At 61.7% G+C, this 57,269-nt stretch carries 51 protein-coding genes and 1 pseudogene; 23 read left to right on the top strand and 29 right to left on the bottom strand.

Features of this window, described 5'->3' with window-relative positions; genetic code table 11:
- Positions 1-24: 24 nt before the first annotated feature.
- From ABSE61_RS20295 to ABSE61_RS20270, 6 genes are all read right to left on the bottom strand, one after another.
- Positions 25-609, bottom strand: a complete 585-nt coding sequence (locus tag ABSE61_RS20295) for a hypothetical protein (RefSeq protein WP_423872915.1) — start codon at positions 607-609, stop codon at positions 25-27.
- 116 nt (positions 610-725) lie between these two features.
- Positions 726-1,712 (bottom strand): acrylyl-CoA reductase (NADPH), encoded by a 987-nt coding sequence (acuI, locus tag ABSE61_RS20290; RefSeq protein ID WP_423872914.1) that lies wholly within the window; start codon positions 1,710-1,712, stop codon positions 726-728.
- An 84-nt stretch (positions 1,713-1,796) separates the two neighbouring features.
- Positions 1,797-3,047, bottom strand: coding sequence for an MFS transporter (locus tag ABSE61_RS20285; protein WP_423872913.1), 1,251 nt, complete (start codon positions 3,045-3,047; stop codon positions 1,797-1,799).
- A gap of 218 nt (positions 3,048-3,265) precedes the next feature.
- The gene (locus ABSE61_RS20280; protein WP_423872912.1) at positions 3,266-4,714 is read right to left on the bottom strand and encodes a cell wall hydrolase; all 1,449 of its coding nucleotides are present in this window, start codon (positions 4,712-4,714) and stop codon (positions 3,266-3,268) included.
- Between the two features lie 330 nt (positions 4,715-5,044).
- Complete coding sequence (ppdK, locus tag ABSE61_RS20275; protein ID WP_423872911.1) at positions 5,045-7,954, bottom strand: pyruvate, phosphate dikinase; 2,910 nt, start codon at positions 7,952-7,954, stop codon at positions 5,045-5,047.
- Positions 7,955-8,041: 87 nt separating this feature from the next.
- Positions 8,042-8,197 (bottom strand): DUF3096 domain-containing protein, encoded by a 156-nt coding sequence (locus ABSE61_RS20270; RefSeq protein ID WP_423872910.1) that lies wholly within the window; start codon positions 8,195-8,197, stop codon positions 8,042-8,044.
- Positions 8,198-8,442: 245 nt separating this feature from the next.
- Between ABSE61_RS20270 and ABSE61_RS20265 the strand changes: the two genes are divergently transcribed.
- A complete protein-coding gene (locus tag ABSE61_RS20265; protein WP_423872909.1) occupies positions 8,443-8,808 on the top strand; it encodes a DUF1236 domain-containing protein in 366 nt (121 codons plus the stop codon).
- Between the two features lie 6 nt (positions 8,809-8,814).
- On the opposite strand, the gene ABSE61_RS20260 is transcribed toward ABSE61_RS20265, so the two are convergent.
- From ABSE61_RS20260 to ABSE61_RS20230, 7 genes are all read right to left on the bottom strand, one after another.
- A complete protein-coding gene (locus ABSE61_RS20260; protein ID WP_423872908.1) occupies positions 8,815-9,495 on the bottom strand; it encodes a class I SAM-dependent methyltransferase in 681 nt (226 codons plus the stop codon).
- A gap of 7 nt (positions 9,496-9,502) precedes the next feature.
- Positions 9,503-11,602: a glycine--tRNA ligase subunit beta gene (gene glyS / locus ABSE61_RS20255; RefSeq protein WP_423872907.1), complete on the bottom strand. Its 2,100-nt coding sequence runs from the start codon at positions 11,600-11,602 to the stop codon at positions 9,503-9,505.
- Positions 11,602-12,537, bottom strand: coding sequence for a glycine--tRNA ligase subunit alpha (locus ABSE61_RS20250; RefSeq protein ID WP_423872906.1), 936 nt, complete (start codon positions 12,535-12,537; stop codon positions 11,602-11,604). Before ABSE61_RS20250 ends, glyS begins: the two co-directional genes overlap by 1 nt.
- Before the next feature lie 82 nt (positions 12,538-12,619).
- Entirely contained in the window at positions 12,620-12,811 is a 192-nt protein-coding gene (locus tag ABSE61_RS20245) for a hypothetical protein (protein WP_423872943.1), read from the bottom strand.
- Positions 12,812-12,916: 105 nt separating this feature from the next.
- Positions 12,917-13,768, bottom strand: a complete 852-nt coding sequence (locus ABSE61_RS20240) for a S49 family peptidase (protein ID WP_423872942.1) — start codon at positions 13,766-13,768, stop codon at positions 12,917-12,919.
- Positions 13,769-14,091: 323 nt separating this feature from the next.
- Entirely contained in the window at positions 14,092-14,859 is a 768-nt protein-coding gene (locus ABSE61_RS20235; protein WP_423872905.1) for a tRNA1(Val) (adenine(37)-N6)-methyltransferase, read from the bottom strand.
- Positions 14,852-15,079: a putative signal transducing protein gene (locus tag ABSE61_RS20230; protein ID WP_423872904.1), complete on the bottom strand. Its 228-nt coding sequence runs from the start codon at positions 15,077-15,079 to the stop codon at positions 14,852-14,854. The genes ABSE61_RS20235 and ABSE61_RS20230 overlap by 8 nt, the downstream gene beginning before the upstream one ends.
- A 313-nt stretch (positions 15,080-15,392) precedes the next feature.
- Here ABSE61_RS20230 and ABSE61_RS20225 point away from each other — a divergent pair, with 313 nt between their 5' ends.
- Complete coding sequence (locus tag ABSE61_RS20225) at positions 15,393-16,403, top strand: polyprenyl synthetase family protein (RefSeq protein ID WP_423872941.1); 1,011 nt, start codon at positions 15,393-15,395, stop codon at positions 16,401-16,403.
- A gap of 48 nt (positions 16,404-16,451) precedes the next feature.
- Here ABSE61_RS20225 and ABSE61_RS20220 read toward each other — a convergent pair whose 3' ends face one another.
- From ABSE61_RS20220 to ABSE61_RS20210, 3 genes are all read right to left on the bottom strand, one after another.
- Entirely contained in the window at positions 16,452-17,378 is a 927-nt protein-coding gene (locus ABSE61_RS20220; protein ID WP_423872903.1) for a 4-(cytidine 5'-diphospho)-2-C-methyl-D-erythritol kinase, read from the bottom strand.
- Between the two features lie 148 nt (positions 17,379-17,526).
- Positions 17,527-19,302, bottom strand: coding sequence for a tetratricopeptide repeat protein (locus ABSE61_RS20215; RefSeq protein ID WP_423872902.1), 1,776 nt, complete (start codon positions 19,300-19,302; stop codon positions 17,527-17,529).
- A 233-nt stretch (positions 19,303-19,535) separates the two neighbouring features.
- On the bottom strand, positions 19,536-21,194 hold the full coding sequence (locus ABSE61_RS20210) for an electron transfer flavoprotein-ubiquinone oxidoreductase (protein ID WP_423872901.1): 1,659 nt from the start codon (positions 21,192-21,194) through the stop codon (positions 19,536-19,538).
- Positions 21,195-21,382: 188 nt separating this feature from the next.
- Here ABSE61_RS20210 and ABSE61_RS20205 point away from each other — a divergent pair, with 188 nt between their 5' ends.
- A complete protein-coding gene (locus ABSE61_RS20205; RefSeq protein WP_423872900.1) occupies positions 21,383-22,177 on the top strand; it encodes a uracil-DNA glycosylase in 795 nt (264 codons plus the stop codon).
- A gap of 275 nt (positions 22,178-22,452) precedes the next feature.
- Here the strand turns inward: ABSE61_RS20205 and ABSE61_RS20200 are convergent, their stop codons facing one another.
- The 4 genes from ABSE61_RS20200 to ABSE61_RS20185 all read right to left on the bottom strand — a co-directional run bounded on the left by ABSE61_RS20200 (position 22,453) and on the right by ABSE61_RS20185 (position 26,702).
- Entirely contained in the window at positions 22,453-23,961 is a 1,509-nt protein-coding gene (locus tag ABSE61_RS20200) for a glycosyltransferase family 39 protein (RefSeq protein ID WP_423872899.1), read from the bottom strand.
- Between the two features lie 130 nt (positions 23,962-24,091).
- Positions 24,092-24,838 (bottom strand): ribonuclease HII, encoded by a 747-nt coding sequence (gene rnhB / locus ABSE61_RS20195; protein WP_423872898.1) that lies wholly within the window; start codon positions 24,836-24,838, stop codon positions 24,092-24,094.
- 50 nt (positions 24,839-24,888) lie between these two features.
- On the bottom strand, positions 24,889-25,425 hold the full coding sequence (locus ABSE61_RS20190) for a GNAT family N-acetyltransferase (RefSeq protein WP_423872897.1): 537 nt from the start codon (positions 25,423-25,425) through the stop codon (positions 24,889-24,891).
- Between the two features lie 113 nt (positions 25,426-25,538).
- Positions 25,539-26,702, bottom strand: coding sequence for a PA0069 family radical SAM protein (locus tag ABSE61_RS20185; RefSeq protein WP_423872896.1), 1,164 nt, complete (start codon positions 26,700-26,702; stop codon positions 25,539-25,541).
- Positions 26,703-26,884: 182 nt separating this feature from the next.
- On the opposite strand from ABSE61_RS20185, the gene ABSE61_RS20180 reads away from it, so the two are divergent.
- From ABSE61_RS20180 to ABSE61_RS20170, 3 genes are all read left to right on the top strand, one after another.
- The gene (locus ABSE61_RS20180) at positions 26,885-27,454 is read left to right on the top strand and encodes a glycosyltransferase family protein (protein ID WP_423872895.1); all 570 of its coding nucleotides are present in this window, start codon (positions 26,885-26,887) and stop codon (positions 27,452-27,454) included.
- 63 nt (positions 27,455-27,517) lie between these two features.
- Positions 27,518-28,459 carry a bifunctional helix-turn-helix transcriptional regulator/GNAT family N-acetyltransferase gene (locus ABSE61_RS20175; protein ID WP_423872894.1) on the top strand — a complete coding sequence of 314 codons (942 nt, stop codon included), beginning with the start codon at positions 27,518-27,520 and terminating at the stop codon, positions 28,457-28,459.
- A gap of 240 nt (positions 28,460-28,699) precedes the next feature.
- Positions 28,700-29,497, top strand: coding sequence for a substrate-binding domain-containing protein (locus tag ABSE61_RS20170; protein ID WP_423872893.1), 798 nt, complete (start codon positions 28,700-28,702; stop codon positions 29,495-29,497).
- Here the strand turns inward: ABSE61_RS20170 and ABSE61_RS20165 are convergent.
- From ABSE61_RS20165 to ypfJ, 3 genes are all read right to left on the bottom strand, one after another.
- Complete coding sequence (locus ABSE61_RS20165; RefSeq protein ID WP_423872892.1) at positions 29,460-29,792, bottom strand: PilZ domain-containing protein; 333 nt, start codon at positions 29,790-29,792, stop codon at positions 29,460-29,462. The genes ABSE61_RS20170 and ABSE61_RS20165 overlap by 38 nt on opposite strands.
- Before the next feature lie 119 nt (positions 29,793-29,911).
- Positions 29,912-30,475, bottom strand: a complete 564-nt coding sequence (moaB, locus tag ABSE61_RS20160; RefSeq protein WP_423872891.1) for a molybdenum cofactor biosynthesis protein B — start codon at positions 30,473-30,475, stop codon at positions 29,912-29,914.
- A 13-nt stretch (positions 30,476-30,488) separates the two neighbouring features.
- Positions 30,489-31,424 (bottom strand): KPN_02809 family neutral zinc metallopeptidase, encoded by a 936-nt coding sequence (ypfJ, locus tag ABSE61_RS20155; protein ID WP_423872890.1) that lies wholly within the window; start codon positions 31,422-31,424, stop codon positions 30,489-30,491.
- A gap of 391 nt (positions 31,425-31,815) precedes the next feature.
- On the opposite strand from ypfJ, the gene ABSE61_RS20150 reads away from it, so the two are divergent.
- From ABSE61_RS20150 to ABSE61_RS20140, 3 genes are all read left to right on the top strand, one after another.
- Complete coding sequence (locus tag ABSE61_RS20150) at positions 31,816-32,949, top strand: site-specific DNA-methyltransferase (protein WP_423872889.1); 1,134 nt, start codon at positions 31,816-31,818, stop codon at positions 32,947-32,949.
- A gap of 951 nt (positions 32,950-33,900) precedes the next feature.
- Positions 33,901-34,323 carry a DUF6152 family protein gene (locus ABSE61_RS20145; RefSeq protein ID WP_423872888.1) on the top strand — a complete coding sequence of 141 codons (423 nt, stop codon included), beginning with the start codon at positions 33,901-33,903 and terminating at the stop codon, positions 34,321-34,323.
- Between the two features lie 101 nt (positions 34,324-34,424).
- Positions 34,425-35,270 (top strand): hypothetical protein, encoded by an 846-nt coding sequence (locus ABSE61_RS20140; RefSeq protein ID WP_423872887.1) that lies wholly within the window; start codon positions 34,425-34,427, stop codon positions 35,268-35,270.
- A 151-nt stretch (positions 35,271-35,421) separates the two neighbouring features.
- On the opposite strand, the gene leuD is transcribed toward ABSE61_RS20140, so the two are convergent.
- On the bottom strand, positions 35,422-36,027 hold the full coding sequence (leuD, locus tag ABSE61_RS20135; protein WP_423872886.1) for a 3-isopropylmalate dehydratase small subunit: 606 nt from the start codon (positions 36,025-36,027) through the stop codon (positions 35,422-35,424).
- The gene (locus ABSE61_RS20130; protein WP_423872885.1) at positions 36,014-38,185 is read right to left on the bottom strand and encodes a hydantoinase/oxoprolinase family protein; all 2,172 of its coding nucleotides are present in this window, start codon (positions 38,183-38,185) and stop codon (positions 36,014-36,016) included. The genes leuD and ABSE61_RS20130 overlap by 14 nt, the downstream gene beginning before the upstream one ends.
- Positions 38,186-38,377: 192 nt before the next feature.
- Here ABSE61_RS20130 and yghU point away from each other — a divergent pair, with 192 nt between their 5' ends.
- From yghU to ABSE61_RS20100, 6 genes and pseudogenes are all read left to right on the top strand, one after another.
- Positions 38,378-39,256, top strand: a complete 879-nt coding sequence (gene yghU, locus ABSE61_RS20125) for a glutathione-dependent disulfide-bond oxidoreductase (RefSeq protein WP_423872884.1) — start codon at positions 38,378-38,380, stop codon at positions 39,254-39,256.
- A 271-nt stretch (positions 39,257-39,527) separates the two neighbouring features.
- Positions 39,528-39,932: pseudogene (locus ABSE61_RS20120) on the top strand (PAS domain S-box protein); the annotation flags it as partial.
- A gap of 109 nt (positions 39,933-40,041) precedes the next feature.
- Positions 40,042-40,116 (top strand): hypothetical protein, encoded by a 75-nt coding sequence (locus tag ABSE61_RS20115; RefSeq protein ID WP_423872940.1) that lies wholly within the window; start codon positions 40,042-40,044, stop codon positions 40,114-40,116.
- An 81-nt stretch (positions 40,117-40,197) separates the two neighbouring features.
- Positions 40,198-42,249: a putative bifunctional diguanylate cyclase/phosphodiesterase gene (locus tag ABSE61_RS20110; RefSeq protein ID WP_423872883.1), complete on the top strand. Its 2,052-nt coding sequence runs from the start codon at positions 40,198-40,200 to the stop codon at positions 42,247-42,249.
- A 294-nt stretch (positions 42,250-42,543) separates the two neighbouring features.
- Complete coding sequence (locus ABSE61_RS20105) at positions 42,544-44,277, top strand: adenylate/guanylate cyclase domain-containing protein (protein WP_423872882.1); 1,734 nt, start codon at positions 42,544-42,546, stop codon at positions 44,275-44,277.
- A gap of 221 nt (positions 44,278-44,498) precedes the next feature.
- Complete coding sequence (locus tag ABSE61_RS20100; protein WP_423872881.1) at positions 44,499-45,185, top strand: glutathione S-transferase family protein; 687 nt, start codon at positions 44,499-44,501, stop codon at positions 45,183-45,185.
- A 52-nt stretch (positions 45,186-45,237) separates the two neighbouring features.
- On the opposite strand, the gene ABSE61_RS20095 is transcribed toward ABSE61_RS20100, so the two are convergent.
- On the bottom strand, positions 45,238-45,657 hold the full coding sequence (locus ABSE61_RS20095; protein WP_423872880.1) for a RidA family protein: 420 nt from the start codon (positions 45,655-45,657) through the stop codon (positions 45,238-45,240).
- 140 nt (positions 45,658-45,797) lie between these two features.
- Positions 45,798-46,244 (bottom strand): nuclear transport factor 2 family protein, encoded by a 447-nt coding sequence (locus ABSE61_RS20090; protein ID WP_423872879.1) that lies wholly within the window; start codon positions 46,242-46,244, stop codon positions 45,798-45,800.
- Positions 46,245-46,336: 92 nt separating this feature from the next.
- On the opposite strand from ABSE61_RS20090, the gene ABSE61_RS20085 reads away from it, so the two are divergent.
- Positions 46,337-47,260, top strand: a complete 924-nt coding sequence (locus ABSE61_RS20085) for a LysR family transcriptional regulator (protein WP_423872939.1) — start codon at positions 46,337-46,339, stop codon at positions 47,258-47,260.
- Between the two features lie 106 nt (positions 47,261-47,366).
- The gene (locus ABSE61_RS20080) at positions 47,367-48,656 is read left to right on the top strand and encodes a flavin-dependent oxidoreductase (protein ID WP_423872878.1); all 1,290 of its coding nucleotides are present in this window, start codon (positions 47,367-47,369) and stop codon (positions 48,654-48,656) included.
- Here the strand turns inward: ABSE61_RS20080 and ABSE61_RS20075 are convergent.
- Complete coding sequence (locus ABSE61_RS20075; RefSeq protein WP_423872877.1) at positions 48,595-49,071, bottom strand: PaaI family thioesterase; 477 nt, start codon at positions 49,069-49,071, stop codon at positions 48,595-48,597. The two genes, ABSE61_RS20080 and ABSE61_RS20075, sit on opposite strands and share 62 nt — an antisense overlap.
- Positions 49,072-49,131: 60 nt before the next feature.
- Positions 49,132-50,250, bottom strand: coding sequence for an A/G-specific adenine glycosylase (locus ABSE61_RS20070; RefSeq protein WP_423872876.1), 1,119 nt, complete (start codon positions 50,248-50,250; stop codon positions 49,132-49,134).
- Between the two features lie 134 nt (positions 50,251-50,384).
- Here ABSE61_RS20070 and ABSE61_RS20065 point away from each other — a divergent pair, with 134 nt between their 5' ends.
- From ABSE61_RS20065 to ABSE61_RS20040, 6 genes are all read left to right on the top strand, one after another.
- Positions 50,385-50,864 carry a DUF721 domain-containing protein gene (locus ABSE61_RS20065; protein ID WP_423872875.1) on the top strand — a complete coding sequence of 160 codons (480 nt, stop codon included), beginning with the start codon at positions 50,385-50,387 and terminating at the stop codon, positions 50,862-50,864.
- A gap of 123 nt (positions 50,865-50,987) precedes the next feature.
- Entirely contained in the window at positions 50,988-51,644 is a 657-nt protein-coding gene (locus tag ABSE61_RS20060) for a DsbA family protein (RefSeq protein ID WP_423872874.1), read from the top strand.
- Between the two features lie 94 nt (positions 51,645-51,738).
- Positions 51,739-52,395: a DsbA family protein gene (locus tag ABSE61_RS20055; protein ID WP_423872873.1), complete on the top strand. Its 657-nt coding sequence runs from the start codon at positions 51,739-51,741 to the stop codon at positions 52,393-52,395.
- Between the two features lie 240 nt (positions 52,396-52,635).
- Positions 52,636-56,100, top strand: a complete 3,465-nt coding sequence (gene smc / locus ABSE61_RS20050) for a chromosome segregation protein SMC (RefSeq protein WP_423872872.1) — start codon at positions 52,636-52,638, stop codon at positions 56,098-56,100.
- Positions 56,097-57,059 (top strand): small ribosomal subunit Rsm22 family protein, encoded by a 963-nt coding sequence (locus ABSE61_RS20045; RefSeq protein WP_423872871.1) that lies wholly within the window; start codon positions 56,097-56,099, stop codon positions 57,057-57,059. The genes smc and ABSE61_RS20045 overlap by 4 nt, the downstream gene beginning before the upstream one ends.
- A 95-nt stretch (positions 57,060-57,154) precedes the next feature.
- Positions 57,155-57,269: transposase (locus ABSE61_RS20040; RefSeq protein WP_423872938.1), on the top strand; the 115-nt coding region annotated here is incomplete at its 3' end.

The following is a 57,269-nucleotide window of genomic DNA, read 5'->3' as shown; positions in this document are numbered from 1 at the left end:
TTGAGGGAACGCGCTGTCCGAGCGTCACTCGGTCGAGTGACGCAATTCCAGAGCGGGCTCGGATTTGGCCGGCGCGGGCTTCGGCTCGGAAGCAATCGGCTCGAGTTTGGCGCTCTCGACCGCCGGCGTTTCGACGCGCGAGGACACTTCGACCGAGCCGGTTTGCTCCACCGGGCGCCGCGAACGCGGATGGGCCACCGCGCGGGCCATCAGCATCTGGGTCCCGCCCTGATGATGGAAATCGCAGTAAGCGAAACCCATGCCGGACACCGATCCGCGGAAGCTGACCTCGTCCTGTCTGTCCAGGTTGAAGCAGGGCTCGAACGGAATGCCCCGGAGCGAGGCGCAGACGGCCTGCCCGCGGATTTGCAGCGTATTGCCGGGCAAGCGAACATTACGGATCGGACCCGAGCCGCCGAACTGTATCGAACCGGCAGCCCCCATGTCCTCGAGGATACGGCCCGCGCCGCGGGTACCGTCGAAGCAGGTGAACGAGAAGATCTTGCCGGATACGAAACGCTTGGCCTCTTCGGCATTCATTTGCCCGGCCATGGCGGGCACGATCGACGCACCGGCCACCAATGCTCCCAACACAAAACGCGCAACCATGCTTCAACTCCGACTTTACCCAGCTGCGGGTGATCGCCTGATGCTTTCTTTACCCGCTGCTTACCATACTAACCGTGGCAACATTGGCGCAGCTTGGTTGGTAAAGTCTGAATGTGTCAGGAAATTTTTACCACGATTCGGCCACGAACCTGTCCGGCGAGGATCTTGTGGCCCGCTTCGATAACGCCGTCCAGGCTAATTTCATAAGTAATTTCAGATAGTTTTCCCGATTCCAGATCCGTGACGAGGCGTTTCCAGGCGATTTCGCGGAGCTCGATCGGACACATCACGGAGTCGATACCCAGCAGACACACCCCGCGCAAAATAAATGGCGCGACCGAGGTCGGTAGGTCCATGCCCGCGGCAAGGCCACAGGCGGCAATGGCGCCCCGGTACCTGGTCATCGACAAAAGATTGGCGAGCGTGGTCGAACCGACGCTGTCCACCCCTCCGGCCCAGCGCTCTTTGGCGAGCGGCTTAGCCGGTCCGGAGAGTTCGTTGCGATCGATCACCTCGGCAGCGCCAAGATCCCTCAGATATCCGGCTTCCGACACCCGCCCCGTGGACGCGATGACGTGATAGCCGAGCTTCGAAAGGATCGCGGTGGCGACCGATCCGACACCGCCGGCAGCGCCGGTGACCACGACCGGACCCTTCGAAGGGCTAAGGCCGTGATGTTCCAGCGCCAGTACGGCCAGCATCGCTGTGTAACCGGCAGTCCCGATCGCCATGGCGTCGCGCGCCGATATGCCATCGGGCAAACGCACCAGCCAGTCGCCTTTGACACGGGCCTTTTCGGCATAGGCGCCCAGATGGGTCTCGCCGAGGCCCCAGCCGTTGCAGATCACGCGGTCCCCCGTTTTCCAGCGCGGGTGCGAGGAATGCTCGACGGTACCGGCGAAATCGATGCCCGCGATCATTGGAAAGCGCCGGACGACCGGCGCCTTGCCAGTGACCGCAAGACCATCCTTGTAGTTCAGGGTCGACCACTCGACGCGAACGGTGACGTCGCCTTCCATCAAATCGGCTTCGTCGAACTGGACGAGAGCGGCGGTCGTCCCTTTCTCCGCCTTGTCGATCCTAATCGCTTTGAACGTGGCCAACGCAGCATCTCCCGGCGTCTGTTTGATGACTGCCCGATCCTAGCATTCGCAAGAGCGGGCTGCGAGGGAGATGTAACCGAAGCGTTAAGCCGGTTGCGCGTCCACGCGGCGGACCGGCGCCTCGACGATCGGCAGATTGATCAGCGCCGACAGCACGCCGAACAGGATCGAAAGCCACCAGATCGGCGTATAGGACCCGAATTTCTCGAACACGATCCCGCCAAGCCATACGCCAAGGAAACCACCCACCTGGTGGCTGACGAATGAAAACCCGTAGAGCGTCGCGAACCATCGGGTGCCGAACATCAGCGCGATGAGCGCCGAGGTCGGTGGCACCGTCGACAACCAGGTCAGGCCGCTGATCGCGCCGAATGCGATCGCGGAGAATGTTGTGATCGGAAATGAGATGAAGGCAACAGTCGCAAGCGCCCGCGTGAAATAGATCACCGAAAGGATGTAGCGCTTCGGAAATATGTTCTGCAGCCAGCCGACGCTGAGCGAGCCTATGATGTTGAACAAGCCGATCGCCGCGATGACCCAGCCGCCCGTTGATGCGGATATGCCCCGATCGGAAAGATAGGCTGGCAAATGCACGGTGACGAAGGCGAGTTGAAAGCCGCAAGTGAAGAAGCCAAGCACCAGAAGCACGTAAGAACGATGACCGAACGCTTCCGCCAGCGCCGTCTTGAAGGATTGCTGGTCTGCGACAGGTGCCTCGGTCGTGGCGACCGGAGGCGTTGAAAGGGCCAGAGACAGCGGCAGGATGAGCAGCATCAAAGCGGCGAATACCAGAAGCGCGGACTGCCAGCCGAAATTGTCGATCATCGCTACGCCAAACGGCGCAAACAGGAATTGCCCGAACGAACCCGCAGCCGTTCCGGCGCCGAGCGCGACGCCGCGCCGTTCCGGCGGCAGCAGCTTGCTGAACGCAGACAAGACCAGATTGAACGAACAACCGGAAAGTCCGAAGCCGATCAGAACGCCCGCGCCAAGATCGAGCGAGAGTGGCGTGGTGGCATGGCTCATCAAGAGCAGGCCGGCTGCGTAAAGTACGGCGCCGACGCACATGACGCGCAGCACACCGAACCGGTCGGCGATTGCACCGGCAATCGGCTGGCCCAATCCCCACAGCAGATTCTGCACGGCCAATGCGAGACCGAAGATATCGCGGCCCCATGCGAACTCGCGGCTCATCGGCTGAACGAAGAATCCAAGGGCCGAGCGCGGCCCGAAGCTCAATAGCGCGATCGCACAACCGCAAACGATGATAAGGAGCGGCGCACGCCAACCTGCCATGGGGGAAGGCCGACGTTGCCCGATTTCGATCGAAGCCATGCAAATCTCCAAAGATGCTCGCTGGACCGCTTCCGGCATGCGGAACGCGCGCGCCACGCCGACGGACGTTTCAGCAGGGCACTTAAGTTAACGCAAATGCATGCAATCCGGAACGCACTACGCGGTATACCACGCGGGCCTGCCACGCAGCCCCGCACGTTTTCGCAGGCTGCACGAGCGCGGGTTACCAATATGTTGCAGACATAACGCCGCAGCGTTTACCGCCTCGGGGAATTTTCCGACATTTCGGCCGAGCTCTTGGCCGCCTCGGCAAGTTGCGCCGAAATCTGCGCGGTCTGCGCCGGCGTACCCCAACTCGGCGCTTCGCTGCCATCGCCCCAGGCACGCGGCCGGTAGAACGTGTGCACTCCGAATTTGTACATCTTCTTCATTTCGCTCACCCAGGACGGGTGGACCCAGTAAGCATGATAATGGGTCGACTTGCCGACTTCCGGCAGCCAGAGCTGTCCGTCGAGCATCGCTTTCGCGATTCTCCTGGCACGATCCCACATGTCGGGCTCGCGCACGACGTCGGCGACGTTGTCGCAGGCGAAGGTGAACTGGCAGGCATAATGACGATGCTTGTTCTGGTACACCACGCCGCATACCGTGGTCGGATAAAAGCCGGAGAAGGCGCGATTGAGCACGACCTGGGCCACTGCGATCTGGCCGCGCACGGCCTCGCCACGCGCTTCGAAATAAACCGCTTCCGCGAGACATTTTTCCGATTTGGCGCGCGACTTCTCATCCAACAAGCCGAGGCGTTCGGCCGGCGTCTTTTCACGCTGATCGTCGGAATTGACCTCGCCTTTCGGCGCGACGCTCTCGCCGCTTTCGGTGACCTTCGTTTCATCGACGGTCGAAGGCAGCGACGCCATTACCTTCATATCGGAATCGACCCGCGCCTCCGGCAGCACGACCATCGGCTCTTCGCCGGGTTGCCAGCGCTCGATGGTCTCCAACGGCGCACCGAGCGATTGGCTGCCGAAGAAGAGACTCGCAGTCTTCACCGAGAAGCCTTCGTGTGAAGGATTGTCATCAAAAGCTGAAGCCTCGCGGGCTGGGGAATTTTTCGAATCTTGCAGCTGCCGGGTCTCGAGCGACGGCGAGACATCGTATTGCGGAAGCGGCGGTGCGCTGAGCGCCTCTGCGAGTTCGGGGTCTAGCGGGGCACGCGCAGCCGGCGGTTTCACTTCCGCGCTCTTGGCACCTGCCACTGGAGAACTTGGTGCTGGTTCTGCCTTGGCTGGCGTCGCGTCGGCGGGCGCGGCGGCCTCCGGGGGCGCCACGATAAGGCGGTCGCCTTTCAGCGTGCGGTCGACTCTCGGAAAGTCGGAAGCCTGGTAGCGCGGAGGTGTCTGAATCACCTGATTGCGCGGGATCGAACCGGTGATATCGCCGCCTTGATTGAAACTGGCGCGCTGGTAACTAGTCGGCTGTGGCGAGGCGGTTCCGATCGGCAGGTTGAAGCTGTAGGCCGCGACATGAATGGTGTCGACGCCGGAGAATACGCGGGCGTGCCAACGCTCGGCGACGCCCGGTTGCTGAGCCAGCCGCGAGGCAATGTCCTGATATCCGACTTCTGTCGGGGTCAATGCGAAACCGCAAAGACCAAGACCGAAGAACGCAAATTTTGCGCTCTTCGGCCGGCTACGCAACTGTGACATCCTTACGCTCACGCAACGCAACAAGACGCATACGCGATCGAACTCAGTACATCCGTGCAATTCGATCTTTTTTGTTGGTAACTAATTTAGGTTGCGAGGGAGTTAACCGGCGTGTCGTGCACGACACAGGCAACCGCTTGCTGATTTGACGCCGTTTAAATCAAAAAGGCTGGTAAACACTCGCTCAAGCAAAGTGGTAAATATCGCGTCAACAAAAATGATGAAGAAAGTTTCCGCAACGGTTCCCGCGGTCATAACCGAACGTCGCCAGTAAAATAACGGGCCGTGTTTTGCACGGCCCGTTCAATTCTCGAAGACGATGATCAGAATCTAAGCCTGGCTTGCAGCCGCTTTGCCGAGCGCGGCCTGCGCTGCGGCGAGGCGAGCGATCGGCACGCGATAGGGCGAGCAGGAAACGTAATCGAGCCCGATCTGATGGCAGAAGGCGACAGATGCGGGATCGCCGCCATGCTCGCCGCAAATGCCGACCTTGAGAGAAGGCCGAGTCTTGCGGCCGCGCGCGACGCCGATCTTCACCAGCTCGCCGACGCCGTCGCGGTCCACGGAGATAAAGGGATCGATCTCCAGGATGCCCTTGGCGACATAGGTACCGAGGAAGCTCGCGGCATCGTCACGGCTGATGCCGTAAGTCGTCTGCGTCAGATCGTTGGTGCCGAACGAGAAGAACTCCGCGGTCTTGGCGATATCGCCCGCCATCAGGCAGGCGCGCGGCAACTCGATCATGGTGCCAACCTGATAGCTCAGCTTGGCGCCGGTTTCTTTCATCACGGCCTGCGCGGTGTTATCGATCCGCCCCTTGACCAGGTCGAATTCGGCTTTGGTCGCGATCAACGGCACCATCACTTCAAGCCCGACGGCCTTGCCGGTGCGTTTTCCGGCTTCGACGGCAGCCTCGAAAATGGCGCGCGCCTGCATCTCCGCGATCTCGGGATAGGCGATCGCCAGCCGGCAGCCACGGAAACCGAGCATCGGATTGAATTCCGCGAGTTCGCGCACGCGATCGGCGAGCCGCCGCGGATCGGTGTTCATGGCGCGGGCGACTTCCTCGATCTCCGCCTGCGTATGCGGCAGGAATTCGTGCAACGGCGGATCGAGCAACCGGATCGTCACCGGCAGCCCCTTCATGATCTCGAACAACTCAACGAAATCCGCCCGCTGCATCGGCAGCAGCTTTGAAAGCGCGGCACGACGGGCGCGCTCGTCCTCGGCGAGGATCATTTCGCGCACGGTGCGAATGCGGGTTTCCTCGAAGAACATGTGCTCGGTGCGGCAGAGACCGATGCCTTCCGCGCCGAATTTTATCGCGGTGCGCGCGTCATCCGGCGTATCGCCGTTGACACGAACGCCGAGCTTGCGAACCGCGTCGGCCCAGCCCATCAGCGTGCCGAATTCGCCTGACAATTGCGGCTCGATCATCGGCATCCGCCCGGCCAGCACCTGACCCAGTGCGCCGTCGATGGTGATGACGTCGCCGGTCTTGAAGGTACGCGAACCGATGCTCATGGTGCCGCGGCCGTAATCGACGCGGATAGAGCCGCAGCCGGAGACGCAGGGCTTGCCCATGCCGCGGGCGACCACGGCGGCGTGCGAGGTCATGCCACCACGCGTGGTGAGAATGCCTTCGGCGGCGTGCATGCCGTGAATGTCTTCCGGCGAGGTCTCGATCCGCACCAGGATGACTTTGCGTCCGTCGGCTTGCAGCTTGGCGGCTTCATCGGAAGAGAACACGATTTCGCCGGAGGCCGCACCGGGCGAGGCCGGCAGGCCGGTGGCGATCACGTCGCGCTTGGCGGCGGGATCGATCGTCGGATGCAGCAACTGGTCGAGCGAGGCAGGATCAATCCGCAGCACCGCATCCTTCTTCGAGATCAGTCCTTCATTGGCGAGTTCGACGGCGATGCGAAGCGCGGCCTTGGCCGTGCGCTTGCCGCTGCGGGTCTGCAACATCCACAGCTTGCCCTGCTCGACCGTGAACTCCATGTCCTGCATGTCGCGGTAATGCTTTTCGAGCTGCGTGTAGATCCGCGTCAGCTCCTTGAATGCGTCTGGCATCGCCGATTCCATCGACGCCTTGTCGGAACCAGATTCCTTGCGCGCATCTTCGGTGATGTCCTGCGGCGTGCGAATGCCGGCCACCACGTCTTCACCCTGCGCGTTGATCAGGAATTCGCCGTACAGCTTGCTCTCGCCGGTCGAAGGATTGCGCGTGAACGCCACTCCGGTCGCCGAGGTCTCGCCCATATTGCCGAACACCATCGCCTGCACGTTGACGGCGGTGCCCCACGATTCCGGAATGTCATGCAGCCGGCGATAGGTCACCGCGCGCGCATTCATCCAGGATGAAAACACGGCGCCAATCGCGCCCCACAACTGATCATGGGGATCCTGCGGAAATTGCGCGCCGGTTTCGCGTGCCAGCGTTTCCTTGTACTGGCCAACCACCTGCACCCAGTCCTCGCCGGTTAAATCGGTGTCAAGCGAATAGCCCTGGCTATCCTTGAAAGTATCGAGGATGTCTTCGAAATGGGCGTGTTCGAAACCGAGCACCACATCCGAATACATGGTGATGAAACGGCGATAGCTGTCATAGGCAAAGCGGCGGTCGCCGGACAATTCCGCCAAGGCTTCAACCGTGACGTCATTGAGCCCGAGATTGAGCACGGTATCCATCATGCCGGGCATCGAGGCACGGCCGCCCGAGCGCACCGACACCAGCAGCGGATTTTTGGAATCGCCGAAGGATTTTCCGGTCAGTTTGCCGACATGATCGAGTGCCTTTTCGACCTGTGCTTTCAGTTCTTTCGGATAGGTCTTTTCGTGCGCGTAGAAATACGTGCAGACCGAGGTCGGGATGGTGAAGCCGGGAGGCACCGGCAATCCCAGATTGGCCATCTCGGCGAGATTGGCGCCCTTGCCGCCGAGCAGATCGCGCAGGTCCGCTTTGCCTTCGGCCTTGCCGTCGCCGAAGGTGAAAACCCACTTGCCTCCTTTCACGGGCTCAGCCTTGACGGGCGCAGCCCTGGCCGGCCCCGACTTGGCAGGCACAGACTTGGCAGCCACAGACTTGGCTTTGCCGGGCACCAGCTTTTTCGCCGGCTTGACCGGGCTGTTCTTCAGCGCCTTGCGGGCACTCCCCGGGGGCGCGGGCTTGGCCCGGACCGCAGCGGATGGCTTTGATTTCGCAGCAATTTTTTTCGGTTTAGCGACGGCTTTGGCCATGACAGAAAATAATCCGCTGAAGAGACAAAGATGGGCGCCTTACACCACTTTGGGCGGCCAGGCGCAAGCCGCGCGAACGGTGTCAGCCTACATATGAAGCCACTTCAAAAGCCCGAGACCGATCAGGCCGTTGAGGATCAGAAAGATCGCGACGATGAAGTTGAGAAGCCGCGGCATGATCAGGATCAAAAGACCGGCGATGACGGATATGATCGGCGAGATATGGGCGACGGTGAGGGTCATTTAGGGGCATCTCCGCTTACGTTCTTGCATCGAATCGAGGAGTGCCACCTTACCACCCTCTGCCTTCTCTTGTTCCACGACAGGAGACGCTTTGCACTGCAACGGGTTCCCTGTCGCTTTCAAAAAATGACTGAAATGTGGAGCTAATCGCTGTGCTTTTTTACGGGAACGATGCCGCGCGCGATGAATTGGATCGCTTTGCAAAGCCGGTCAGCCGGCGTGCAATCACGCGAAGGAGCAAAAACATGCGAAACCATCTATTGGCCATCGCAACCGTCGTAGCCACCATGAGCGCACCCATCGCGGCGCAGGCCCAATACACCGTCGGTGTCGCAGGCGCGGGCACAGGTCCCGTCACGGTCGACGACGGCACCGTCGGCATTGCGCTGGATCAACGTCCGGCGTTCCGCGAATATATTGTGCGCGAACGGGTGCCCAACTACACGATTCAAGATCGCGTCGTTGTCGGCGGCGTCTTGCCGGAAAGCGGCGTGACCATCTATGACGTGCCGCAATCGTTCGGCGCCATGCCTTATCGCTACACGGTCGTGAACGGTGAGACCATCCTGGTCGAACCGCGCACCCGCCGAATCGTTCAGGTGATCGAGTAAAGAACTTCAACTCTCCGTCCGGCCTGTCGCAGCGGCGGCCGGACACCAAGGCCCCGCCCGGTCTCCCCCCGCCCGGGCGGGGCTCTTTCTTGTTAAGCTGCTTTTCCGGACGACAACGCGATGAATGCGTTTGCCTGAAGACGCGCTGATAGGCTCCTCTTCAAGCAAGGTCGTTGTCGCTTTCAATTCCGCGAGCACTAGCGCCGGCTCGAACGCCGCATAGAGACGATCCTGCTTGTCACGGAGATTTTCACCCTCCGTGACGCGCCAGCTTAGATAGAGAACGCCACCGGGCCTGACGATGTCGAGCATGCGACGAACCGATGGCGCGATATCCGCGCGCTCAAGATGCATGATCACGGTTTCGCACAACACGTTGTGGTAAGCGTTTGCTGCAATTCCGCTCAGATCGGGCAACTCGGCATGGACAAAGTCGAGAAGCCGATATCGCGCGCGCGCCTCGGCCAGCAGACCCTCCGAGGCATCGAATCCCTTGGCGGGGAAACCATTCTTGTTCAGCCACGCGACCTCACGCCCGCTGCCGCAGCCGATATCGGCGGTGATGCCGCCCGAAATAAAGTAGCGTTTGACGATGCCGTGCAGGTCGGTCGGCGGCGGCTGTTCGTGCCAATCTTTCGCAAACGCAGCCGCATCCTTGTCGTAGGCGGCGAGCGTCTGACGGTCCATGGCGCCACTAATCCTGTATCTTGGAAAAGTCGGCGACGGCGCGCGTCGTGGCGCGGATTTCGCTGAGCAGCTTCAAGCGATTTTCGCGCACTTTTGGGTCGTCGTCATTGACCTTGACCTTGTCGAAGAACGGATCGACGGCCCGGCGCAACTTGGCGATCGCGCCCATCGCGCTGGCAAAATCCTCGTTCATCACGGCGACGCTGGACTCGACCTTCGCGAGATCAATCGCATCGGCAAGCGCCTTTTCTTCCGCAAGACCATAGAGCGCAGGCTCCGGCGCTCCATCGAAGATCCGCTTGTCCTTCTTTTCCTCGATCGATAGAATATTGCTCGCGCGCTTGGTGCCTGCGAGCAGGTTCTTGCCGTCGTCGGTCTCGAGGAATTTGCCGAGCGCCTCGACGCGGCGAACCACCATCAACAGATCATCTTGCCCGCCCAACGCAAACACAGCGTCGACGAGATCATGCCGCGCGCCCTGCTCGCGAAGCTGAACCTTTAAGCGGTCGGCGAAGAAGGAAAGGAGATCGTAGGTGAGCTGATTGAGACCGCCTTTCGTAGGCCGATCGAGGTTCGCCGTTGCGGCCGCCTTAAGGATAGGGAAGCGAAGCTTGTTTTCCACGATCAGCCGGATGACGCCCAAAGCGGCACGTCGCAGCGCATAGGGGTCCTTGCTTCCCGTCGGCTTTTCATCGATCGCCCAGAACCCGACCAGCGTGTCGATCTTGTCGGCAAGCGCGACGGCAATACTGACTGGGTCCGTCGGTACACGATCGTTCGGGCCTTGCGGCTTGTAATGCTCCTCGCTTGCCGCGGCGACGGATACGTCTTCGCCCTGCGCCAGCGCGTAATATTTCCCCATCAAGCCCTGAAGCTCGGGGAATTCGCCGACGACTTCCGTGAGCAGATCCGCCTTCGCCAGATGCGCGGCGCGCTTTGTCTTTTCGACATCGGCGCCGACCAGCGGCGCGATCTCGCCGGCGAGTCCTTCAATGCGCTTGATGCGTTCGGCTTGCGTGCCGAGCTTTTCGTGAAACACGATCTGCTCGAACTTCGGCAGCCGGTCTTCGAGTTTTGTCTTCAGGTCAGTGTCATGGAAAAACTTCGCATCGCTCAACCGCGCGCGGATCACCCGCTCGTTGCCGGCAACGATCGCCTTGCCGCCATCGGAGGCCTCTATGTTGGCGGTGAGCATGAATCTGTTGGCAAGTTTCTCCGTCTTGGGATCGCGCAAGACGAAGCACTTCTGATTATTGCGGATGGTGGCGCGGATCACTTCGCCCGGGATCGACAGGAACTCCTCGTCGAACGAGCCCATCAGCACCACCGGCCACTCGACAAGGCCGGAGACTTCATCGAGCAGCACCTGATCCTCGACAAGCTCGAATCCTTGCGCGAAAGCCAATTGTTTGGCGTCGGTCTGGATCGTATCCTTGCGGCGCTCGGGATCGAGCACGACCTTGGCCTCTAACAGCTTCGCTTCATAATCCTCAAAGCGTCGCACAGAAATTGCCTGTGGCGCCATGAAGCGGTGACCGAATGTCATCTGCCCGGTCTCGATGCCGTCGATGGCGAACTTCACGACGTCAGGCTCTTCGGTCTCGAGACCGAAGGTCGCGGTGATCGCATGTAGCGGCCGCACCCAGGACAGCGAACCGGGTCTGGCGGACCGCGCGCCCCAACGCATCGATTTCGGCCAGGGAAAGGTGCGGATGATCACCGGGAGGATTTCGGCAAGCACGTCGAGCGTGGCGCGGCCGGGCTTTTCGATCAGCGCGACGTAGAAGTCGCCCTTCTTCGGATCGCGCTGGATCTGCGCTTCGTCGAGCGACGAAAGTCCTGCGGCTTTCAGAAAGCCCGCTATCGCCGCCTCGGCCCCGCCGACGCGCGGGCCTTTCCGCTCTTCCTTCAGGTCCGCCTGCCGCGCCGGAATGCCGTGCACGGTCAGCGCGAGGCGCCGCGGCGTCGCGAAAGCTTTCGCGCCCTCATAAACAAGTCCCTCTGCGACGAGCTTGTCGGTGACCATGCGGCGCAGATCGTCGGCGGCCTTCGCCTGCATGCGCGCGGGGATTTCTTCGGAAAACAATTCGAGCAGGAGATCGGGCATCAGCTCGCCCTTCCCGCTTCAGTGTGTACCCAGGCCTCGCCGCAGGCTTTGGCGAGTTCGCGCACACGCAGGATATAGCTCTGCCGTTCCGTCACCGAGATCACGCCGCGCGCGTCGAGCAAATTGAAAGCGTGGCTTGCCTTGATGCACTGGTCGTAGGCCGGCAGCGCCATCAAATGCTCTTTGCCGTTACCAGCGTCCTTCCAGCCGGCCGCGAGATACTTTTGGCAGGCGGCTTCCGCCATCTTGAATTGCTCGAACAGCATCTCGACGTCGGAATATTCGAAATTGTGCCGTGAATATTCCTGCTCGGCTTGCAGAAACACCTCGCCATACGTCACCTTGTCGGCGCCGTCGCGGCCATTGAAATTGAGGTCATAGACGCGATCGACGCCCTGCACATACATCGCAAGGCGTTCGAGCCCATAGGTGAGTTCGCCGGCAACCGGTGCGCATTCCACGCCCGCGACCTGCTGAAAGTAAGTGAACTGGCTCACTTCCATGCCGTCGCACCAGCACTCCCAGCCCAGTCCCCACGCACCCAGCGTCGGGCTCTCCCAATCGTCCTCGACAAAGCGGATGTCATGCAGATGCGCATCGACACCGATGGCGGCGAGCGATTTCAAGTAGAGATCCTGGATATCCGGCGGCGAAGGTTTGAGGATCACCTGGAATTGGTAGTAGTGCTGCAAGCGGTTTGGATTTTCACCATAACGGCCATCCTTCGGCCGCCGCGACGGCTGCACATAGGCGGCATTCCATGGCTTGGGGCCGAGCGCGCGCAAGGTCGTCGCGGGATGGAAGGTGCCGGCGCCGACTTCCATGTCGTAAGGCTGCAGGATCACGCAGCCATAGTCTGCCCAATAACGCTGGAGCGTCAGAATCAATCCCTGGAACGAGCGTTCCGGGCGCATATGCGCGGGCAAGGCATCCATCGTCGGGTCAGCTCTTTCCGCGTCGGGTTTAGGAGCGCGGGACCGTATCGGCGGGACCTTCAGGAATCAAGGCAATGGGCGGTTATCCCGGCCGGTAAGCGCCGGTGTTCGGGTCACGCCGCAGCGTCGGAATTTCGCTTGATCGGGCGGCTTCCATGGCCCTAGCCAAGCGCGCTTCCTCCAATTCCCGGCTGACCCGGATGGCAGTCCGGTAAGCCCAGCGAACCACGGCCAGCCCCCCAAGGGTGCCAGCGAATGCGACAAGCGGCGGCATCGGTCGATCCTCGTCCATTGGTCACGCCCCTAGAGCCATTTTCTCCCAAGCCGACCCGCCCCGCAACGAATATTGCAGAGACCAAATGGCGCGGCCCACCCCTGTTCAAAACCCGAATTTCGCCCAAATTGCCCGGCTTTCGAGCGCCGAAATCAGCTCTTCCGGCAAATTGGCCGTATTCTCCCACATGCTCATGGCTCCCGGCGACCTCCGCCCCAACAGACCGGACAACATGCCGCTTGCCGGCGCGATCAGGGGGGTCTGCACTTTCTCGCCATAGCGGGCGCGCAACGTCGAGCGCAAATCGCCGATGGCGTCCGCCAGCCCCAGCGAGACGGAGGTGTCGCCCGCCCAGTATTCGCCGGTGAACAGCAGGTCGTCCGCGCCCTTCAGACGCGCGCCACGGCTGCCCTTCACCAAGGCGATAAAGATGTCGTGGATTTCGCGCTGAAGGGCTTTCAGCCGCGATACGTCGTCAGGGTTTTCGGGGAGAAACGGATCGAGCATAGCCTTGTGGGCGCCCGCCGTATAAAGTCGCCGCTCGACGCCGATTTTCTTGATCAGTTCCTGAAAGCCGAACGAGCCGCCGACGACGCCGATCGATCCCATGATCGACGAAGGGTCGCAGAAAATCTCGTCGCCCGCGCAGGCGATCATGTAGCCACCGGATGCCGCAACATCCTCGACGAAGACCAGCACCGGCAGCTTCTTCTCTTCGGCGAGCTGGCGGATGCGCAAATAAATCTGCCGCGACTGCACCGGCGAACCGCCCGGCGAATTGATCACCAGCGCCACCGCCTTTGCGTTCTTGACCGCGAATGCGCGTTCGAGCATCCGCGCCACGCCAGCCAGCGACATTCCCGGTCGCAGCGGCGTCACCGCGCCGATCACGCCGGACAAACGGACGACGGGGACGACGGCCCGGCCGCGCCGCAGCCGCGCCGGAATCCATTCCATCCATTTTTCGATTCCAGCCGGCCATTGCCGAGCTTCGCCGGAGTTTTCCGCCATACCGTTACCTCAAAATTAACCGTTTGTTATCACGAGACTGTCATTGAACCGAAGGAACGCTTTTGTAGTTGGATCGTATCGCTGAAGAGGCTTACCAAGCCGTCGGGGTACAGCGGAGCATGCCATGAAGATCTATTTGCTGATGACGCTGTTCGGTATCCTCTTCACCGCGATTCATTTCACTTCGACGCCGAAACAAGGCTCGAAGCCGGTTTCTCAATAACCCTCAAGCCTGCTCACTCAGTCCATTCTCAATGGCATAGCCGTTCTCAAGGCATTGTCATCGGCAATAGCGCGTTGCCGGCCAGAATAGACTGTGCATCGGACGTGGGACGGGCCGCCTTGTCATTCAATACAAGCCCGGCCAAAAGACGGGTGGGTGCCCGGCCGCCCTTGGTGGCTCTCACCAGCACGCGGATGGCAGGCGATTCCACATCGGCATGAACCGGCAAGATCACAAGACTGCCGAAGCCGCGACCAAGCGCCGCTAGGACCTCGGCAATGCCGTCCGCGCGCCAGATCATCGCGAGGTTGCCGCCTGATTTGAGAATTCGCCGGCTCGCATGAACCCACGCCTCAAGCGTCTCAGTTGTTGCAACATGGGCGATCGCGCGCGCGCTGTCCGGCGAGGCGCGGTGCCGCGAGGCGTCATTGAACGGCGGGTTCATCAACACGACGTCCACGCTCTCTGGCGCAAGGCCGGTGCCTGCGAAATTTTCCGCGCCGGAAGTGACATCAAGCACGATGGTTTCAGCTGAAATTGCATTGGCTGACGCGTTGGCCCGGGCGAGCTCCGCCAGCCCGTTATCGATCTCAACCAACACCAGCTCGATCCCGGCAACGCGCTTGGCAACCGCAAGGCCCGCCGCGCCAACGCCCGCGCCGAGGTCTACGACCCGATCGCCGGAACAAGCGGGCGCGGCAGCCGCCAGCAGTATCGCATCGTGACCGGCGCGGTGACCGGATTTCGGCTGGCGCAGGCGCAGTTTGCCACCGAGAAAGGCGTCCTCGGTGACGTCGCCCAAAATCTCACTCATCGGCCCGCAACTCATGCGCGAGGCCGGCGTCGCTGAGAAGCTGCCGGGCCTGTTGATTGTCGTCTTCATGGACCAGAATCCGGCGCGGCAGAACGCCAAGCGACCCTTCAATGATGCTCATATTCTGGTCAAGCACCAGGTGATGGATATTGGCGCCGTCGAGCAGCGCTCCAACCGCCGAAACCAGCACGATGTCGTTGGTCCGAACCAATTCCCGCACCTTGCTTTCTCCTTTATTCCCGCTCGCCTGACGACATGTTGTTGCTTGGCGGTCTTGCCGCGGAAGCCTGCTCTTTCTATGGTTATATCCGAGGATATGGCCGATTAGGCAAATCTGGAGACTGGTGGTCCGATTCTAACATTCGCTTCCTTTCCCGGCAGGCTTCTATGCGAATGTTAGAATCAAAGGACCACCAGCAAATATAGGTTTTTAGTGGAGTTTCGGATTTGGCATTCGCTTGACGAACTCGCGGCCAGGCGGGTAGCGAATGTCAAATCCACTCCACTGGTGCGGCGGTTATCTGGAGACTGACGTGGCGGTTATTGTTCCCTTCGAAAGCCCATCTGAAGCCTCGATCGACGGGCTCGTCGGGCTTGTGGCCGCCGATATGGAGCGGGTGAACGCGACTATCCTGTCGCGAACCGGCTCGGAAGTCACCATGATCCCCGAGGTCGCCAATCACCTGATCTCATCCGGCGGCAAGCGGCTTCGTCCGATGCTGACGCTGGCGATGGCGAACCTGACGGGCTATTCGGGCGACGGCCATATCAAGCTCGCGGCGTCCGTCGAATTCATGCATACCGCCACGCTGCTGCACGACGACGTCGTCGACGAAAGCGAACTCCGGCGCGGCAAGCTGTCGGCCCGCATGCTGTGGGGCAACGAGGCAAGCGTCCTGGTTGGCGACTTCCTGCTCGGGCAGGCTTTCCGGATGATGGTCGAAGTCGGCTCGCTGCGCGCGCTCGATATCCTGTCGTCGGCCGCGGCCACCATCGCCGAGGGCGAGGTGATGCAGCTTGCCGCCGCAAAGAACACCGCCACCACCGAGGACGAATACCTCGCCGTCATCCGCGGCAAGACCGCCGAATTGTTCGCGGCCGCCTGCGAAGTCGGCCCCGTGATCGCCAATCGCCCGAAGGACGAACAAACCGCGTGCCGCTCGGTCGGCATGAATCTCGGGATCGCGTTCCAGCTCGTCGACGACGTCCTCGACTATGGCGGCAAGTCCGCCAAGCTCGGCAAGAATGTCGGCGACGACTTCCGCGAGGGCAAGATCACGCTGCCGGTGGTGCTGGCGTTCCGACGCGGCAACGACGTCGAGCGCGAATTCTGGCGCCGCGCGCTGGAGCGCGGCGAGATCGGCGACAGCGATCTCGACCACGCGACCGGGCTGATGACCAAGCACCGCGCGCTCGAGGACACTATCAACCGCGCACAGCATTACGGCGCGATGGCGGTCGATGCGCTGGCGCTGTTTCCGGCTTCCCCGATGAAGACCGCGCTTGAGCAGGTGGTGGCGTTCTGCCTGGCGCGAACGCACTAAATCGCAAGCTCGCAGAGCCGGGTTTGCAAGCCTGAACCGGCCGTGGCCTCAGCTCAACACGCCCGCATGCACCCACCACGCCGGGTGATCGCGGCGAATCTTTTCCGCGGCGCGGCCGGCTTCGGCTGTGTTCTCGTAGATCGCAAAACAGGTGGCGCCGGAGCCGGACATCCGCGCCAGCCAGGCGCCGTTGGTTCCATTCAACGCCGAGATCACCTCGCCAATGACAGGTTGAATCTTCATTGCCGGAGCTTCCAGATCATTGGAGCTGGCGGCAAACGCTTCGACCCATTCCTCTAGCGAAGCGCCCGCTTCCGGCCAGACCATCGCCTGGAGGACGTCGGCAAAGCCGACGAGCAATTCGCCGCTGCGCAGGCCCAACGCTGCGAACACGTCCTTGGTCGCCACCGCTACGCGCGGATTGATCAACACGCAGGGAAGCTTCGGCAACGCCAATGGCAGGAGGCTCTCGCCGACCCCGGTCATGACGCAAGCCTGCGAGGCAACACAGACCGGGACGTCGGCGCCGGTCAATTTCGCCACCTCGAAGAGGCGCGCATCGTCGGTTGCAATACCATTGGCCGTTGCGAGCAACCGCAGCGCGGCCGCGGCATCCGCCGAACCGCCGCCGATACCGGCCGCGACGGGAAGCGTCTTGGTGAGCGTGAAGATGCCGGTTTTCAGCCCCGGGACGCGCTCGGCTAACAGCCGCGCGGCCTTGAGCACGAGATTGTCGTCCACCTCGCCGCAGGCTTCCGCCAGAGGGCCAGCGGTTTTGAGCTCCAGCTTCGGACCCGGAAGCAAGCTCAGCCGATCGGCACAGTCGGCAAACGCGACCACGCTTTCGAGATCGTGGTAGCCGTCGACCCGGCGTCCCACCACCCGCAGCGTCAGATTGACCTTGGCACGCCCGTCTTCGACAAGCTCGCTTGCGGTAGACTTGACAGCCGCATCGGTGGTTTCACCCGAGGTCATAACGAATGCAAATCCAATAATACCGAAGCAAGCGATCCAGAAAACGGTATCGCAAAATTTTCAGATAACCGGGAGTATCACGCGGGCGCGGCGCCAAGGTTTGGTCCAGATGTGATCCAAACCCGGATCAGCCCAGGCGCCGTTTTACCTAGCCACCCTTGTCATCCTCTTTCTTCTTGTCGGCAGAAGCCGCAGAAGACGTATCGTCGGTCAGGCCGTTCTCGATCTTGGCCTCGATCTTCGGCAGATCTTCCGGCTCCGGCTTCAGGTCGCGGGCATGCGCCCACTGGAATTTGGCTTCCAGCGTGCGGCCGACGCGCCAATAAGCATCGCCGAGGTGATCGTTGATGGTGGGATCCTCAGGCTTGAGATCGATCGCGCGTTCCAGATTCTTCACCGCATCTTCGTAGTTACCGATGCGGTAATAGGCCCAACCCAGGGAGTCCACGATGTAGCCGTCATCCGGACGCTGATCGACGGCACGCTTGATCATCTTCATACCTTCGTCGAGATTGATGCCCTGATCGATCCAGGAATAGCCGAGATAATTGAGCACATGCGGCTGTTCGGGCTGCAGATCGAGCGCCTTGCGCATGTCGGCTTCCGCCTTGCTCCACTGCTTGTCGCGCTCCTCGCAGATGCCCCGGTAATAGTAGTAAACCCAGGTGTTCTTGTCGGTGGCCTTCGGCAGAATATCGATGCCTTGCGAGTAGGTGACGACGCAATCGGCAAACTTCTTGCGGCCGCGCTCGATATTGCCGAGCGCCATGACCGCCTCGATATCCTTGGGATCGTCCGCCGTAACGCCCTTCAATATCTTGATCGCCTCATCGGTGCGGTCGGCGGTATCGAGATCGATGGCGAGCTGGATCTGCGCATTGCGCTTCAGCGGCGACCCCGCCGGCACGCGCTCGTAGGCCTTGATCGCCATCGCCGGCTTCTTCACAGATTCATAGAGATCGGCGAGCGACAGCAGCGCCAAGGGATGGTTCGGCACCAGATAGAGCGCAAGCTGCAGATACACCAGCGCCAGATCCTCGCCGCCACGGCGGGTCAGCGTCGCGCCGATGCCATAGAGCGCCTCGGCTGCGCCGGCCTGCGGCGAATCGACGATCGGCGGCAGTTTTTTGCCGGCACTTGTTTCGCGCATCGCCTCGACAATCAACGGATGCCGCGGCAGTTTCTTGTCGAAGGCCTCATAGACCGCCGTTGCGGACGCCGCGTCCTTGTTGCGCGACAGCCAACGCGCATAATCGTCCGAAACACGCAGCATGGAATCTTCGAGCTTGTAGGCCCGCTCGAGCCGGACGCCGGCGTCCTTCTCCTTGCCGGCGAGTTCGAGGATCATTCCGGCATGCAGGTCCTTGAAGATCGGATACCACTCCGGACCGGCAAGCTTGTCGATCGCGGCGACCGCCCCCTTGGCATCGCCGGCGCCGTATGCAGCCCAGCCGGACAACAGCGTCGCTACGAGGTCGGTGATCGGCCCGCGGATCGACTGGTTGATGTTGGTCTGGGCGCTTGGATATTTCTTCTGCTTGAGATCGCGCACGCCAATCACAAGCCGCGCCACCCGATTGGTCTTGTCGACGGCGAGAATGCGGTCGGCGAGCTTGACGGCTTCATCGATATCGCCGTCCGCGAGCGAGGAAATGAACGCCCGATCGAGAAGCTCGTTGTTTTTCGGATCGGTGCGGAGCGCCGACCGATAGAAGGTCGCGGCCGAGGCAGCGTCCCGCTCGACGCTGGCGTGACGGGCGGCCAGGTAACTGCCGGACGTCGTCAGCATCTTCAGATCGTGAGTAGAGGGGAACTGCGCCGAGTTGTCGGTGGGATGCTCGGGCGTCTGCGCGGCAGCCGCAACCGGCAGTGCCAAGAAAGCGATAGCGGCAATCGTCAAGCGATTAAATTGAAAAGAAAGCATCACGGTTCGCCTTGGCTCCAGGATTTACGGCAGAGGCCTGATGGAGTGGATTTGACGTTCGCTACCCGCATCGGCACATCAAGGGTTGCGACAATGCCGCTTTTGGCGGCTAACCGCAAGGATACGGGTAGCAAATCGATTGACGGGGTCGCCGTCACCGCCCTTCACGCCTGAAAACGCCGCCAGTATGGCGGTATCGTGGCCGCTCGCGACTGCCTCTCACGCAATCGTGGTCACATTGCCTCGTAGTTAGGCCCGCCGCCGCCCTCCGGTGGAACCCAGGTGATGTTGCCGTTCGGATCCTTGACGTCGCAGGTTTTGCAGTGGACGCAATTTTGGGCATTGATCACAAAGCGCGGGCCTGACGTTTCCTCTACCCATTCGTAGACGCCGGCAGGGCAATAGCGATTGGACGGGCCGGCATAGACGTCATGTTCGGAGGTCTTTTGCAGGTTCATGTCGGCGACCTTCAAGTGAACCGGCTGATCCTCCTCATGATTGGTATTCGACAGGAACACCGAGGAAAGCCGATCAAAGGTCAATTTGCCGTCCGGCTTTGGCGCAGCAATCGGCGTATGGACTTTTGCCGGATCGAGCGTTTTGCGGTCAGCCTTGGCATGCGACTGCGTTCCGAACAGCGAGAAGCCGAGCGTATTGCACCACATGTCGAGGCCGCCGAGCATCACGCCCAGGATCGTGCCGAATTTCGACCAGAGCGGCTTGACGTTGCGAACCAGAAACAAATCCTTGCCGACGGCCGACGAACGCCATGCATTTTCGTATTCGACAAGCTCGTCGTTGGTACGCCCCGCGCCAAGCGCCGCATGGACCTGTTCGGCGGCCAGCACGCCGCTGCCGATCGCATTGTGAACGCCCTTGATGCGCGGCACGTTCACAAACCCGGCCGCGCAACCGATCAACGCGCCGCCGGCAAAGGACAGCCGCGGCACCGATTGATAGCCGCCCTCGGTGATGGCGCGGGCGCCGTAAGCGAGCCGCTTGCCGCCCTCGAAGATGGGGCTGATCGCGGGATGGGTCTTGAAGCGCTGAAACTCTTCGAACGGCGATAAATAAGGGTCGTCGTAATTGAGATGCACGACGAAACCGATCGCGACGAGATTCTCGTCGTAATGATAGAGAAAAGACCCGCCGCCGGTCTTGTTGTTCAATGGCCAGCCGAAGGAATGCTGGATCAAACCCTTTTGGTGTTTCGAGGGATCGATCTGCCAGACTTCCTTCAGACCGATGCCGAATTTGCCGGGCTGGCTCTTGGCGTCGAGCGCAAATTTCGCAATAAGCTGCTTGGTCAGGCTGCCGCGCGCACCTTCGGCAAACAGCGTGTACTTGCCGCACAGTTCCATGCCGCGGGTGAAAGACGCCTTGTGCGAGCCGTCCTTGGCGACGCCCATGTCGCCGGTCGCAATGCCGCGCACCGCGCCCTTGTCGTCGTAAAGAACCTCGACCGCCGCAAAACCAGGATAGATTTCGACGCCAAGCGCCTCGGCCTTGCTTGCTAGCCAGCGGCAAAGCTGCCCGAGCGAGCCGATGTAGCAGTGATGATTATTCATCAACGGCGGCATCATGAAATTCGGCAAGCGGATCGCGCCGGATTTCGTCATCCAGAAAAAGCGATCATCCCTGACCTGTGTCTTCAGCGGACAATCGGCATCCTCGCGCCAATCCGGAATGAGCTTGTCGAGCGCAACCGGATCCATCACGGCGCCGGATAGAATATGCGCGCCTACTTCCGATCCCTTCTCGACCACCACCACCGAAAGTTCGGAGTTGAGTTGCTTCAGCCGGATCGCCGCACCGAGTCCTGACGGCCCGGCGCCGACGATCACGACATCGAACTCCATGGATTCGCGCGGCGGCAGTTCATCAAGGCTCATGGTCTGATCTCAGGCTTCGTACAAATTGTCTTGATGGATGTTTGTTTCCGATTTTCAGGACAAGAACAACCATGGAAATGCGGGTGGGACGGTTTCGTTGCAGCGCAATCCGGCCTAGGGTACCGCATCGATGCGAAAACATGTTCGCCACGCGGAATTGCTGACCAAAGCCATACGAGATCAACAAGTTGACGCCCGAGCCTGCGCCCACCCTCGCCCAATTGCTGACCTTCTATCTGGAGGCCGGGGTCGATTGCGCGCTTTCCGAACACCCGATCGATCGGCTGTCCGATTCCGGACAAGGCGAAACCCTCAAGACCCCCTCTCCCGCCGCCCCCGCGGCTGCCTCCATGGCGCCGGCTGCCGAGCCAATGCCTGCTCCCGACGCCGCCATTGCGACGGCTCGGGAGGCGGCCCGCACCGCGGCCTCGCTCGAAATCCTGCGAGATATGCTGGAGAAGTTCGACGGCTGCGCGCTGAAATCCACCGCCACACGCCTGGTGTTTGCCGACGGCAACCCGAAGGCCCGTATCATGTTCGTCGGCGAGGCGCCGGGACGCGACGAGGATATCGAGGGCCTGCCCTTTGTCGGACGCTCAGGCAAGCTGCTCGACCGGATGATCGCTTCGATTGGTCTTGATCGTAGCAAGGTTTACATCGCCAACGTCATTCCGTGGCGCCCGCCTGGCAACCGGACACCGACACCGCTGGAAACCCAGATCTGCCTGCCGTTCATCCAGCGCCAGATCGAACTGGTCGATCCGGACATTCTGGTGACGCTCGGCAATCCCTCCACGCAGACGCTGCTGTCGACGCGCGAAGGCATCATGAAGACGCGCGGCCGCTGGTTCAACTACGACACCGGTACGCGCGTGATCCGCGCGCTGGCGACGTTCCATCCGGCCTATCTGTTGCGCTCGCCGTCCTACAAGCGCCTGTCATGGCAGGACCTGCGCGCCGTCGCTAAAGCGCTAGTGGAGTAGATTTGATATTCGCTACCCTGCCGGCCATGAGTTCTCAAAGCGAATGTCAAATCTTAAACTCCACTAGAGCTCCGATTCCGAAGCTCGCAAACTATTGCGGCGCCCTCTGATGCGAACTTCGGCATCAAAGGAGCTCTAGTAAATATAGGTCTCTAGTGCGGCTTTGAATTTGATATTTGCTGGTGGTCCTATATCTCTTAACATTCGCAGAAGTGCCAGCCTCAAGCTCATGCGAATGTTAGAAGCGGACCACCAGGCAGGCCGCATCGTAGCGTTCAAGGCGCCTTCGGACGCACGATAGCCCAGCCAACCCGCAGCAAAGGCTGCCGCCCGTTCACCAACCGGTCGAAGGTCTGCGGCACTTCGGGCGCGAGACCCGGAAACAGCCGCGCGATATCGGGTGGCGGCGTGCCGTCGGTGTCAGAGGCACGCCACACCACAACGCCGCCGGTCTGGTTGAATTTGTCCAGGTTAAGCCACGGCGTTCGCTCGGGCGTCGCGGCCAGAAACAGATGCGGACGCGTGGAGCTCAGGCTGATCAGGGTCGCCAGCTGGGCATCACCGCTCACCGCCGACAGATGCCGGTTGGTGCGCCGCTCGAAACTGTCATCGAAGAAATGCGCAATCGCAGCCGCCGGCAACGACGTCGTGACTTCCCCGCCCGCGGTCCAGGGAACGAAAAGCGTCACCGCGATGACCGCCAGCGCTGGCGCAAGCACGACGGCGGCCCAGGCCGCACGCAAAATCCGCTGGCGCCGCAGGTGGATGAGATCGCCGCATGCCACGATGGCAGCTAACCCCGACATCAGAAGTACGATCCCGGGCCCACCTACGACACGATCGAGGTCGTAAAAGCCGGAGATCAGGCAGCCACCGAGCGCCGGCGCAAACGCAAAGAAATAGATGAAGTCGCGCGCCGCCGGATCAACGGGGGGACGGAAAATGACGGGCGCATCCTCCTTGGCACGATCGAACCAGCCGGAATTGAACGCCGACACGATCGCGATACCCAATGAGGCCAATAGCAGGCCGCCGAGCAGTTCGACGCCGTGTATCGCGCGGCCGCTCAAATCGGCGAGTGACGGCCCATGCGGCAACGCCAATGCATCGGCGCGGATCAGCCAGATCAGATAAGGCAGCGCCAGGACGAAGATCACCAGGAGCGCAAACAGCGCATCGAACGAGATCAGGACGCGCCGGCCGCGCGAGGTCGCCAGCGCAAATCCGACCACAAATGCCAACAGGAAGATCGCAGCCGAGGTCGTCAGCAGCAGAAGACCGGCTTCGATCGACAATGCGAACCACGCATTACGCCGGTTCTGGCCGATCAGTTGCCAGGAATGCAGCAGGATCAGCGCCCAAAGCGGCCGCGCCAGCACCAGAGGTCCAAACTCGAGGCCGGGTGCGCTGAACGCCAGCACCGTCATCGTCAGCAGAACCGCCAGCACCGCCTGCTGCACGCCGACCGTGGCGCGCGCCAGAAGGTACAATGTCCAGAACGTTGCGATCGAACATATTTGCGCCAGCAGATAGACGCCAAACACGTGGTTGCCCGCGGCGCGAAACGCGATATCGGCTAGCCAAAAGGCAAGCGGTGGCCCAAAATCGGTTCCGACCCGATATTCCCGGCCAAGTGCGAGCACGGTCGCCAGATCGCCGGGGGGGCTGCGGTATACCAATAGCGAGACCAGCAGCCACAGGATCGCCTGCAACACCACCACCAGCCATACAACGAGCTTCGGCCGGGCGCGGATTAACTCGATAACCAGAGAGGTGAAGCGCATGTGGCGACCGGATTGCTTTCAACAGATGAGACCGCCGACAGCTTTGGCCTGCGCGAACGGCGTTTCACCCTTATCGAAGCACGGTCTTAAAGGGGCGCAGGCGCGGAGGCAACTGCAGCGCGGTTGCCCTTCAAACCGCAGCGGAAATCGCCGGTATCTCGCCATCCGGGGCGAACAGGTCGGCATCGCGCTTGATCGTCCACGGCTGGTGTTTTTCGCGGGCGGCGACGACAGGCGCAAAGAAACTTCGGTGGTGAACCGAAGGACCCAACCGGCCGAGCGCCTCAAGATGTTCCGGCACGCCATAGCCCTTGTGGGACTCAAAGCCGTAACCAGGGCACTCCTGTGCCAGTGCGCACATCAAGCGGTCCCGTGTCACCTTGGCGATGATCGACGCCGCCGCAATCGAGACAACGATTCCGTCACCGCCGATCACGGCCTCGCAATCGCAAGCCGTGCCGAGCCGGTCGCGGCCATCGACAAAGACGTGCTTCGGCGCTTCCGGCAAACTATCGACTGCGCGCTTGAGCGCCCATAACGAGGCGCGCAGAATATTGTCGCGATCGATCCTCGCCGGCGAGGCAAAGGCGACCGAAAACGATGCGGTCGCGCAAATCTCTTCGAACAGCGCCTCGCGGCGTTCCGGCGTCAGCCGCTTGGAATCGTCTATTCCTTTTGGAATCCGTTTCGGGTCGAGCACGACGGCGGCCGCCACGACTGGACCTGCCAGCGGGCCACGGCCGGCTTCATCGCAGCCCGCGACTGGCCACACGCCTTGTTTGATCAGCGCGCGCTCGCGACGAAAGCTTGGCGGCGTCACCGCGATGACGCCTTTCGGCAGCTTGATCTGCTTCTTGCCGGACTTTTCCCGAATCATGGGCGAGATCGTGCGCAAGGGGCGATCCCGGTACAACGAAAAAATTCGATCTATGCCCGCTGTTCACGAATACGCCGGCGCCACTCGCCGACTTCCAGGCAAAAAACACTGCGGTTCGGACGTCCGGGTTCCGATGCGTCGTGCAGATACTTCATTCCGAGCTTTTCGAGGGCATGAATAGATGACCCATTTTGCGGATCGGCCAGGCCGAGCAATCGACGGCAACTAACCTGTTCGAACCCAAACCCAAGCTGGGCCTCGCCGATCTCGGTGGCAATGCCCCTGCCCCACGCCTGACGCGCAAGTACAAAGCCGATCTCGAAGTCGTCTGCGCCGAGCGCGGCGCACGGAAATAGCCCGGCGAAGCCGATGATTTCGACTGTGGACTTCTCGGTCAAAATGGCGACGCCCGTGAGAGTGTCACCGAAAGTAAAAAACTTCCGCATCACTTCCCCGGCTCTTTCGAGCGTCATCGGTACGCCTTGAAAGACATAGCGCATCACGTCGCTATCGCCCAAGACACGCTCCCACAGGACTTTGATGTCCGGCTCGTTCGCGGTGCGCAGGATCAGCCGCGGCGTCGTCAAAATGACGCGCGGTTGTTTTTCGAAGACCGATGTGGGCCCGTCTTGCATCGAGCCGCAATACTACAATTCATCGACTGGCAGAAGCGCTCCGCGCCGTCCAACGGCAGGCAACTTCAGAACAAATTGAGCTGTTCTCCGCTGCGCTTCGGCCGCGCGAAATGATCCGTGGTGAGTTTGGACCGGCGCTTGTTGAGCCCCAATTTTTCGCAGGCGATCTCGAACCTCCGTCCGATCATCCAAGCCATCGGGCCGGTGCCCTTCATCCGCGTTCCCCATTGCGAATCGTAATCGCGGCCGTCTCGCATGTCGCGGATCAGAGTGAAGACGTGACGATAGCGATCCGGATAATTCGCCATCAGCCACTCGCGAAAGAGATCGCGCACCTCGAGCGGCAGGCGCAACAAGACGTAACTTGCTTCCCTGACGCCGGCATGGGCCGCCGCATCGAGAATGCGCTCGATCTCGCTGTCGTTCAGCGCAGGAATGACCGGGGCGACCATCACCGTGGTCGGGATTCCCGCGTCCGATAATCTCTTCAACGCCTGCAGGCGCCGTGCTGGCGTCGATGCGCGCGGCTCCATGGTGCGGGCCAACTGCGCATCCAGCGTCGTCACAGAAATCGCTACCTTGGCGAGATTGCGGTTCGCCATCCGCGCCAGGATGTCGATGTCGCGCACAACCAGTGCCGACTTCGTGACGATGCCGACCGGATGCGAGGCGCGATCCAGCACTTCGAGAATACCGCGCATTATCTTGTGGTCGCGCTCGATCGGCTGATACGGATCGGTGTTGGTACCGATCGCGATCATGCGCGGCTCGTAATTCTCTGCGGCAAGTTCCTTTTCCAGAAGCTGCGGCGCATCGGGTTTGGCCAACAGCTTCGATTCGAAATCGAGCCCGGGCGACAGGCCGAGATAGGCATGGGTCGGCCGCGCGAAGCAGTACACGCAGCCATGCTCGCAACCTCGATACGGATTGATGGAGCGGTCGAAGCCGATATCGGGAGAATCGTTGCGGGCGATGACCTTGCGGGACGTATCGAGCGTCACCGTGGTCTTGAACGGCGGAAGTTCTTCAAGACTCTGCCAGCCGTCGTCAAACGCAACCCGCGCTTCGGCCTCATAGCGGCCGCTGGCATTGGATTGCGCGCCTCGGCCGCGCCGTCGCCCGCGTTCGATCGCGACTGCAAGCTCCGGGAAGGCCGAAGGTGCACCCGCCGGTTCGGAGGGCGCCGTGACCGGCGGGTGCTTGAGCGCATGTGAGGATGCTCTGCTCATGGTTCGAACATAGCATCTAACGAGAACAAATCAAGAACAAGATGATTTAATCCACAACGCGACGGTCAGAAAGCATTCGCGGGGACCATCCGTGCCGGTTGCCGCAAAAAGCTGCAAAGCCACGGGCTGTTTTGGCTGTGACAAGATGATAACGGTTCCCGCGGTTTTCCGCCATTGAGATCATGCTGAGCGTCATCATTCCCACAGAAGGTGCAGAACATCCGACCGTCGCCACGCTTGCCGCGCTGGTGCCGGGCGCGGCTGCCGGCGTGGTACGCGAGGTATTGCTGGTCGATCGCGGCGACAACGGCGTGATCGAGCGGGTCGCCGATGTCGCGGGCTGCCGATTCCTGCCTTTCGATGGAATACGCGCCGCGGCGCTGGCGGCCGGCGCGCGCCAGGCGCGCTCGCCCTGGCTGATGTTCCTGCACGCAGGCGCAGTGCTCGATCACGGCTGGATTGACGAGACCATGCAGTTCATTCAGCGGGTCTCCGACAGCGACCGTCCCCGCGCCGGCGTATTTCGTTACGCGCGCTCGCCCTATTCCGATCACACCCTGCGTGACCGCTTGCGGTCCATTGCGCGAATGATGGCAGGGCCGTTCGCCGACCAGGGCTTACTGATCGCGCGCGATCACTATGAGCGGCTCGGCGGCCATGCGCCTGATATCGCTCGCGCGGAAGAGCGGCTGCTCCGCCGGCTCGGCCGCTCCTCGCTGACCTTGCTGCACAGCCGGATCATCATGTCGTGAGCTAACTCCGATATAGTTGCCGAAGTCAAATAACTATTTGACAATAGCAATCGGAGATGCGCCATGCCAACCCGGACTTCGCCTGCCCAGCCCGAGCAGGAAATCGCGGCGGTTCGCGCCTTCAACCGTTTCTACACCCGCAAGCTAGAGGTGCTCGACCAGCATCTGCTCAAGACGCCGTTCTCGCTGAGCGAGGCGCGGGTGATGTTCGAGCTTGCCCATCGCGGCGATCTCTCGGCCAAGGACATCGGCCTGGAGCTTGGGCTCGACGCCGGCTACCTCAGCCGCATCGTCCAGAAATTCGACGAGGACGGGCTGATCAGCCGAAAGCCGCTCGCCTCAGATCGGCGACAGTACCAGCTCGGCCTGACCGCCAAGGGCCGCGCCGCCTTCGCCAGGCTCGAGCGGACATCGCAGGATCATGTCGGGCTGATGCTCGGTACGCTGGCGGGCGAAGACCGCAAACAGCTGCTCGGCGCCATGGAGACGATCGAGCGGCTGCTTCGCGCAGCGCACACGCCTCTGCCACTGGCAATCCTGCGCGACCCACGGCCGGGCGACATGGGCTTTGTGGTGCAGAGCCACGGTGCACGCTATGCCAGCGAATATGGCTTCGATTCCTCTTTCGAAGCCCTGGTCGCCGAGATCGTGGCGAAATTCATCTCCTCCTTCGACGCTTCGCGCGAACGATGCTGGATCGCCGATATCGATGGGCGTCCGGTCGGCTCGGTTTTCCTGGTCAGAAGCGACGACGAGGTGGCCAAACTCCGTCTGCTGCTGGTCGAGCCGAGCGCGCGCGGCCAGGGGTTAGGGCAGCGCCTCGTCGCCGAATGCATCTCTTTTGCGCGTGCCTGCGGCTATCGCAGGATCACGCTTTGGACGCAGAGCATTCTGATTGGCGCCCGCAAGATCTATCAGGACGCGGGCTTTACGCTTGTGAAGACCGAGCCGCATCGCAGTTTTGGGCAAAACCTGATCGGCGAAACCTGGGAACGCGAGCTGTGACGCCATCGCGTCGCATCACAGCTGCCTTGATGGAATATTACAAGAGCGAGGCGCATCGGTTACGCGCTGAAGCTTACCGGAATACGGGGTGTGCGTTTTGGCGGGCGCTGAAAAAGATCATCGGACTGCGTAGACCGCCGTCAAGTTGAGGTGCCCTTCGCTCTGTGGCCGCCTGCCCTCTTTCAATATGCTGACCTGACGCGATACGATATCTGCCAAAATCCAGGCAGGAGGAAGCGCATGAAACCGCCGCGGCTCGTTCGATCGATATCCATGATTGCAGTGGCCACGTTGTTCCTGATGGGCGCAGCATCTGCCGCCGATATCCATGTGATGATCTCCTCCGGCTTTCACGGCGCCTACTCCGAACTGGGCCCGGCCTTCGAGCGCGCCACCGGGAACCACCTGATCACGACGCGCGGCCCCTCGATGGGAGATTCGCCCGAGACGATCCCGACGCGGCTTTCGCGCCGCGAGAGCGCCGATGTCGTGATCCTCGACGGCGGCGCGGCTGACGATCTCGGCAAGCGCGGCCTAGTGCAAGCCGACAGCAAGGTCGAGCTGGCGCGGTCGCTGATCGGCATGGTGGTGCGCGAAGGCGCCGAAAAGCCCGACATCAGCAGCGTTGCCGCATTCCGCAACACGTTGCTGTCGGCCAAATCCATCGCCTATTCGGACAGCGGCAGCGGCACGTACCTATCGACCGTCCTGTTCCAGAAACTCGGCGTTGCCGAAGAGATCGCGGCCAAGAGCCGGAAAGTACGCGGACCGCCGTCCGGCGAGCCGGTCGCGGCCGTGGTGGCGCGCGGCGAAGCTGAAATCGGCTTCCAGCAGGTGGCCGAGCTTATTCATGTTCCCGGCATCAGCTTCGTCGGCGCGCTCCCAGCGGAAATCCAGCCGATGTTTTCCTTTGCCGGCGTCCTGACCAAGACCGCGCGTGAGCCCGAGGCCGCCCGCGCGCTGCTTGTATTTCTCACCTCAAAAGAGTCGGCGCCGACGATCACGAAGGCAGGACTGATGCCTCTGTCGGATCGGTAGAAGGCGGCGTGACCTCCGGCAGCAACGTCACGAATTTCACGCCGTAGGTCTTGCCGCGGCGCCAAATGACTTCGCACAGCTCGCGTTTATGATGGCCCTTCACGAGCGTCAGCTCGAAGCGATCCCTCACATCCATCGCATCGTCGCTCGCGATCCGCGCTCCACCGGAGGAGACGTCCAGAACATGGCACTCGCGTTCGCTCACGCCGTTATCGACGGTGATCCAGGCCAACCGCTTGTGCAGTTGCCGTCGCGTCTCACGTTTTACCTTTACCCTCGGCTCAACAACAGTCATGAAAAATCACCGGTTGATAGCCTCGGCAATATCGAGGCTTGCCGAGTTTCGCCGTGACCTCGTAAGGTTCCGTTAGTCCATTATATTGAAATTTATCGATTAGCCTTGACGGCGCGCGCTCATGCCGACGATCCCTTAGCCTTGGGCCGGCGCAGATGCTCATCCAGCCGCGGCATGATCTCGACGAAATTGCAGGGCCGCGTGCGATAATCGAGCTGGGCAGCAAGAATGCCGTCCCAGCCATCGCGGCAGGCGCCTGGCGAACCCGGCAGGCAGAAGATAAAGGTCGCGCCCGCAACACCCGCCGTCGCCCGGCTCTGGATCGTCGACGTTCCGATCTTGGCATGGCTCAACATGTGAAAGGCGATGGAAAAGCCGTCCATCCGCTTTTCAAACAATGGCTCGATCGCTTCCGGCGTGACGTCGCGGCCGGTAAAGCCGGTACCGCCGGTGGTGATGATGGCATCGACGCCCTCATCGGCAATCCAGCGCTTGACGATGACGCGGATCGCATCGACGTCATCGACGATGATCTCGCGCGCGGCAAGCTTGTGCCCGGCGGCAACGAGCCGCTCGGCCAGCGTCGTGCCGGACTTGTCGTCGGCGAGCGAGCGCGTGTCCGAGATCGTCAGCACCGCGATGTTGAGCGGAACGAACTGTTTGGCTTCGTCGATCGAACTCATGTCAAGCCGTGGGTTACAGCGATGCAGCGCTAAACGTGTCGCACGCCTTCAAGGTTCCCTGCTGATAGCCGGTCATGAACCACCGCTTGCGTTGTTCCGCCGAACCATGAGTGAAGGAATCCGGCACCACGCGCCCCGTCGACTGGCGTTGCAGGGTGTCGTCGCCGATCGCGGACGCGGTCGCGAGCGCGCCCTCGATATCGCCGGGCTCGATGAAGCCCGGACGCTTCTTTTCTTCACGGTTCGCCCAGATGCCGGACAGGCAATCCGCCTGTAGTTCCACCCTCACCTGAAGCGCGTTGGCGGCGGTCTTGCTCCCGGCCGCCTGCTGCTGTTGCGTCACGCGCGGCAGAATACCGAGCAGGTTCTGCACGTGATGCCCAGCCTCATGCGCGATGATATAGGCCGCGGTGAATTTGCAGGCCGAACCCTGACAGCCATGGAATCGGGTCTCGACCTCGCGGAAGAAGCCGGTATCGAGAAAGATCTGCCGGTCCGGCGGACAATAAAACGGTCCCATCGCCGACTCCGCCCTGCCGCAGCGCCCGCCGTTGGTGACATTGCGAAACAGCACGATGCGCGGCCCGGTATAGGTCTGGCCGGAGGCCTGGAAAATTTCGGTCCAGCGATCGTCGATCTCGCCGAGAATACCGGCAATCATGTTGCCCATCTCGTCGGTGGGCGCGCCTTTCTTGACGGTCCCCGGTCGCCGATCGGCCTGCACCTGACTCTGCCCGCTGCCGCTGCCGGTGAGGATCTCTGCGCCGCCGATCAGTATGCGCGGGTCGATGCCAAAGGCGTATCCGACCAGGCCGAGCACGATAATGGTACCGATGCCGAGCCCGCCGCCGCCCATCGGAAGCCCGATACCGCCGCCGCCCATCCCGCCGCCACTGTCATCGCGACGATCGTCGATGTCGTCGCTGCGGCGAAAATCATCGTAACGCATGGCCCATTTTCCTCGTTGTCGTTTGCGGCGTAGTTTGCGGCGCCATCCCGACACACGCGGGCCAGGACGGCAGAATTTTCTTTGTCTGACTAATAACCCGCCCGGCAAAAATTGCCTAGTGGAGGTCACTTTACATCAGCGACACAATTTGTCGCGAACCGAGCCGGCGAAAGCGAAACCGCAAATCCCCTTGAAATCCTGCGGTTGTTGGCCATTGCCGCTTTCGACATGCATGAAATATCTAACGGTCATCGAAGCGAATTATTACAATCATCAGCGTGAAAGAATTGCCCGGTTAAGTCGATTTTTACTTTGGCCCGTCAAAGTGACCGCAGTCGGTTGTTTAGTCCCGCGTCGCCGGCAGCGTCGCCTGAGTCAGAGTATTTGAGTCATGGTTGTGTCGCGTCGCGGGGCGTCTGCAAGGGCGCCCCGCACTAAATTTGAGTCCGAGCAAGACAGCCGCATCATCCTTGGCGATTGCGTCGCCGAGATGTCGAAATTGCCGGCCGGCTCCGTCGATCTCGTCTTTGCCGATCCGCCTTATAATTTGCAGCTCAAGGGCGATCTCAAACGTCCCGACGAATCCCATGTCGATGCCGTCAACGACGACTGGGACAAGTTCTCATCCTTTTCCGCCTACGATGACTTCACCCGCGCCTGGCTGCTCGCCTGCCGCCGCATCATGAAGCCAGCGGCGACGATCTGGGTGATCGGCTCCTATCACAACATCTTTCGCGTCGGCGCGATCATGCAGGACCTGGGCTTCTGGGTGCTCAACGACATCGTCTGGCGCAAGACCAATCCGATGCCGAATTTCCGCGGCCGCCGGTTCACCAATGCCCACGAGACCATGATCTGGGCCGCGCGCGACGAGAAGGCCAAGGGTTACACCTTCAATTACGAAGTGCTGAAGGCCGCCAACGAGGACGTGCAGGCGCGCTCGGATTGGCTGATCCCCTTGTGCACCGGCGAAGAGCGGCTCAAAGGCAAAGACGGCAAGAAGGTGCATCCGACCCAGAAGCCCGAAGGCCTGCTGGCACGCGTGCTGCTGTCGTCCTCAAAAGCGGGCGACCTCGTGATCGATCCGTTCAACGGCACCGGCACCACCGGCGCGGTGGCAAAACGCCTCGGCCGCCGTTACATCGGCTTCGAGCGCGATAAAACCTACGCGGCCGCGGCCGAAGCCCGTATTGCCGAGATCGAGCCGCTGCCGGAGGCGACGCTTGCGCCATTCATGACCGCGCGCGAGGCACCGCGGGTGGCGTTCTCCGAACTGATCGAGCGCGGCATGATCTCGCCCGGCGCCAAACTGGTCGATGCCAAGAAGCGTCATGGTGCGCTGGTGCGTGCCGACGGCGCCATTATGCTCGGCGATAAGGTTGGCTCGATTCACCGCATGGGCGCGGTGGCGCAGGGTTCTGAAGCCTGCAACGGCTGGACCTTCTGGCACGTCGAGACCAAGCAGGGCCTCAAGCTGATCGACGAACTGCGCGCCGAAATCCGTTCGGAAATGGCGGCGGGCTGAGCTTTCAATGAAAGCCGTTGGGAGGGCGCGCTCACGCGTTCCTCCCAGTTTCTCAGATTCGATTTTCAAACATCCGTCATTGCGAGCGCCAGCGAAGCAATCCATGCAGCAACATAAACAAAGAATGGATTGCTTCGTCGCTTTCGCTCCTCGCAATGACGTCGGGGTACGCTTCCGCGCTCTCGCGACGTACCACGCCCGAGTTGTCCAGATATTGTCTGCCCTGTATTCAGAGGGCGCAGGGAATGCCGGGCGCTCGGCACGCCCGCAGCCTCGTATGCAAAAGTAGAAAGCATACGATTTAGTCACCACGGTCACACCGGAAAACGCCCGGCATTCCCCGCGCAATGGTTTTAACGGTTTCCTTCGCGCTCTCCTTGGTGATCGGGCTTTCTTGTCACCATCCCCGGTGCGATGCGAAGCATCGTCACCGAGTTGATATCAGCGTCGAGATATCAGGATCACACGACTTCACCGTCCGCTTCAGGTGCCCTCGTCAAAGCACCATCCGCGTCCACCGCATCCCGCACCCAACGTTCGTGACGACCGCGAAGCGCCCCCTCTTGATCAGACACAGGACGCGCGAAGAGGAACCACTGATTTGCCCGTCGGCGCAAGCGCATATTTTCGTGTGAAAGCTGGATGACCAAATCAGCTTGAGTGGATTTTTCTGCAATGCAGCGGAAATGATCGGGGCCCGGCCCGGTAGCGACAGACCCTTTTCGGACTCACCTAAGAAAGGATACCGATGCACTGTCTTTAGCAACGAGCCTGCTGAAGGCACGTTCGCATCCAAGCGATACCCTCTGGTTGTCATTCGTCGTGGCACGTCCCGCGAGCACGTGATAGCATCGATCCTGTTCTCGCGGGTCTCATTCAACAAACAATATCCCCGTGCAGGGCAGCGCCGTCGGCCGGAAGAGCTGTCGCAGCCGAAACGGGGAGACGCCGATGACACGACGATTGGCCGTGCTTTTGACGGCAGGTTTGCTGGTGCTGACTGCGGCGCCGATACTTGCGCACCATTCCTTCGCGATGTTCGATCGGGACCACCAGATCGACCTCGAAGGCGTGGTAAAAGAGTTCAGGTTCGTCAATCCGCACACCTTCATCTATCTCGTCGTGAAGCAGGACGACGGCAGCACGGAGACCTGGAGCCTCGAGGGCCAGAGTCCAGCCGCCCTTGTCCGAGGCGGCTGGACCAGCAAGACCCTCAAGGCCGGAGATGAACTCAAGATGCGGATTGCCCCGCTGCGCAGCGGCGCGCCGGGCGGCGCCTGGGCGCCCAATCAGATCAGCTTTCGCGACGGACGCGAGCTCGATGCGTCACAGAGCAGCATCGGCTTCCCGGACTCGGCCGGGTTGGAGCGCTAGAGCATGATCCGGAAAAGTGGGAACCGGTTTTCCCTCGCGACGACGCCGAAGGCGTTTGCGCGGAGATCATGCTCAACGATCTCGTGTAAGGAGGCTGCGCGATGACCTGTCGGCGTCTGATCGGATCGATAACATTCTCGGTTACGCTCCTGGCCTTGCTGACATCAGCGACGTCAGGCGCGCGGGCCGAGGATGACGTAAAATATCCCGACTGGGGCGGGCAGTGGTTCCGCACCGGCGGGGTCCAGTTCGACCCGACCAAGCCGCTCGGCCGCGGCCAGCAGGCGCCGCTCACGCCCGAGTATCAGGCCAAGCTCGATGCGAGCATTGCCGATATCGCGGCCGGCGGCCAAGGACTGAACGAACACACCTCGTGTCTGCCGCACGGCATGCCGCGAATGATGAACGCGGTCTATCCGATGGAGTTCGTCGTCCAACCGAAGATCACCTACATCCTGTTCGAGGAGAACCTGCCGCGCCACATCTATACCGACCGCCGCGACTGGCCGGCCGAACCCGAGCCCTCGTTTGCGGGTTATTCAATCGGCCATTGGGTGGATGAAGACGGAAAGGGACGCTTCAATCTGCTTGAGATCGAGACCCGCTACATGAAGGGGCCGCGCACGTTCGAGGGGAGCGGCCTGCCGCTGCACGAGGACAACGAGACGGTCATCAAGGAGCGCATCTTCCTCGACAAGGAAAAGCCAGACCTTCTCCATGACGAGATGACTGTCATGGATCACGCGCTCACCCGCCCGTGGACGGTCACCAAGAGCTACCGGCGGGAGCGCAACGCGGTCTGGCTTCCCAACGAATGCGCCGAGGACAACCGCCACGTCATTATCGGCAAGGAACACTACTTCATCAGCGCGGACGGCCTGCTGATGCCGGCCAAGAAGGATCAGCCGCCGCCCGATTTGCGCTATTTCCGCCAGTCGAAAAAGTGATCGATGACGACGTAGCGTTCGGTGTGGCCAGATTCGGGTCATGAATGGGTGAAGGATATTGAACGTACCAAGAAAAAGGCGGGATAAGCGTCGGCTCATCCCGCCTATTCAGTTTCTCTTGGGCAGCTTCTCTTTCGAGCGTCGCCGCTCGCTATAGCCAGGGACGCTCGACGCTCTGTCTCTTCTCGTAAGCCTCGATCTTGTCCTTCTTCAACAGCGAAAGCTCGATCTCGTCGTAGCCGTTGAGAAGACTCTCGCGCGAGAACTCCGCGACGTCGAAATGGTCGACCTGTCCGTCCGGTCCGGTCACGGTCTGCTCGCGCAGATCGATCGTGATTTCCGCACCGGGCAACTCGGTCAGGAACTGGATCAGTTCGTGCACCCGCTTGGCGCTCAGCCGGACCGGCAACATGCCGTTCTTGAACATGTTGTTGTAGAAGATGTCGGCGAACGACGGTGCGATGACGCAACGGATACCGAAATCGAGCAGTGCCCATGGCGCGTGCTCGCGGCTTGATCCGCAACCGAAGTTCTCGCCGGCCACCAGGATCGTGGCTTTGCGGAAAAGTCCCTGATTCAAGACGAAGTCCGAGCGCTCCTCGCCGTTCTCGTTGTAGCGTCGTTCGGAGAACAGCGCCTTGCCGAGTCCGGCCCGCTTGATCGTCTTCAGGAATTGCTTGGGAATGATCGCGTCGGTATCGACGTTGGGGATTCCCATCGGGGCCGCCACGCCCTTCAGCTTCTCAAACTTCTCCATCACCGTTCTCCTCTCGCATCTTCTCGGTCGACATCGGTCGTCCCAGGCCGATCAAAACCAGCGGCGTTCCAGGCGCCACGCCCGAAAGCTCGCTGTCCACGATCTTGACGGCGTTGGAATAGAGGCTTTCGTCGGTCACGTCGACCAGATGGCTATCATACAGCAAAACCGCCCCGAAAAAGGCATCGGTCGGGCCGCCGGGTTCGAACAGGTTCATCGATCGGAAGGAATCCTGCCATTTTTCGACAGTCGTCCATCGCACGATCGCATGGCCGCGCTGCAAACGCACGTTTCCGCGCCGGTCGACGACCCGGAGCGAATGCCTCGAACCTTCTGTCGGGGTGTAGACGAACGCGCCAGGGGTCTCGGCGGCGAGTTCGACCTCGTCCTCCGCCCGCCGCAATGATCTGGCCGCGATACGACGGGCCTGCCGCTCCGAGACCCTCTCCGTTTCTCCGGAGCTGCGAAGCGCAGCGGCCCCGGTGGCGATCGCCCGGATCCTGCCGGTCTGGCGGTCGATCTCCACCGAAATGTCGACCGTCTTCGGATCGGCTCCGAGTTTGCCGATCGCCTCCAGGGTCTCAGTGCGAAGATGGGCGATATCGTCGGACGACGGATCGGGATTGACCCGTTCGACGACTTCGCGAACCATCGCCAACGCAGCTCCGATCGAGGAAATGATCTCCGCATCCTTCGCGATCTCGAACCGCAGACCCAACCGATCCGCGACGGTGGGCAACAAAGCGCCGATGCCACCGCCCGTTCCGATGAGCACCTGTTGATCTTCGTCGAGCTGATACTCCTTGATCAGGGATAGAATGGTCGGCATCACCTTGCCCGACGCCGACGCGAGCACCTCTTTAGCCAGTGCGACGACGTCCTTTCCGAACGCTGCCGCGAGCGGAGCGAAGGCCGCGCGCGCGGCTTCCGCCGACGCATAGCAATGCATCTCCGGGGAAGTCAGCCCGGCGGCATTGGCGGCGCAGGTGGTCGTCAGCGCGAAGCGGCCATGCCGTTCGGTCTCGATCGCGACGAAGTCGTCACCGTCGCCTGGCTTCGGCTCGAAGAGCACGACGCGCGCGTTGTCGAAGATCTCGGCAGGCGCGAAGCAGGCATATCGGAGCCCGGCGATATGGGCGCTTCTCGGCCCAACCTCGCGAACCGCACCGTCGGCGATCCTGATCAGGCTGCCGCCGGCTACACCCAACACGCGCACGTCGAGGGAATTGACGTAGGTGTCGTGACCGCCGACGTTCGCATAGGTCACGACCGGACGGCCGGCCTTGACGACGCCGAGGTTCGTCGATGTACCACCGACCTCGAAATAGATTCCGTCGGACATGCCGACGTGCATCAACGAGCCCGCCACGCTCGCCGCAGGTCCCGACAGCATCGTCATGGCCGGACGATGCCGCATTTCGCCGATGTCCATCACGCCGCCGTCGCCGCGCATGATCATCAGCGGCGCGTCAATGCCGGCCTTCTTCATGCTCGTTTCGGTCAGGTTGGCGGTGGCGATCATCCGCGGCAAGATCGAGGCATTGATTACCGCGGTCCGCGTCCTGGTCGTCAGTCCGTACAGCCGCGTAACCTCATGCCCGCACGTCGTCGGAAGACCGAACTCCTCGCCGACCTTTCGAACGAATTCTTCGGTCGATGTATTGTCGACGCCGAACGCGGCCGACGCCACCAGCACCTGGGCGCCCTCCGCGCGCAGCGCCCGCACGGCATTCTCGACCGCCTTTCGCTCCAGCCCGTCGCTGAGCAGGAATTGGTTGCAGGTCTGAAGCACGCGCCCCGGCGCGAGTTCGATCGGATTGATGCGCACCTGCGCCTCGGCGAGTTTCGCTGCCTTGGCGGCCGCCAGGCCCAGGATTCCGACCCGAGCCACGTCGCCCTCCAAAAGCGCGTTGGTGGCTTGCGTCGTGCTGTGGGCGAGAAGGACGACGTCGCCGGCATCGACCCCGGCATCGTTCAGGACCTGCTCGAACACCTGGATGACGCCGGCGGCGACACCGTCCGGATGGTCATGGGTCGTATGAACGGACGAACGCCCTGCGACGCTGCCATCGATGTTATCGATCAAGGCGGCTTTGGTGAAGGTTCCTCCTACGTCGATCCCGATGCGATAGGATTTTTTGCTCAAGACTTCGTCCATTCTCTATCCGGGCCACCGGAAACGACCTCTTAACTAGCTCAAAGTGCGGTCAACCCACAATCGCCGCACGGCGGGAGCGCATGCGCGGTGCGCGCGTCTGGCTATTTCCGGCGCTTGACGAAATCCTATATTGCGCCCCGTGGGCCGGACCGCTGCCCACCCAACCACCGTTTACAGAACCTGGAGCTCCGAATGACTGAAGAAACAGCGTATACGCCGCCCAAGGTCTGGAAATGGATCGCTGAGAACGGCGGCAGGTTTGCGAGCACCAACCGGCCGATCGCGGGGGCTACCCACGAGAAGGAATTGCCGGTCGGGCGCCATCCCTTCCAGCTTTATTCGCTGGCTACGCCGAACGGCCAGAAGGTCACGATCATGTTCGAGGAGTTGCTCGCGCTCGGTCGTCACGGCGCGGAATACGACGCCTGGCTAATCAGGATCGACGGTGCGCAATTCGGCTCGGGCTTTGTCGAGGTGAATCCGAACTCGAAAATTCCGGCACTGCTAGACCGCAGCGGAGCGAAGCCTTTCCGGGTTTTCGAATCCGGCGCCATTCTGCTGCACCTGGCGGAGAAATTCGGAGAGTTTTTGCCGAAGGATACGCCGACGCGCGCCGAATGCCTGTCCTGGCTGTTCTGGCAGATGGGCAGCGCGCCCTATCTCGGCGGCGGCTTCGGGCATTTCTATGCTTATGCGCCGTTCAAGATCCAATATGCGATCGACCGGTTTGCGATGGAGACCAAACGCCAGCTCGATGTGCTCGACCGCCGTTTGGCTGACAACGAATATCTTGCCGGCGATCAATACACGATTGCCGACATCGCGGTGTTTCCCTGGTATGGCGGCCTGGCGCAGGGACTGCTTTACAACGGTGGCGAATTCCTCTCGGTCCAGGAATACAAGAACGTCCAGCGCTGGACGGCGGCGATCGCCGGCCGACCGGCCGTGAAGCGCGGCCGCATGGTCAATCGCGTGTCGGGAGATCCTGCCAACCAGCTGCACGAGCGCCATGACGCCGCGGACTTCGAAAACAAGACGCAAGACAAGATCGCCGAAGTGGCCAAGGATTGAGTGGACGATTGACGTCCGCCTGCGGCGGAGGAGCGGATTCAAGGTAGAAGAGCGGTCGACTTCCGCTAATGGTCCATCGCATCATTTGACTGCGCGGCGGGATTTTGTCGCTGCCGGTACATGGCGAACTCTGGCAAGCCGCTCGCGCAACGAGCTTCCGGATACGCCGGTCGCGCGTTGGCGGAACCGCCACCGGCTTCCTGGTAGCGAATTTTTAACGATATCTACTTTCCACCGCGGCACGTCGGGTTGCACAACCCTTTGAATACCCATGGGGCGATACGTTTTTCACGAAAATGCTGTCCCCTTTGTCTGGCGCATGATCTTTCGGAAAACCGCAACGCACTTTTCCGGATCATGCTTTGGCGGGATCAAACCCTTGATGTCCGTGCACGACCGACCTGCCCTGGAAAGTTGCGACGTCCTGCTGGCCGCACTCGAGCAGGCCAATGATGCTGTCGTGATCCTGGATCAGGATCATCGCGTCAGTCATTTCAACGCGTCGGCCGAACGGATTTGGGGAGTAGCCCGGGCCGAAATTCTGGGTCGGCCCGCCGGCGCGCTCGGCCTCAACGACCTCGACGAAGACCGCAGGACCGAACTCACGATCACGCGTCCCGACGGCGACCGTCTGCGCGTTACGCTGTCGCTCTCGCATGTCATGTCCAGCGGGGTGCGCCGCACGATTGCGCTCGTGCGCGACATCACGCCTGATCTGGAGCTGCGAGAGCGGCTGGCGCTGCACGTGATGATCCAATCGCGCAGTGATCATCGTCGATCGCAATATGAGGGTCGTCTACGTCAATGCCACTTTCACAGGCATGTTCGGCCATAGGATCGAGCAAGCTGAGGGCCGGTAGATTGGCGAACTGCTCGCTGGGCCCCACACCGATCGCGGGGCGCTGAAGCGATTGCAGCGCTGCGTCGCAAGCGAAAACGGTATGGACGAGGAAATCCTTGCCTACGACTCTGGCGGCGCAGAGATTTGGCTCGCCGCCCACGTCAAAGCCTTCCGCAATGCCCGTGGCAAGGTCAAGTACATCGTCGCGCTCCTGGCCGATATCACCGAAAGCCGGCAGTTATGGTCGTTGCCGCAATTGATCATGACGGCGCTTGCCGACGAAATTCCAATTGCTGAGATTGCCGATCGGCTTTGCCGGCGCGTCGAGGAAATTGCGCCTAACGTCGTTTCCTCGCTGCTCCATATCGACGCCGAGGGATTGGTTCATCCGTTGGGAGGTCCGAGTCTTCCCGATGACTATTCCCGGGCGCTGGACGGGGTTGCGATCGGACCCGATGTCGGCTCCTGCGGGTCGGCCGCCTATCACGGCAAGGCGGTGCTTGCCATGGACATCGACAGTGATCCGCGCTGGCAGCCCTACAAGACGAGGCCGCTGGAAGTGGGCCTGCGCGGGTGCTGGTCCTCGCCGATCAAGGCCAAGGACGGTCGCGTGATCGGAACCTTCGCGTTCTATTTCAGGGAATGCCGCGCCCCCTCGCGCTGGCATGAAAGGATCGTCGAGGCCTGCGTTCAACTGGGCGCGCTTGCCATCGAACGCAAGGAAGCGCGCGCCCAGATCACGCAGCTCGCTTATTACGACACGTTGACCGGCCTGCCCAACCGTGCGCGCTTGCGGCATCTGATCTCGGAAGCGATCGCGCAGGTCGCCGACGGGAAGAGCGTGGCGCTGGCCTTCCTCGACATCGATAATTTCAAGGACGTCAACGATTCACTTGGGCATGCCGCCGGCGACGAGATGCTGGTCGAGTTTGCGCAGCGCCTGCATAAGCAGATCCAGCCGGCTGACGTGCTGGGGCGTCTCGGCGGCGACGAATTCGTGATTCTGCTGCCGGATCGCGACGCCGCGGGAGCCTCGCTGGTGGCTTACCGGATCATGGAAGCGCTTAGCCCACCGCTCAAGTTAGGGGCGAGGCAAGTGCCGGTTTCGGTCAGCATGGGTATCAGCATCTATCCGGATAACGCGACTGACCTCGATACGTTGATACAGCAGGCCGATGCCGCCATGTACAAGGCAAAGCAGGCGGGCCGCGCCACCTATCGTTTCTTCAGCGCGGACATGAACCGGCTCGCCGAGCAGCGGCTGGCTCATAGTGCGGCGCTGCGTGCCGCGCTCGCCGGTGGCGGCCTCTCGCTGCACTATCAGCCGCAGATCGGGACAAGCGACGGCTCTTTGCATGGCGTCGAGGCGCTGGCACGCTGGCATGATCCGGTGCTTGGCGATGTTTCGCCGGCCAAGTTCATTCCGCTCGCCGAGGAATGCGGGCTGATCGAGCAGATCGGATTGTGGTCGATTCGCGAAGCCTGCCGGCAAATGGCGCAATGGCGTGACGCGGGCCTCGACATCCCCTGCGTGTCGGTCAATCTTTCTCCCATCAATTTCCAGAACCCGGGTCTTGCTTCCGTCGTCGCCGAAATTCTCAGCGAGTACGGTTTGCCGCCGAAAATTCTGATGCTCGAAATCACCGAAAGCGTGTTCCTGAACGAACACTCGGTGGCGATCGAGACGATGAGCGCGATGCGCAAACTCGGAATCGGGTTGTCCCTCGACGATTTCGGAACGGGTTATTCGAGCCTGAACCGGCTCGCGCATCTGCCGATTCGCGAATTGAAGATCGACCGCAGCTTCATGCGTTATGTCGAGAGCGATCCCGCGGCACGGGCCATTGTGACCACCGTGGTGCGCGTCGGGCAGAGCCTGCAGCTCATCGTCGTCGCCGAAGGCGTCGAGATCGAAGGGCAGCGAAATCTGCTCTCCGAGCTCGGCTGCGATGTCATTCAGGGATTCCTCTACGCGCCCGCGCTGTCGCCGTCTGCCTTCGGACGCTGGCTGCTTGACCATAGTGCCAAACCAGGCGAGCGCCATGCTGCGAAGCGTCGGCCGTTCGATCTCGGCGCAGCCATCCGGCGGCGCTCAGGCGCTCAGGCTGCCGGATCAATCAGCGGGGATGTAGTCTTCGGATCGAAAACCTGAATGGATTTTCGAGTTTGCGTTTTTGGCGCAGCCCATCAAGATCGTGATCGCGCGGATTGGAGCCCAAGACGGCTTTCGCGCGGCACCAAAGTTGGCCATTCTGGGTCTTTACCGGTTCGGACCTGGTGGAGTGGATTTGACATTCGCTACCCGCCTAGCCGCGAGTTCGGAAAAGCGAATGTCAAATCCCGAACTCCACTGGAAGAATATATTTGCTGGTGGTCCTATGATCCTGACATTCGCAAATGGGGCCGCCGAGAAAGGATTCGAATGTTAGAATCGGACCACTAAGACATGTTTCGAAAATCCATCAGGCAGAAGATTGTCGGCATCGCCGCCGGGCTGATCGTGCTCGCAGTGATCACCTCAGCACTATCGATGATCATGGCTGCACGCGTCGGCCATCTGCTCGACGAACTGACCAACCGCTATATCCCGGCCTATGGCAACCTCACGCGGGTCAATGTCAGGGCGCTCGAACGCGCGGTGGCGGCGCGGCAGATGATCATCGCCAAAATGGAGAACCCGCCGGACGAGGCCAGCTACGCGGCGAATCTGAAGATCTTTCAGTCCGTTGATCCCGAGATTGTTGGTGAGGCGCAGGCCGCGCGCAAGCAGATCGCCGCCATCATCGACGATACGTCGACACCCTCCGACAACGCCGCGCTTGGTCGTCTCGACGACCGCATCGAGACGGCTATCAGCGATCTCCGAGAGCGCTTGGACGAACAGGGCGCGACCCTGCTAAAGCAGTTCGACACGGGCAAATTCGATGAAGCCAAAGCGACGCTCGTCGGCGCCGAGGCATTGCGCGCGGAGTTCGATCGCAAGATCGATGGCATCCGCGCCGACATGTTGAACCAGGTCCATGCGAGCGCCACGACCGTCATTCGCGAACAACGGCAAACAATCTGGGTGTCGGCGGTCGTGACGGGCATCGCGGCGGTGCTCGGCTTCGTGTTCGCGATGATGGTGGGCAGCGGCATTACCGGCCCGGTTCTGCGTCTGCTGGAAGGTACGCGCGAGGTCGAGGCCGGGCGGCTCGATGGTGCGATCAGCGTGACAACGCGCGACGAAATCGGCCAGCTCTCGGCGGCGTTCAACCGTATGATCGAGCGGTTGCGCCAGAACCAGCGCGTCCGAGAGACGTTCGGCCGCTATATCGACCCCCGGATTGCCGAGAGCCTGCTCAGCCAAAGCGCAGTTGCCGCCGCCGAAGGGCAGCGGCGGGTCATGACGGTGATGTTCTGCGACATGAAAGGCTTCACGGCGCTGAGCGAAGGCTTTACGCCACAAGGCCTGGTCAAGGTCATGAACCGCTATCTGTCGACCATGTCCGAACCAATCCATGCGTCCCGCGGCGTTATCGATAAATATATCGGCGACGGCATCATGGCCTATTGGGGTCCGCCCTTTGTCGAAGAGGCTGAGCAGGCGAAATGCGCCTGCTCAGCCGCCATCGACATGATCGGTAGCCTCGCGAACTTGCGTAAGGAACTGCCGGAATTGCTTGGCGTGCGCGTCATCCCGGCCGAGTGCGATCTCAGGATCGGGATCGCAACGGGCGAGACCCTGGTCGGCAGCATCGGCTCCCAATACATGATGAGCTTTACCGTGATGGGTGACACCGTGAACCTGGCCGCCAGGCTGGAGACTGCCAACAAAGCCTACAGCAGCCGTTGCCTGATCTCGGAGGCGACTGCCAACATTTGCGCGGCCGATTTCGAAATCCGCGAGATCGATCGCGTGGTGGTCGTAGGCCAGAGCCAGCCGCAAACCGTCTATGAAGTCATGGGCAGGAAAGACACCCTTACGCCACAGCAGACGCTGGCATGCGCGCGCTATGCTGCAGGATTGGCAGCCTATCGGGCGCGGCGCTGGGACGAGGCCCGCGCGGCGTTTGCTGCAGCGATCGAGGCTGAGCCCGACGACGGCCCTTCGATTGCATTGCTCGCGCGGGTTGCCGACTTGAGACGAAATCCGCCGCCCGAAAATTGGGATGGTTCGTGGCGCATGGAGTCCAAATAAGCGCGGATCTCGTGTTGGCCGATAACGGACCGGCGTTGGGTGCGGCGGTTAATCAATTTGGCAGACCGTTAGCCCTTCATGGCCGAGGTTTTCGCCGCTTCCGGAGATCCCTCACAAACTCTTCGCTTGCCCTTTTCGGTAAAATTTGCGCAAGAAATGGCTGTTCGCGGCCGTTAGTCCGCGTCCCTGATTTTGCGGCAACAACGAAAAGGGAGATTTGAATGCTCAAATTCTATTTCAACGGCGCGCCGAACCCCAACAAGGTCGCGCTGTTTCTGGAAGAAACCGGCCTGCCTTGCGAACTCATCCCGGTCGACACCCGCAAGGGCGAGCAGTTCAAGCCGGAATTCCTGAAAGTGAATCCGAACGGCAAGGTGCCGGCGATCGACGATGACGGCGTGTTCGTGTTCGATAGCAACGCGATCCTGCTCTATCTCGGCGAAAAGACCGGCAAGTTCATGCCCGCCAACACGCCGCAGAACCATGCGCTGCTCTATTCATGGCTGATGTTCATTGCGACCGGCCTCGGCCCCTATTCCGGCCAGGCGGTGCATTTCAAGCATTTCGCGCCAAAAGATCTGGAATATGCGCATAACCGCTACCAGTTCGAAGCCCATCGCCACTACAAGATCCTCGACGATCATCTCGCCAAGAGCAAGTACATGGTCGGCGACACCTATACCATCGTCGACATGGCGTTCTGGGGCTGGGTGCGCATGGCGCCGTTCGTGCTGGGTGACGACGTCTTCACCAAATATCCCAACGTCAAGCGCCTGCACGATGAAGTCTCGGCGCGTCCGGCGGCCGCGCGCGCCATTGCGCTGAAGGACAAGTTCACCTTCAAGGCCGAGGTGGACGAAGAAGCCCGCCACATCATGTTCGGCCACCTCAAGACTAAGGCCGCCTGATCAGGCCACCAAGACGAGACGGCGCCCTCTAGTGGAGGGCGCCGTTTTCATTTCACGCATCGAGCGCGGCAATCGCCTCGATCTCGATCAGCCAGCCCGGCCGCATCAGGCGGTTGACAACAACGAACGTGCTGGCCGGCGGTTTCTCTAACTTGATGTAACGGTCTCGTATCGGGCGCAACTTCGGCACCTCGGACTGTTCGACCTCGGGCGCGAGGTAGTAGTTCAGCTTGACGATACCGGCCATGACACCGCCGGCGGCTTCGACCGCAATCTTGAGATTGCCGAAGACCTGCTCGACCTGCGCTTCGAAATTCCCCTCGCCGATCACCTTGCCGAACGCGTCGCTCGGTACCTGACCGGAAATGTAGACGATCGTTCCGCTGTTGACCTTGGCGATATGCGAATAGGCCGCCGGCCCCGGTGGAATCAGCGCCTTCGGGTTGATGAATTCCTTCGATGGCTTCGACATCATCGTCTTCCGTGCGGCTCCGCGACGCCAGATTGCGTCACACCCTGATATCGTAAATCAGTGACGGCATCTTCACAGCTGAATTTTGTGCTGTCAAAACCGGCGACGTCCGCCACACGGAATATATCCAACAGCTAGCTTCAGATCGCTGCAGGAATTTTTGAAACCGGAAATTCTCCCAGCGCTTTCTCGGTCAGCACCGAATCGCAATATTCCCTGATCTCCTTGATCTTGCCGCCCTCGAGGCGAAACACCAGGCAATAGTCGTTGTCGTAGCGCACGCCTCCCTGCGTGACGTTGTTACCCTTGGCCTCCACGGCCACATGTTCGACATCGGCAATGAAACGATGCGCAATCGTACGCGTCCGCTCCGCCAGGCGTGTGCGAACGTGACCGTGAAGGTCGTTCATGATCGATTGCTTGCCGGTGAAGGTCCGCGACCATGAATATTGACCGGTCACGGTCCAGATGGCGTCGTCGGCGAGGCTGGCGGCAAACAGTGCGCGATCGCGCACCGCGGGATCGGGATTGCCGGCGGCTGCGAAAATCTGCTCGATCAGTTTCTTGTTGCTGGCGGCGTCGCTCATGGTGGCCTCCTTCATTGGGGAATCCTCCGCCAAACATCGCAGCGCGATCGCCATTCTTCCAATCGATATGAAATATGATATCTATTCATATGATGAATTTGAATTCGCTTGACCTCAATTTGCTGGTCGCGCTCGACGCCTTGCTCAAGGAGGCCAGCGTCAGCCGCGCGGCGATGCGGATCGGCCTGTCTCAGCCTGCGGCGAGCCACGCGCTGCAACGGCTGCGCGACGTGATCGGCGATCCGCTGCTGGTGCGTACCGGCGCGCGGATGGAATTGACGCCGCGGGCCCAGGCCCTGCGCAGTCCGCTGGCGCAGACGCTCGATCAGGTGCGCGGGCTGTTCACGCCGGACGAATTCGACGCCAGCCGGAGCGAACGGCATTTCCGCCTGATGATGCCAGATCTGGCGGTCGAGCTCCTGATGCCGCCGCTGATGGAGAAGGTAACGAAGCAGGCCCCCGGCGTTACCATCGACGTGGTGCCGTGGCGGGGGTCGGCGATCTTCACCGCGGAATTTGCCCGCACCATCGACCTCATCATCTCGATCGGCGATGCCTTCAAGGGCTTTCACCGCCAACGCCTTTATATCGACAGCGACGCGTTGGCAGTGCGCAAGGACCATCCGGTTGGCACCGGACTAAAGAAGCGCGAAGCTTTCCTTGGCGCGCGGCATGTCGCGGTCGTGATCCGCGGCCACAACGAAGACCTGATCGACCGCTGGCTGCACACCAAAGGGATAGAGCGGCGGATCGCGCTCGTCGTCCCCGGTTATATCGAGGCGCTGCACGTGACCGCGCGCACCGACCTCGTGGCGTTCGTGCCGCGCCGCCTGATCGCCGCGCTGACAAAGCAGTTGTCGTTGAAAACGGTCACGCCGCCACTCGATCCCGGCATCGACGAGCAGCACATGTTCTATCCGACGCGCGCCCAATTCGATCCCGGCTCGATCTGGCTGCGAAAGCTGATGCTGGAAACCGGCCGCGAGCTGGGCGGACCGAAGCCGCGAATGGCTTGATTAGCGGCGCAATACCGCAATACTAAGAGCCTCGGACCGGCCCATTTTTCGCTGTTGCCCGTGCTCGCCCCTGATGCCATGACGCCCCCGGGAGGATGACCCTGACATGACGGTTCTTATTGCCGGCGGCGGCATCGGCGGCCTGACGCTGGCGCTCAGTCTCCATCAGATCGGCATTCGCGCCAAGGTCTTCGAGAGCGTGGCTGAGCTAAAGCCGCTTGGCGTCGGCATCAACGTGCTTCCGCACGCCGTTCGCGAATTGATCGAGCTTGGCTTGCATGACCGGCTCGATACCGCGGGCGTCGCCACGCGTGAACTGGCCTATTTTTCCAAGCGCGGCCAGCCGATCTGGAGCGAACCACGTGGATTAGAAGCTGGTTATAAATGGCCGCAGTTCTCGATCCACCGGGGCACCCTGCAACAGATCCTGCTCGAGGCCGCCATCGAACGGCTGGGGCATGAGAACATTCTCACCAGTCATCATTTGAGCGGCTGGACCGAAACCTCCGACGGCATTCGGGCGAGCTTCGTCGACAGGACAAGCGGAAAACCGGCAGGCGATTACGACGGCGCGGTTCTGATTGCTGCCGACGGCATTCATTCCGCCGCGCGGGAGAAATTCTATCCGAACGAAGGACTGCCGATCTGGAACGGACGCATTCTCTGGCGCGGCGTCACCACGGCCAAGGCTTTTCTGTCCGGCCGCACGATGATCATGGCCGGCCATGAGACGCTGAAATTCGTCTGTTACCCGATTTCGAAAAATCCCGACCGCGACGGCAACTTCCAGATCAACTGGATCGCCGAGCGGCACATGCCGCCGACCTATCAGTGGCGCCGCGAGGATTACAACCGGACCGCCAGGCTCGAAGAATTTCTGCCGTGGTTTGCCGACTGGACATTCGACTGGCTCGATGTCCCGGGCCTGATCCGCGATTGTTCGCACGCCTTCGAATATCCGCTGGTCGATCGCGATCCCGTTTCGCAATGGACGTTCGGCCGCATCACCCTGATGGGCGATGCCGCGCATCCGATGTACCCGGTCGGCTCCAACGGCGCCTCGCAGGCCATCCTCGATGCGAGGGTTCTGACCCGGGAGATTCAAACGCATGGCCCAACCGGCGCGGCGCTGAAAGCCTATGAGGCCGAGCGCCGGCCCGCGACCACCGATCTTGTCCTGCTCAATCGCCGCAACGGACCCGAGCAGGTGATGCAACTGGTCGAGGAGCGCGCGCCGGACGGTTTCGACGAGGTCACCGACGTGCTGTCACGGCAAGAACTGGAAGAGATCGCAGCCAACTACAAGCGCGTCGCGGGCTTTCAGGTCGAAGGCCTCAACGCCAAACCGCCGATTTTGCAGCAGATAAAGCTGCCTCCCCGCGAAGCGGCCCTTTAGCGAGGGCTTTGGCCGCCTCGATCAAGCGTGCGGTCGTGCTGGCGGTCGCGAGCACGGTGCCGTCATTGGCGATCAGCTTGCCTTCCATGAAGGCGATGCTTTTTCCAATCTGGATGACTTGGGCCTCCACGATCAGCGGCCCGGGCCTGGCGGGCGCGATGAAGTTGACGGTCAGGCTGATGGTGGTCGCATAGAACCTGCCATCGCTCGTCACAAAGACCGCCGGTCCCATGCTGTCGTCCAGCATGGCCGAAAGAATGCCGCCCTGGATAAAGCCAGCCGGGTTGCAAAACTCAGGCCTCCCATCGAAACCGACCTTCAGCCAGCCGTCCCACGGCCGGGCATCGAGCAGCCGCCAGCCAAGCAATTTGGCAGAGGCCGAAGCGGGAATATCGTCGAGCGCCGTTTTGAGCATCGTGAGCCTCCATCGGAGGCTACTTAACTGACGCCTGCTGCCAGCGTGGTGTCAGCAACGTCAGCTACCAATCCCGTGCGCGATCACCTTGCGCATCACATTCGGCAGCGCTTCGCCACCAAGCGTGGCGATCGGCACCCAACGCATGTCTTTCGGCGCGCGGGTCCGCGCCGGCACGTGGGCGGTATAGACCACAAGCTCGAGTGGAAAATGCGTGAAGACGTGGGTGACCACGCCCACCTTGCGATGCCAGCGCGTCACACCGCTGAGTTGGGGCGCCTGTTTCAATGCGTCTTCGTCATCTTGAGCGACGCGCCAATCCGAACCCGGCACTTCGGTCATGCCGCCGAGCAATCCTTTTTCGGGGCGGCTGCGAACCAGCAACTCGGCGCCGCGCGTGACGACAAAGGCAGCACCTCGGCGAAGTTCGCCTGACTTCTTCGAAAGCTTGCGCGGAAAGCTCTCCTGACCGCCGCGCTGACGCGCCGCGCAGGCATCAGAGAGCGGACACAGGCTGCACGCCGGGTGCTTCGGCGTGCAGATCGAGGCGCCGAGATCCATCAGCGCCTGTGCACTATCGCCGGCACGAGACTTCTCGTCGGTGCTAGAGCCGCCGAGCAGTGTCGCCGCCAGTTTTTGAATGACGGGCTTCGCCCGCGGCAGCGTTTCTTCGACCGCAAAGAGCCGCGACACCACACGCTCGATATTGCCATCGACTGGCATGGTCCGGCGATCGAACGCAATCGCGGCGATGGCCGCTGCGGTATAGGGCCCGATGCCGGGCAACGACCGCAAACCTTCTTCGGTATCGGGGAACGCGCCGTCATGATCGCGCAGCACCGCAACCGCGCAGGCATGCAGGTTGCGCGCCCGCGAGTAATAACCAAGGCCCGCCCACATCCTCAAGACATCGTCGAGCGAGGCGCGGCCGAGCGACGTGACATCGGGCCAGCGCGCCAGAAACTTTTCAAAATAAGGCCCGACCGTTTTGACCCCGGTCTGCTGCAGCATGATTTCCGACAGCCACACGGCATAGGGGTCCGCCCGTTGGCCCGCCGGCGGCCGCCACGGCAGCACCCTTCGATGCCCATCGTACCACTCGAGAAGCAGCGCCGGGCGCGCGGTCGATGAGCCGGCCTCTTCCAGTCCTGCTTTTTTCGCCAAAGCGGAGGATTTCATGCCAACATCCTTAGTACGGAGCTGACAGTTTCTCCACGTCATGCCCGCGCTTGTCGCGGGCATCCACGTTTTTCTTCTGCCTGTCCAAGACGTGGATGGCCGGCCAGCAGCGTGTAATTGGTATATAAGGCCTCATGGCCAAGCCCGGTCCGATCTTCGCAAAACCGTTATCCCTGCTGCTCAGGGACGTGTTTTCCGACGCCTATGCCAAGCAGGGCTTTGCCGGCCGCGAACTCGTCACACGCTGGGCCGAAATCATTGGTCCTGAACTATCGGCCCATTGCGAACCGCTGAAGCTGCAGTGGCCGAGGCCCGTGGAAGGCCAGGCTACGGAACCGGCAACGCTGGTGCTGCGGGTGGAAGGCCCGATGGCGCTCGAAATCCAGCACGCGTCCGACGTGATCCTCCAGCGCATCAATCGCTTCTTCGGCTGGAGCGCGGTCGGCCGGCTGGCGCTGCGGCAGGGTCCGTTGTCGCGCCGGGAACGGCGGCGCCCCGCGCCTGCGTCAGATGCCAACGAGGTCGAACGGGTCGCCCAAACCCTCTCCTTGGTGGAGGACGACGCGCTGCGGGCGGCATTGGCGCGGCTGGGAGCCGCAATCAAGCGAAATTGAGCCCATTCCCGACTGTGGCCGCGGCCCGCCATTGCCACATTTGTGGTTTCAAGCTAGCGAAGCGCCATCTAATCTCTTATTCAGCCTCTTTGAGACGCCAAGCCGCCAATTCGGGAGCCGATCTTGATCATCACGCGCCGCGCCTTTACCGCCGCCCTGTCGCTGACCGGACTTGCCGCTCTCGCAGGATTGTCGCCGTTCCGGCTGATCACCGACGCGCTGGCCGACGGCGTCGCCGATGTCGCCAAGCCGCAGTCGCTGCCCGACATGGCGCTCGGTCCCAAGGATGCCAGCGTGACCATCACCGAATACGCCTCGATGACCTGCCCGCATTGCGCGGCGTTCAACGAAAACGTGTTCCCGAAGATCAAGGCCGCCTATATCGACACCAACAAGATCCGGTATGTGTTCCGCGAGTTCCCACTCGACATCAAGGCGGCGGCGGGCTCGATGCTGTCGCGCTGCATCGCCAAGGACGATCCCGCCAAATACTTCGCGGTCACCGACCTCCTGTTCAAGCAGCAGAGCGACTGGGTGGTGAAGAACACCACCGAGACGCTGGCGCGGATCGGCAAACAGGCAGGTCTAAGCCAGCAGCAGGTCGAAACCTGTCTGAAAGATCAGGCCCTGCTCGACAAGATCGTCGCCGACCAGAAGTACGCTTCGGAAACCCTTAAAGTGAATTCGACGCCGACCTTCTTCCTCAATGGCGAGATGATCAAAGGCGAGACCTCGTTCGAGGAATTCGACAAGCGGATCAAGGCGCTGCTCAAGAGCTAAGCGATCGGCTTGACTTCAGCAGTTCCCGATTGAGCGTAGTGCGGCTAACATCGTCGCTGGCCACCGTGCCAAAGCGCCAACTCGGGAGCCGATCTTGATCATCACGCGTCGCGCCGTCACCGCTGCCCTATCATGGACCGGCGTCGCCGCCTTGATCGGACTCTCGCCATTTCGTCTGATCACCGAGGTCTTGGCTACGGGCACGACCGATAACGTCGCCGAGCCTGTGTCATTGCCGGAAGTCGCGCTCGGGCCGGCCGATGCGGCTGTCACGATGACCGAATATGCATCGATCACCTGCCCACATTGTGCGGCGTTCAATGAAAACGTATTCCCGAAGATCAGGGCGGCCTATATCGACACCGGCAAGATCCGTTACGTGTTCCATGAATTTCCGCTCGACCCCGTTGCGGCAGCTTCCAGCGTTTTGTCACGCTGCATCGCCAAAGGAGATTCCGAAAAATACTTCGCGGTGACCGATCTGCTGTTCAGACAGCCATGGGCGAAGGTGACGAAACCTCGCGAAACGCTCAATCTGGTCGGCAAGCAAACCGGTCTCGACGAGGAGCAGGTCGGAGCCTGTCTGAAGGACGACGTGCTGTTCAACAAGATCGTTGCCGAGCGCACCTTTGCCACCGCCAAACTGGGTATCAATGCGACACCGACATTCCTTATCAACGGCGACAAGATCGTAGGCGAAACCCCGTTTGAGGAATTCGACAGGCGGATCAAGGCGCTGCTCAAGAATTGAGCGGTTAAACGGAAACTGAAACGGGCCTCAAATCACGATAAATCTTGGGATAATTCCCTCGTATTTCCTTTTTAATTCCCTTGGGAAAAGCCTCCCCACCGGTTGCCCTCGCCTACCCTCCTCGCCATTGTCCGCATCTCAAGAGCCGCTGAAAGCGACTCATCCTACACACCGACATTGCCTTCTATGGTATTGTCCAGGCAGGGAGATTCGCGCCCTGCCAACAGAGAATCTGTGCCTATGAAGCTGACCCGCCTTCGCCTTCACGGTTTCAAGTCGTTCGTCGAACCCACCGACTTCATCATCGAGCCGGGTCTCACCGGCGTCGTCGGTCCGAACGGCTGCGGCAAATCCAATCTGGTGGAAGCGTTGCGCTGGGCGATGGGCGAGACCTCGCACAAATCGCTGCGCGCCGCCGATATGGATGCGGTGATTTTCGCGGGCTCCGGCAACCGCCCCGCACGCAACCACGCCGAAGTGGCGATGACGATCGACAATTCGGAACGCACGGCGCCCGCGGCGCTCAACGACAGCCAGTCTCTTGAGATCTCCCGTCGCATCGAACGCGAGGCTGGTTCGGTCTACCGCATCAATGGCCGCGACGTGCGCGCGCGCGACGTGCAACTGTTGTTCGCCGACGCCGCGACCGGCGCACGTTCGCCGGCGCTGGTCCACCAGGGCAAGATCGGCGAGATCATTCAGGCCAAACCCGAACAGCGCCGCCGGGTGCTCGAAGATGCCGCCGGCGTCGCCGGACTTCATGCCCGTCGCCACGAGGCTGAGCTGCGGCTGAAGGCTGCCGAGACCAACCTTACCCGTGTCGAGGACGTGATCGGGCAGTTGGCGGGGCAGATCGACGGTCTGAAGAAACAGGCCCGCCAGGCCATCCGTTATCGCGAGGTCGCCGCCAAGGTGCGAAAGGCCGAGGCCCTGCTCTATCACCTGCGCTGGATCGAAGCGCAGGCCGGCGTATCGGAGACCACCCATATCCACGATCTCGCGGTCCGCGAGATGGCGGAGCGGACCCGCGAACAGGCGGAAGCCGCCCGGATCCAGGCGATCCGCGCTTCGGAACTGCCGGCGCTACGCGAGGCCGAGGCCGGCGCCGCCGCTGGACTTCAACGCCTAACCAACGCCCGCGAGACGCTTGACCGCGAAGAGACCCGCGCGCAGGAACGCGTCGCCGAACTCGACCGCCGGCTGACGCAGTTCTCCGCCGATATCGCGCGTGAGCAACAGCAGACCGCTGATGCCGACGCGGCGCTCCTCAGGCTCGACACCGAAGATACCGAGCTGAAGGAAGAAATCAAATCGCGCGTCGAAAAGCGCAGCGGCGTCGACGAGCGGGTATCCGAAGCCGAAGCCACGCTTTCATCCGCCGAGCGTCTGTTCGGCGAACTCACCACCGCGCTCGCCGACCTCACCGCCAAGCGCAGTCAGTTCGAAGGCAATGTGCGCACCCATCGCGATCGGCTGGCGCGGCTCGATCAGGACATCGCCAATGTCGAGCGCGACGAGGAGAAGCTTGCCCAGGAAACCGGCGCACTCGGCGACCTGGCGGCACTCGCCGCGGTGGTGGAAACCAGCCAGCAAAATCGCGAAAGTTCCGAGAGCGCCGTGCAAACGGCTGAATCCGGCCATGTCGCCACCCGCGCGAAGCTGGAAGCGGCGCGTGCGCCGCTCAATGAAGCCGACAGGCGCGTGCAACGGCTCGAGACCGAAGCGCGGACCATTTCAAAGATCGTCAATGGCGAGACCAAAAACCTGTGGCCGCCGATCATCGACGGCATCACGGTTGCCAAAGGCTATGAAAAGGCGATCGGCGCTGCGCTCAGCGACGATCTCGATGCGCCGGTCGATCCATCTGCGCCGATGCGCTGGACCTATGTCGAGGCCACCGAAGGCGATCCCGCTTTGCCCGAGGGCGTGGAGGCGCTCGGCGCCCACGTGCAGGCCCCGGTCGAACTCAAGCGTCGCCTCGCCCAGATCGGCGTCGTGGCGCGCGAACGCGGCGCCGAACTCGTCTCGCAGCTCAGGACCGGCCAGCGGCTGGTGTCGCTGGAGGGCGATGTCTGGCGCTGGGACGGCTTTGTGGCGGCGGCCCATGCGCCGACCGGCGCGGCGCGGCGTCTCGCCGAGCGCGCGCGCCTCGTCGACATTGAAAATGAGCTGGAGCAGGCGCGCACCGATGCCGCCGCCAAGCGGCAGGCCCTTGAGACCGCCGAAGCCGAGTTGAAGGCTGCGGCCACCGCCGAGACCGCTGCGCGCGAGGCGGCGCGTGCCGCGCAGCGCGAGGCAGATAGCGCGCGCGAACGGCATGCGACGACCGAACGCGAAATCAACCGTCACGCTGCCCGCAAGTCCGCGCTGACCGAAGTCCGCACCCGCCTTGCCGCCGACCGCGACGAGGCGCACGGCGCCCATGAGAGCGCGAACGCGGCACTCGACGAATTGCCGCCAAGCGCACCCACCGAAGCCCGGTTGGCGGAAGTCAAAGCCGGCATCGACGGCTGCCGCCGCGTGGCAGCCCAAGTGCGCGCCGAGGCCCAGGCCCTCGCACGTGAAGCCGAACTCGCCGACCGCCGGCTTCAGGCGATCACCGCCGAACGCAGCGATTGGCAAAGCCGCAAGGCCAGCGCCACCTCGCAAGTGGAAACGATCGAAACCCGTGTCAACGAGGTCAAGGTCGAGCGCGCCGAACTTGAAAATGCGCCGGCGATCTTTGCGGAAAAGCGCCGCGCGCTGATCAACGAAATCGAGTCGGCCGAGACCGCCCGCCGCGTCGCCGCCGATGCGCTGGCTGCCGCCGAGAACGTCATGGCCGAGACCGACCGCGCCGCCAAGGTCTCACTTGAGGCGCTTTCGAGCGCCCGCGAGGCCTGCGCCCGCGCCGAAGAACGCATGGACAGCGCCAAACGCCGCCTGGTCGATATCGAGCGTGAAATCCACGACATGCTGGAGACCGAGCCGCAGGCGGTTGCAGGCCTTGCCGAAATCGAGCCCGGCGCGGAATTACCGCCTTTGACCGAGATCGAGGAAAATCTCGAAAAGCTGCGGCGCGACCGCGATCGGCTCGGTGCGGTCAATCTGCGCGCCGAGGAAGAGCTGCGCGAGGTCGAGGCGCAACACACGACGCTCGCCACTGAACGCGACGATCTGGTGGAAGCGATCAAGCGGCTGCGCCAGGGCATCCAGAGTCTCAACCGCGAAGCGCGGGAGCGCCTGCTCGCCTCCTTTGAGACGGTCAACAGCCATTTCAAGCGCCTGTTCGTCGAACTGTTCGGCGGCGGCGAGGCAGCCCTGCACCTGATCGAAAGCGACGATCCGCTGGAAGCCGGCCTTGAGATCATCGCAAAACCGCCCGGCAAGAAGCCGCAAACGCTCTCACTGCTGTCGGGCGGCGAGCAGGCGCTGACGGCGCTGGCGCTGATTTTTGCGGTGTTCCTCACCAATCCGTCGCCGATCTGTGTGCTGGACGAAGTCGACGCGCCGCTCGACGATCACAACGTCGAGCGCTTCTGTAACCTGCTGCATGAAATGACCTCGACCACCGAAACGCGCTTCATCATCATCACGCACAATCCGATCACCATGGCGCGGATGAATCGTCTGTTCGGCGTCACCATGGCGGAACGCGGCGTGTCGCAGCTCGTCTCGGTTGCGCTGGACGAGGCCGTTAAAATTCTCGATCAGCACGTGGCGTGAGCGCGCCCGAGCTTCCCGCCGGCCTGAAAGTCGCGCTGGAGGCCAAGCTGCATGGCCGTGCGCGCGACGACATCGCCGCGCGCGCGACGCAAATTTCAAAAACCTATCGCAACAGTGGCAATTCCCGGGTCATCGCCTCAGAAGCGGATGCGCTGGCCTACGCGCTGGTGCGGATGCCCGCCACCTATGCCGCGGTCACCGCCTGCCTGAACGCGCTTCTGGAAGTGAGAGCGGACTTCGCGCCCAAAAAACTGCTCGATGTCGGCGCGGGTCCGGGCACGGCGAGCTGGGCGGCGGCCGAAACATTCTCTTCGCTGCAAAACTTCGCGCTGCTCGATATCAACGCCGCTCTTCAGACGCTGGCGCTGGAGCTTGGCCGCGAGCATGCACGGCTCGCCGCGATGACCTGCCGTCGCGACGCGCATGCGCTCGATGAGGCCGAGCCCGCCGATCTCGTCATCGCCAGTTATCTGATCGGCGAAGTCGGTGCCGAACGGCGCACACTGGCCGAGCGCTTGTGGGCCAAAACCCGAGATACGTTGCTGGTGGTTGAGCCGGGCACACCGGCCGGCTATGAGCGGATCATCGAGCTTCGTGCGCAACTGATCGTGGCCGGCGCCCATGTCGCCGCCCCCTGCCCGCATGATCGCGCATGCCCGCTTTCGGCGCCCGACTGGTGCCACTTCACCCAGCGATTGCCGCGGCTACGCGCGCATATTCAAGCCAAGGGAGCCGAGCTTCCTTTCGAGGACGAGAAATTCAGCTACGTCGTGCTGACACGTGACCCCATAGCCAAGGCGTTCTCCCGTGTGCTGGCGCCGCCCGTGCTCAGCAAAGTCGAGGTATCGGCCAAGCTGTGCACGGCCGGCGGCGTGAGCTTCACGAAAGTGCCGCGCCGCGACAAGGCCGCCTATGCCAAAGCCCGGCGCTGGCGTTGGGGCGAAGCCCTTTTCGATTAAGAGCCGGACTGAAAAAGAAGCTGAGTGATTTCAGCCAGTTGTGATTCCTTCGGATTTGCAAAGATTCGAGGGAGAGCACGATGGCCTAGACTGAAATCACTCGCCGACATTATAGGCGCGATGGCTTGCGATATGAAAGCGATACGACCGATGCAGAGTGGTTCGTGATGGAGCCGCTTCTGCCACCTGCTTCAGCGCTCGGGCGTCCAC

Source organism: Bradyrhizobium sp. (genome assembly GCF_049519115.1).
Classification (GTDB): domain Bacteria; phylum Pseudomonadota; class Alphaproteobacteria; order Rhizobiales; family Xanthobacteraceae; genus Bradyrhizobium.
Note: the sequence above shows the minus strand (reverse complement) of the source record. Positions and strands in the feature narration are given on the sequence as shown.

What these genes read in the sequence shown, in the direction of transcription:
- ABSE61_RS20295 (WP_423872915.1), bottom strand. Translation starts at nt 609, where the DNA reads ATGGTTGCGCGTTTTGTGTTGGGAGCATTGGTGGCCGGTGCGTCGATC.
- ABSE61_RS20285 (WP_423872913.1), bottom strand. Translation starts at nt 3,047, where the DNA reads ATGGCTTCGATCGAAATCGGGCAACGTCGGCCTTCCCCCATGGCAGGT.
- ABSE61_RS20280 (WP_423872912.1), bottom strand. Translation starts at nt 4,714, where the DNA reads ATGTCACAGTTGCGTAGCCGGCCGAAGAGCGCAAAATTTGCGTTCTTC.
- ppdK (WP_423872911.1), bottom strand. Translation starts at nt 7,954, where the DNA reads ATGGCCAAAGCCGTCGCTAAACCGAAAAAAATTGCTGCGAAATCAAAG.
- ABSE61_RS20270 (WP_423872910.1), bottom strand. Translation starts at nt 8,197, where the DNA reads ATGACCCTCACCGTCGCCCATATCTCGCCGATCATATCCGTCATCGCC.
- ABSE61_RS20265 (WP_423872909.1), top strand. Translation starts at nt 8,443, where the DNA reads ATGCGAAACCATCTATTGGCCATCGCAACCGTCGTAGCCACCATGAGC.
- ABSE61_RS20260 (WP_423872908.1), bottom strand. Translation starts at nt 9,495, where the DNA reads ATGGACCGTCAGACGCTCGCCGCCTACGACAAGGATGCGGCTGCGTTT.
- glyS (WP_423872907.1), bottom strand. Translation starts at nt 11,602, where the DNA reads ATGCCCGATCTCCTGCTCGAATTGTTTTCCGAAGAAATCCCCGCGCGC.
- ABSE61_RS20250 (WP_423872906.1), bottom strand. Translation starts at nt 12,537, where the DNA reads ATGGATGCCTTGCCCGCGCATATGCGCCCGGAACGCTCGTTCCAGGGA.
- ABSE61_RS20245 (WP_423872943.1), bottom strand. Translation starts at nt 12,811, where the DNA reads ATGCCGCCGCTTGTCGCATTCGCTGGCACCCTTGGGGGGCTGGCCGTG.
- ABSE61_RS20240 (WP_423872942.1), bottom strand. Translation starts at nt 13,768, where the DNA reads ATGGAATGGATTCCGGCGCGGCTGCGGCGCGGCCGGGCCGTCGTCCCC.
- ABSE61_RS20235 (WP_423872905.1), bottom strand. Translation starts at nt 14,859, where the DNA reads ATGAGTGAGATTTTGGGCGACGTCACCGAGGACGCCTTTCTCGGTGGC.
- ABSE61_RS20220 (WP_423872903.1), bottom strand. Translation starts at nt 17,378, where the DNA reads ATGACCTCGGGTGAAACCACCGATGCGGCTGTCAAGTCTACCGCAAGC.
- ABSE61_RS20215 (WP_423872902.1), bottom strand. Translation starts at nt 19,302, where the DNA reads ATGCTTTCTTTTCAATTTAATCGCTTGACGATTGCCGCTATCGCTTTC.
- ABSE61_RS20210 (WP_423872901.1), bottom strand. Translation starts at nt 21,194, where the DNA reads ATGAGCCTTGATGAACTGCCGCCGCGCGAATCCATGGAGTTCGATGTC.
- ABSE61_RS20200 (WP_423872899.1), bottom strand. Translation starts at nt 23,961, where the DNA reads ATGCGCTTCACCTCTCTGGTTATCGAGTTAATCCGCGCCCGGCCGAAG.
- rnhB (WP_423872898.1), bottom strand. Translation starts at nt 24,838, where the DNA reads ATGATTCGGGAAAAGTCCGGCAAGAAGCAGATCAAGCTGCCGAAAGGC.
- ABSE61_RS20185 (WP_423872896.1), bottom strand. Translation starts at nt 26,702, where the DNA reads ATGAGCAGAGCATCCTCACATGCGCTCAAGCACCCGCCGGTCACGGCG.
- ABSE61_RS20180 (WP_423872895.1), top strand. Translation starts at nt 26,885, where the DNA reads ATGCTGAGCGTCATCATTCCCACAGAAGGTGCAGAACATCCGACCGTC.
- ABSE61_RS20175 (WP_423872894.1), top strand. Translation starts at nt 27,518, where the DNA reads ATGCCAACCCGGACTTCGCCTGCCCAGCCCGAGCAGGAAATCGCGGCG.
- ABSE61_RS20170 (WP_423872893.1), top strand. Translation starts at nt 28,700, where the DNA reads ATGAAACCGCCGCGGCTCGTTCGATCGATATCCATGATTGCAGTGGCC.
- ABSE61_RS20165 (WP_423872892.1), bottom strand. Translation starts at nt 29,792, where the DNA reads ATGACTGTTGTTGAGCCGAGGGTAAAGGTAAAACGTGAGACGCGACGG.
- moaB (WP_423872891.1), bottom strand. Translation starts at nt 30,475, where the DNA reads ATGAGTTCGATCGACGAAGCCAAACAGTTCGTTCCGCTCAACATCGCG.
- ypfJ (WP_423872890.1), bottom strand. Translation starts at nt 31,424, where the DNA reads ATGCGTTACGATGATTTTCGCCGCAGCGACGACATCGACGATCGTCGC.
- ABSE61_RS20150 (WP_423872889.1), top strand. Translation starts at nt 31,816, where the DNA reads ATGGTTGTGTCGCGTCGCGGGGCGTCTGCAAGGGCGCCCCGCACTAAA.
- ABSE61_RS20145 (WP_423872888.1), top strand. Translation starts at nt 33,901, where the DNA reads ATGACACGACGATTGGCCGTGCTTTTGACGGCAGGTTTGCTGGTGCTG.
- ABSE61_RS20140 (WP_423872887.1), top strand. Translation starts at nt 34,425, where the DNA reads ATGACCTGTCGGCGTCTGATCGGATCGATAACATTCTCGGTTACGCTC.
- leuD (WP_423872886.1), bottom strand. Translation starts at nt 36,027, where the DNA reads ATGGAGAAGTTTGAGAAGCTGAAGGGCGTGGCGGCCCCGATGGGAATC.
- ABSE61_RS20130 (WP_423872885.1), bottom strand. Translation starts at nt 38,185, where the DNA reads ATGGACGAAGTCTTGAGCAAAAAATCCTATCGCATCGGGATCGACGTA.
- yghU (WP_423872884.1), top strand. Translation starts at nt 38,378, where the DNA reads ATGACTGAAGAAACAGCGTATACGCCGCCCAAGGTCTGGAAATGGATC.
- ABSE61_RS20110 (WP_423872883.1), top strand. Translation starts at nt 40,198, where the DNA reads ATGGACGAGGAAATCCTTGCCTACGACTCTGGCGGCGCAGAGATTTGG.
- ABSE61_RS20105 (WP_423872882.1), top strand. Translation starts at nt 42,544, where the DNA reads ATGTTTCGAAAATCCATCAGGCAGAAGATTGTCGGCATCGCCGCCGGG.
- ABSE61_RS20100 (WP_423872881.1), top strand. Translation starts at nt 44,499, where the DNA reads ATGCTCAAATTCTATTTCAACGGCGCGCCGAACCCCAACAAGGTCGCG.
- ABSE61_RS20095 (WP_423872880.1), bottom strand. Translation starts at nt 45,657, where the DNA reads ATGTCGAAGCCATCGAAGGAATTCATCAACCCGAAGGCGCTGATTCCA.
- ABSE61_RS20090 (WP_423872879.1), bottom strand. Translation starts at nt 46,244, where the DNA reads ATGAGCGACGCCGCCAGCAACAAGAAACTGATCGAGCAGATTTTCGCA.
- ABSE61_RS20085 (WP_423872939.1), top strand. Translation starts at nt 46,337, where the DNA reads ATGAATTTGAATTCGCTTGACCTCAATTTGCTGGTCGCGCTCGACGCC.
- ABSE61_RS20080 (WP_423872878.1), top strand. Translation starts at nt 47,367, where the DNA reads ATGACGGTTCTTATTGCCGGCGGCGGCATCGGCGGCCTGACGCTGGCG.
- ABSE61_RS20075 (WP_423872877.1), bottom strand. Translation starts at nt 49,071, where the DNA reads ATGCTCAAAACGGCGCTCGACGATATTCCCGCTTCGGCCTCTGCCAAA.
- ABSE61_RS20070 (WP_423872876.1), bottom strand. Translation starts at nt 50,250, where the DNA reads ATGAAATCCTCCGCTTTGGCGAAAAAAGCAGGACTGGAAGAGGCCGGC.
- ABSE61_RS20065 (WP_423872875.1), top strand. Translation starts at nt 50,385, where the DNA reads ATGGCCAAGCCCGGTCCGATCTTCGCAAAACCGTTATCCCTGCTGCTC.
- smc (WP_423872872.1), top strand. Translation starts at nt 52,636, where the DNA reads ATGAAGCTGACCCGCCTTCGCCTTCACGGTTTCAAGTCGTTCGTCGAA.